Annotated in this window: 45 protein-coding genes and 1 pseudogene (1 of these 46 running past the window's edge); 17 read left to right on the top strand and 29 right to left on the bottom strand. The window is 35.1% G+C overall.

Features of this window, described 5'->3' with window-relative positions:
* Together H6F32_RS12190 and prfB are read left to right on the top strand one after the other, a co-directional pair.
* On the top strand, positions 1-1,778 hold the 3' portion of the coding sequence (locus tag H6F32_RS12190; protein WP_190369605.1) for a serine/threonine-protein kinase. 292 nt of this gene lie to the left of the window's left edge; 1,778 of the gene's 2,070 nt are visible here — the last part of the coding sequence; the start codon falls outside the window, past its left edge; its stop codon occupies positions 1,776-1,778.
* 1 nt (position 1,779) lies between these two features.
* Positions 1,780-2,902 (top strand): peptide chain release factor 2 gene (gene prfB, locus H6F32_RS12185; RefSeq protein WP_190369604.1). Its coding sequence is split into 2 segments (ribosomal slippage): positions 1,780-1,851 and positions 1,853-2,902, totalling 1,122 coding nucleotides; the frame shifts between segments, so codons are not numbered across the junction.
* A gap of 127 nt (positions 2,903-3,029) precedes the next feature.
* On the opposite strand, the gene H6F32_RS12180 is transcribed toward prfB, so the two are convergent.
* The 4 genes from H6F32_RS12180 to H6F32_RS12165 all read right to left on the bottom strand — a co-directional run bounded on the left by H6F32_RS12180 (position 3,030) and on the right by H6F32_RS12165 (position 7,653).
* Positions 3,030-3,335 carry a DUF4090 family protein gene (locus H6F32_RS12180; protein WP_190369603.1) on the bottom strand — a complete coding sequence of 102 codons (306 nt, stop codon included), beginning with the start codon at positions 3,333-3,335 and terminating at the stop codon, positions 3,030-3,032.
* A gap of 300 nt (positions 3,336-3,635) precedes the next feature.
* Positions 3,636-3,896: a hypothetical protein gene (locus tag H6F32_RS12175; protein ID WP_190369602.1), complete on the bottom strand. Its 261-nt coding sequence runs from the start codon at positions 3,894-3,896 to the stop codon at positions 3,636-3,638.
* Between the two features lie 362 nt (positions 3,897-4,258).
* Positions 4,259-7,264 carry a phosphoenolpyruvate carboxylase gene (gene ppc / locus H6F32_RS12170; protein WP_190369601.1) on the bottom strand — a complete coding sequence of 1,002 codons (3,006 nt, stop codon included), beginning with the start codon at positions 7,262-7,264 and terminating at the stop codon, positions 4,259-4,261.
* A 143-nt stretch (positions 7,265-7,407) separates the two neighbouring features.
* Positions 7,408-7,653, bottom strand: coding sequence for a hypothetical protein (locus tag H6F32_RS12165; protein ID WP_190369600.1), 246 nt, complete (start codon positions 7,651-7,653; stop codon positions 7,408-7,410).
* Positions 7,654-7,851: 198 nt separating this feature from the next.
* Here H6F32_RS12165 and H6F32_RS12160 point away from each other — a divergent pair, with 198 nt between their 5' ends.
* From H6F32_RS12160 to psbA, 6 genes are all read left to right on the top strand, one after another.
* On the top strand, positions 7,852-10,896 hold the full coding sequence (locus H6F32_RS12160) for a DUF1574 family protein (RefSeq protein ID WP_190369599.1): 3,045 nt from the start codon (positions 7,852-7,854) through the stop codon (positions 10,894-10,896).
* Positions 10,897-11,330: 434 nt separating this feature from the next.
* On the top strand, positions 11,331-12,830 hold the full coding sequence (locus H6F32_RS12155; protein ID WP_190369598.1) for an MBOAT family protein: 1,500 nt from the start codon (positions 11,331-11,333) through the stop codon (positions 12,828-12,830).
* Positions 12,831-13,623: 793 nt separating this feature from the next.
* Positions 13,624-15,972, top strand: coding sequence for a family 2 encapsulin nanocompartment cargo protein terpene cyclase (locus tag H6F32_RS12150; RefSeq protein ID WP_190369597.1), 2,349 nt, complete (start codon positions 13,624-13,626; stop codon positions 15,970-15,972).
* Between the two features lie 236 nt (positions 15,973-16,208).
* The gene (locus tag H6F32_RS12145) at positions 16,209-17,618 is read left to right on the top strand and encodes a family 2B encapsulin nanocompartment shell protein (protein ID WP_190369596.1); all 1,410 of its coding nucleotides are present in this window, start codon (positions 16,209-16,211) and stop codon (positions 17,616-17,618) included.
* A 180-nt stretch (positions 17,619-17,798) separates the two neighbouring features.
* On the top strand, positions 17,799-19,196 hold the full coding sequence (locus H6F32_RS12140; RefSeq protein WP_190369595.1) for a family 2B encapsulin nanocompartment shell protein: 1,398 nt from the start codon (positions 17,799-17,801) through the stop codon (positions 19,194-19,196).
* Between the two features lie 351 nt (positions 19,197-19,547).
* Positions 19,548-20,630: a photosystem II q(b) protein gene (psbA, locus tag H6F32_RS12135; RefSeq protein WP_190369594.1), complete on the top strand. Its 1,083-nt coding sequence runs from the start codon at positions 19,548-19,550 to the stop codon at positions 20,628-20,630.
* 205 nt (positions 20,631-20,835) lie between these two features.
* Here psbA and ftsY read toward each other — a convergent pair whose 3' ends face one another.
* From ftsY to H6F32_RS12110, 5 genes and pseudogenes are all read right to left on the bottom strand, one after another.
* Entirely contained in the window at positions 20,836-22,341 is a 1,506-nt protein-coding gene (gene ftsY / locus H6F32_RS12130; RefSeq protein ID WP_190369593.1) for a signal recognition particle-docking protein FtsY, read from the bottom strand.
* 101 nt (positions 22,342-22,442) lie between these two features.
* Complete coding sequence (gene nusB, locus H6F32_RS12125; RefSeq protein ID WP_190369592.1) at positions 22,443-23,084, bottom strand: transcription antitermination factor NusB; 642 nt, start codon at positions 23,082-23,084, stop codon at positions 22,443-22,445.
* Positions 23,085-23,150: 66 nt separating this feature from the next.
* Entirely contained in the window at positions 23,151-23,831 is a 681-nt protein-coding gene (locus H6F32_RS12120) for a DUF502 domain-containing protein (RefSeq protein ID WP_190369591.1), read from the bottom strand.
* Between the two features lie 92 nt (positions 23,832-23,923).
* A pseudogene (locus H6F32_RS12115) lies at positions 23,924-24,151 on the bottom strand (glycosyltransferase family 2 protein); the annotation flags it as partial.
* A gap of 220 nt (positions 24,152-24,371) precedes the next feature.
* The gene (locus H6F32_RS12110) at positions 24,372-25,211 is read right to left on the bottom strand and encodes an HpsJ family protein (protein WP_190369589.1); all 840 of its coding nucleotides are present in this window, start codon (positions 25,209-25,211) and stop codon (positions 24,372-24,374) included.
* 667 nt (positions 25,212-25,878) lie between these two features.
* On the opposite strand from H6F32_RS12110, the gene H6F32_RS12105 reads away from it, so the two are divergent.
* Positions 25,879-26,097, top strand: coding sequence for a DUF4327 family protein (locus H6F32_RS12105; protein ID WP_190369588.1), 219 nt, complete (start codon positions 25,879-25,881; stop codon positions 26,095-26,097).
* A 446-nt stretch (positions 26,098-26,543) separates the two neighbouring features.
* On the opposite strand, the gene H6F32_RS12100 is transcribed toward H6F32_RS12105, so the two are convergent.
* Entirely contained in the window at positions 26,544-27,731 is a 1,188-nt protein-coding gene (locus H6F32_RS12100) for a glycoside hydrolase family 10 protein (protein ID WP_190369587.1), read from the bottom strand.
* 72 nt (positions 27,732-27,803) lie between these two features.
* Complete coding sequence (locus H6F32_RS12095) at positions 27,804-28,304, bottom strand: HugZ family protein (RefSeq protein WP_190369586.1); 501 nt, start codon at positions 28,302-28,304, stop codon at positions 27,804-27,806.
* 61 nt (positions 28,305-28,365) lie between these two features.
* Here H6F32_RS12095 and H6F32_RS12090 point away from each other — a divergent pair, with 61 nt between their 5' ends.
* From H6F32_RS12090 to H6F32_RS12080, 3 genes are all read left to right on the top strand, one after another.
* Positions 28,366-29,874: a CIA30 family protein gene (locus H6F32_RS12090; RefSeq protein WP_190369585.1), complete on the top strand. Its 1,509-nt coding sequence runs from the start codon at positions 28,366-28,368 to the stop codon at positions 29,872-29,874.
* Between the two features lie 82 nt (positions 29,875-29,956).
* Positions 29,957-30,343, top strand: coding sequence for a GFA family protein (locus tag H6F32_RS12085; RefSeq protein WP_190369584.1), 387 nt, complete (start codon positions 29,957-29,959; stop codon positions 30,341-30,343).
* Positions 30,344-30,477: 134 nt separating this feature from the next.
* Positions 30,478-30,876 carry a CAAD domain-containing protein gene (locus H6F32_RS12080; protein WP_190369583.1) on the top strand — a complete coding sequence of 133 codons (399 nt, stop codon included), beginning with the start codon at positions 30,478-30,480 and terminating at the stop codon, positions 30,874-30,876.
* Positions 30,877-31,068: 192 nt separating this feature from the next.
* On the opposite strand, the gene H6F32_RS12075 is transcribed toward H6F32_RS12080, so the two are convergent.
* The 6 genes from H6F32_RS12075 to H6F32_RS12050 all read right to left on the bottom strand — a co-directional run bounded on the left by H6F32_RS12075 (position 31,069) and on the right by H6F32_RS12050 (position 36,125).
* Complete coding sequence (locus tag H6F32_RS12075) at positions 31,069-31,857, bottom strand: ABC-2 family transporter protein (protein WP_190369582.1); 789 nt, start codon at positions 31,855-31,857, stop codon at positions 31,069-31,071.
* Between the two features lie 313 nt (positions 31,858-32,170).
* Positions 32,171-33,151, bottom strand: a complete 981-nt coding sequence (locus H6F32_RS12070) for an ATP-binding cassette domain-containing protein (RefSeq protein WP_190369581.1) — start codon at positions 33,149-33,151, stop codon at positions 32,171-32,173.
* A 124-nt stretch (positions 33,152-33,275) separates the two neighbouring features.
* A complete protein-coding gene (gene cbiD / locus H6F32_RS12065) occupies positions 33,276-34,400 on the bottom strand; it encodes a cobalt-precorrin-5B (C(1))-methyltransferase CbiD (protein ID WP_190369580.1) in 1,125 nt (374 codons plus the stop codon).
* A 313-nt stretch (positions 34,401-34,713) separates the two neighbouring features.
* Complete coding sequence (locus H6F32_RS12060) at positions 34,714-35,016, bottom strand: hypothetical protein (protein ID WP_199294554.1); 303 nt, start codon at positions 35,014-35,016, stop codon at positions 34,714-34,716.
* Between the two features lie 105 nt (positions 35,017-35,121).
* On the bottom strand, positions 35,122-35,712 hold the full coding sequence (locus tag H6F32_RS12055; RefSeq protein ID WP_190369579.1) for a DUF3177 family protein: 591 nt from the start codon (positions 35,710-35,712) through the stop codon (positions 35,122-35,124).
* A gap of 161 nt (positions 35,713-35,873) precedes the next feature.
* Positions 35,874-36,125, bottom strand: a complete 252-nt coding sequence (locus tag H6F32_RS12050) for a Calvin cycle protein CP12 (protein WP_190369578.1) — start codon at positions 36,123-36,125, stop codon at positions 35,874-35,876.
* A gap of 503 nt (positions 36,126-36,628) precedes the next feature.
* On the opposite strand from H6F32_RS12050, the gene H6F32_RS12045 reads away from it, so the two are divergent.
* The gene (locus H6F32_RS12045) at positions 36,629-37,027 is read left to right on the top strand and encodes a hypothetical protein (protein ID WP_190369577.1); all 399 of its coding nucleotides are present in this window, start codon (positions 36,629-36,631) and stop codon (positions 37,025-37,027) included.
* Between the two features lie 255 nt (positions 37,028-37,282).
* On the opposite strand, the gene H6F32_RS12040 is transcribed toward H6F32_RS12045, so the two are convergent.
* Positions 37,283-38,707 carry a DNA cytosine methyltransferase gene (locus H6F32_RS12040; RefSeq protein WP_190369576.1) on the bottom strand — a complete coding sequence of 475 codons (1,425 nt, stop codon included), beginning with the start codon at positions 38,705-38,707 and terminating at the stop codon, positions 37,283-37,285.
* An 89-nt stretch (positions 38,708-38,796) separates the two neighbouring features.
* On the opposite strand from H6F32_RS12040, the gene H6F32_RS12035 reads away from it, so the two are divergent.
* The gene (locus tag H6F32_RS12035; RefSeq protein ID WP_190369575.1) at positions 38,797-39,666 is read left to right on the top strand and encodes a branched-chain amino acid ABC transporter permease; all 870 of its coding nucleotides are present in this window, start codon (positions 38,797-38,799) and stop codon (positions 39,664-39,666) included.
* 20 nt (positions 39,667-39,686) lie between these two features.
* Here the strand turns inward: H6F32_RS12035 and H6F32_RS12030 are convergent, their stop codons facing one another.
* The 4 genes from H6F32_RS12030 to H6F32_RS12015 form a co-directional block, all read right to left on the bottom strand.
* Positions 39,687-39,797: a photosystem I protein PsaX gene (locus H6F32_RS12030; RefSeq protein WP_190369574.1), complete on the bottom strand. Its 111-nt coding sequence runs from the start codon at positions 39,795-39,797 to the stop codon at positions 39,687-39,689.
* A gap of 291 nt (positions 39,798-40,088) precedes the next feature.
* Positions 40,089-40,259, bottom strand: a complete 171-nt coding sequence (psb34, locus tag H6F32_RS12025) for a photosystem II assembly protein Psb34 (RefSeq protein WP_190369573.1) — start codon at positions 40,257-40,259, stop codon at positions 40,089-40,091.
* 101 nt (positions 40,260-40,360) lie between these two features.
* The gene (thiO, locus tag H6F32_RS12020; RefSeq protein WP_190369615.1) at positions 40,361-42,316 is read right to left on the bottom strand and encodes a glycine oxidase ThiO; all 1,956 of its coding nucleotides are present in this window, start codon (positions 42,314-42,316) and stop codon (positions 40,361-40,363) included.
* Between the two features lie 98 nt (positions 42,317-42,414).
* Positions 42,415-42,945, bottom strand: coding sequence for a hypothetical protein (locus H6F32_RS12015; protein ID WP_190369572.1), 531 nt, complete (start codon positions 42,943-42,945; stop codon positions 42,415-42,417).
* A 228-nt stretch (positions 42,946-43,173) separates the two neighbouring features.
* On the opposite strand from H6F32_RS12015, the gene cimA reads away from it, so the two are divergent.
* Positions 43,174-44,796, top strand: coding sequence for a citramalate synthase (gene cimA, locus H6F32_RS12010; protein WP_190369571.1), 1,623 nt, complete (start codon positions 43,174-43,176; stop codon positions 44,794-44,796).
* Between the two features lie 595 nt (positions 44,797-45,391).
* Here cimA and H6F32_RS12005 read toward each other — a convergent pair.
* From H6F32_RS12005 to petL, 6 genes are all read right to left on the bottom strand, one after another.
* Positions 45,392-48,172, bottom strand: coding sequence for an Eco57I restriction-modification methylase domain-containing protein (locus H6F32_RS12005; RefSeq protein WP_190369570.1), 2,781 nt, complete (start codon positions 48,170-48,172; stop codon positions 45,392-45,394).
* A 56-nt stretch (positions 48,173-48,228) separates the two neighbouring features.
* Entirely contained in the window at positions 48,229-48,642 is a 414-nt protein-coding gene (locus H6F32_RS12000) for a type II toxin-antitoxin system VapC family toxin (protein WP_190369569.1), read from the bottom strand.
* The gene (locus H6F32_RS11995) at positions 48,633-48,899 is read right to left on the bottom strand and encodes a hypothetical protein (protein WP_190369568.1); all 267 of its coding nucleotides are present in this window, start codon (positions 48,897-48,899) and stop codon (positions 48,633-48,635) included. The genes H6F32_RS12000 and H6F32_RS11995 overlap by 10 nt, the downstream gene beginning before the upstream one ends.
* 43 nt (positions 48,900-48,942) lie before the next feature.
* Positions 48,943-49,176 (bottom strand): hypothetical protein, encoded by a 234-nt coding sequence (locus H6F32_RS11990; RefSeq protein WP_190369567.1) that lies wholly within the window; start codon positions 49,174-49,176, stop codon positions 48,943-48,945.
* 55 nt (positions 49,177-49,231) lie between these two features.
* Positions 49,232-52,480 carry an Eco57I restriction-modification methylase domain-containing protein gene (locus H6F32_RS11985; protein WP_190369566.1) on the bottom strand — a complete coding sequence of 1,083 codons (3,249 nt, stop codon included), beginning with the start codon at positions 52,478-52,480 and terminating at the stop codon, positions 49,232-49,234.
* A 506-nt stretch (positions 52,481-52,986) separates the two neighbouring features.
* Positions 52,987-53,082, bottom strand: coding sequence for a cytochrome b6-f complex subunit PetL (gene petL / locus H6F32_RS11980; protein ID WP_190369565.1), 96 nt, complete (start codon positions 53,080-53,082; stop codon positions 52,987-52,989).
* A 172-nt stretch (positions 53,083-53,254) separates the two neighbouring features.
* On the opposite strand from petL, the gene aroB reads away from it, so the two are divergent.
* A complete protein-coding gene (aroB, locus tag H6F32_RS11975; protein WP_190369564.1) occupies positions 53,255-54,343 on the top strand; it encodes a 3-dehydroquinate synthase in 1,089 nt (362 codons plus the stop codon).
* Positions 54,344-54,505: 162 nt separating this feature from the next.
* Here the strand turns inward: aroB and H6F32_RS11970 are convergent, their stop codons facing one another.
* A complete protein-coding gene (locus tag H6F32_RS11970; protein WP_190369563.1) occupies positions 54,506-54,871 on the bottom strand; it encodes a hypothetical protein in 366 nt (121 codons plus the stop codon).
* A 333-nt stretch (positions 54,872-55,204) separates the two neighbouring features.
* On the opposite strand from H6F32_RS11970, the gene H6F32_RS11965 reads away from it, so the two are divergent.
* The gene (locus H6F32_RS11965; protein ID WP_190369562.1) at positions 55,205-57,340 is read left to right on the top strand and encodes a bifunctional serine/threonine-protein kinase/formylglycine-generating enzyme family protein; all 2,136 of its coding nucleotides are present in this window, start codon (positions 55,205-55,207) and stop codon (positions 57,338-57,340) included.
* Positions 57,341-57,671: the final 331 nt, after the last annotated feature.

Raw genomic sequence — 57,671 nt, 5'->3', positions numbered from 1 at the left:
GTAATAACCTGAGTCAAGAATTAACCCCAGGTAAAATTTTCAGTCAAAATGAAGTTATTTCTCTCATTGAAGAAATATTAGAAATTTTGGCTTTTGTTCATGAACAAAAAGTAATTCATCGTGATGTTAACCCACGCAATATTATCAGAAGAGAAACCGATGATAAATTAATTTTAATTGATTTTGGTGCAGTTAAAGAAATTACCAGTCAATTAATAAATTCTCCAGGAATAACTAAAGCTACAATTGCTATTGGTACTCCTGGTTATATTCCCAGTGAACAAGCACAAGGTACACCAAAATATAGCAGTGATATCTACGCTTTAGGAATTATTGCTATTCAAGCATTAACTGGTCTATCTCCTCAGCAATTAGAAAAAGATGGGGATACTAATGAGATCATTTGGGAAAATTTCGCTAATGTAAGTCCAGAATTTGCTGAGTTTTTAAATAAGATGATTTGTTATGATTTTCGTCAACGTTATGCTTCTGCTAATATAGCTTTACAAGAATTAAATAAACATAAATCTCAGACAATTATTATTTCTCCCATAGCACATAAACCCGTTAATAATAGTCAGCAAAAACAACCTAAAAAAAATATATTACCTAAGTTATTTTTGGCAATGTTTTTATTATTTATTGGTAGTATTGGTGGTTTTTTTGTACTAAAATATATTAATGAACATAATGCTGTAGCTTTATATAAACAAGGTAATACACTTTTACAATTACAACGTTATGAAGAGGCTTTATCAGCTTATAAAAAAGCGGTAGAACTTAATCCTCAAGATGTTGCTAGTTTATATGGTCAAGGAAAAGTATTATTTCAATTAAAGCAATATGAAAAAGCCTTAAAAATCTATGATCAAACAATTCAAATGCAACCAGATTATTTAGATGCTTGGAAAAATCGCGGTTTTGCTTTGATTAATTTACAGCGTTATTCTGAAGCATTAGCTAGTTTTGATAAAGCCTTACAATTGCAAAATGATGATCCGGAAATTTGGCAAGGTAAAGGTGATGTATTTCAAAAATTAAATCAATATAATAATGCTGTAAAATCCTACGAAAAAGCCATAGAATTACAACCAGATAATCCAAAATTATGGTATAATCAGGGTTATTCTTATCAATTAATGAAACAATATGAGGTAGGAGTTACTGCTTATAGAAAAGCTGTAGAATTAAAACCAGATTATGATGGGGCTTGGTATAATTTAGGTAATTGTTTAGTGAATTTAAACCGTTATCAAGAAGCGGTGGAAGCCTATCAAGAAACGGTGAAATATAATCCTAAAAATCAAGCGGCCTGGTTGTCCAGAAGTAATGTATTAATGACATTAAAAAGGTATCCTGAAGCGATAGATTCTTGGAATGAAGTTATTAAATCTAACCCTAAACAATATCAAGCATTGTATAATCGAGGTTGGGCATTACATCAAGTAAAAAGATATACTGAGGCTATGGAATCTTATCGCCAAGCCCTCAATCTACAAAAAAATGATTATTTGTTATGGTATAATTTGGGAAACACACAATATCAATTACAACAATATCCACAAGCGATCGCCTCCTATGATCAAGCAGTACGTTATAAAATCAATCATTACGAAAGTTGGTATAGTAGGGGTAATGCTCTAGTACTTTTGGGGAAATATTCACAAGCGATCGCATCTTACGAAAAAGCGATAAAATATAAACCAGATTATCAAGAGGCTATCAACGCCCGTAACAAAATCCAAACTCAAAACCAAATCTTACCAAATATACAATAAAATGGAAGTCCTCGACATTAAACGCGAAATCGAATTGTTAGCTAACCGCCTGGGTAAAACTCAGGACTATCTTTGACATCCCCGCACTACAAGCTAAAATTCACGACTTAGAACAATTATCTAGTCAAACACAATTCTGGGACAATCAAAATACAGCCCAGCAAACTTTACAAGAACTTAATGATCTTAAATCCCATTTAGAACAGTATCACCAATGGCACAAATACCTAGATGATACTAAAGCCGTTGTAGAATTACTAGAACTGGAAACGGATACATCACTATTAGAAGAAGCAGAAACCACTATTAACAAATTAAATCATGAGTTAGATCAGTGGGAATTAGAACAGTTATTATCTGGTACTTATGATGCTGAGGGCGCTGTATTAACTATTAATGCTGGTGCAGGTGGTACAGATGCTCAAGATTGGGCATTTATGCTGATGCGGATGTACACCAGATGGGCAGAATTTCATGGCTATAAAGTTACATTGGCTGAAGAGTCAGAAGGTGATGAAGCAGGTATAAAATCTGCTACATTGGAAATTACAGGTAAGTATGCTTACGGGTATTTGCGTTCAGAAACAGGAACACACAGACTAGTCAGAATATCGCCATTTAACGCCAATGGTAAAAGACAAACCAGCTTTGCAGGTGTGGAAGTAATGCCGCAAATAGATAACTCAGTACAATTAGATATACCAGAAAATGACCTAGAAATTACTACATCGAGGGCGGGTGGAAAAGGAGGTCAAAATGTTAATAAAGTAGAAACCGCAGTGAGGATAGTTCACTTACCTACAGGTTTAGCAGTGAGATGCACAGAAGAGCGATCGCAACTGCAAAATAAAGAAAAGGCACTAGCAAGACTTAAAGCAAGATTACTTGTTATTGCTAAACAACAACGCGCCAAAGAAATTGCGGAAATTCGCGGCGATATGGTGGAAGCGTCTTGGGGTAATCAAATTCGTAACTATGTATTTCATCCCTATCAAATGGTTAAAGACTTACGTACAAACGTAGAAACTACAGCTATTACTGATATTATGAATGGAGAAATAGATATGTTTATTCAAGCCTATTTACGGCAAGAAAACCAAATAGTAAGCGATGGACAGGTATAAGTGCGGTAGGGGCGAACGTCCGTTCGCCCGGAGTGCAGGGATAAACTTCTGTATTCTGACTCCTGACTCATGGAATGGGTTTAGCAGTAATAAACCCTTAATGAATATATGAATATATGATTATATGTCACTTACCGCCGTAGAAAAAAGCAATTTCCTTTTCTTTCAGAGGTGCAAAACCAGCAGCTATCAGTTTTTCATCCAGTTCGACTTGGGGTATATGTTTAGCACCGATGCGAACTATACGAGAACGCATAGTATTAGATACACCACTGCGCTGTCTTCCAGCTTCTAATCCCATAACTTGATTATATAATTCTATCTTAGCAGTAGGAATGGGTGAACCGTCAAAATCTATACCTTGAGCGATCGCTTGATCCACAGCATCAGCACCAGTAGTAGTTTGATTTGTAACAGGAATTTCAGTAGTCATGATTAATTGTTGTATTTTTGACTTAGATAGGGGGTGACAAGATATTTATAATACAAGCAAAATGCTTAAAATACAAGTAAGATACTGAAAATACAGCAATTCTCATTTTAAGAATCTCATGACATAAAAACCCTTATACAACAAGCTGTTTACAATTCTTAAAAATTCTAGCGATAGCGAAGCGCTGCTGGAAGCAGTTCGCTTAAATAGCGTAAACTGGTTTGAAAATGAGAATTGAATTGCTGCTGAAAATACAAGCAAGATGCTTGTACTACTTAGAAATTAGCTCACTGCTGATAGCTACATAGGTTTTCTCACCATTAAACCACCGACAAAAGCCCCTAAAACAGTACCAGTCCAAATACCCGCTGTACTACCTTGCAAAATTGCTGCTGGTGCTATCCAAGTATGACATATTTGTGTAAACCCCCAAATTGTATTTGGGCTTTTTTGACATTTTTGGCTTGCTAATGTCACCATAACTTGTGCAGTGATCAAACCTCCAAAAAAACCCGATGATAAAGCTAAAAAAGTACACAGCAAAATAGGATTTTTCATCATTTGTTTCATATCAGGTAACAGCTTTTACAAAAAAGGTAGAAGTTGAGGGATATGTAATTGATGATCTTTGGCCTTATATTCAGTCCACAATACTCAAGAATTTTTTGGGATTAAAATACCAATTTAGCAGATCCCCAACTTGTCATATCAATTTATGATTTGTCTACAACAGGACTTACGCAACTGGTACATTGGTAGGGTGTAGTTCGACAAGCTCACCAACCACGTCAGACAGTATAAATCATGTAAATAACCAAATTGTTGATATCTGACGCACCCACTGAACAGATTTTTTAGTGTAACACTTGCGTAAGTCCTATACAAGATGAAAAAAACAAGTCGGGGATCTTCTCCTGAAAACATCAACCTGTATTTCTCATTCCCGCAGCAATACCATTAATAGTTAATAAGGCACCTCTGAGTAATTCTCCTTTACTATAACGTGAGTGAATTACACCTGTAGTGGTATTCGCATTTTTCGACTGTCTTAGTCTTTTGAGAATGGAAACTTGGATGAAACCTAAAGGTACTATTGTCCCATTTCTTAATTGTACAGAACGCTGTAAAACTGGATCTCCATCTAATAGTTTTTCATGGCCAGTAATTTGCAAAACTAAATCTCTTGTGAGATAAAATTCATTCGCTATTTGCTGAAATACCTTTTCAAATCTTTCCCTATCTTGAGGATGAGATAATTCTCGCACATAATGACGCGCCATCTCAATATCTACTTTTGCTAGAGTCATTTCTGCTTTAGAAATTACCATTTTGAAAAATGGCCATTTCAAATAAAAATAACGCAACAATTTCAAATGTTGTTCTGGTTCTTCATCCAAAAATTCCTGTAATGCAGTACCAACCCCATACCAAGAAGGTAATAAAAACCGCGTTTGTGTCCAACTAAATACCCAAGGAATTGCCCTTAAACTGCTTAAATCTCTTTTGCCAGAAGGACGACGCGCTGGACGAGAACTAATTTGTAATTGACTAATTTCTTCGATGGGTGTAACTTGATGGAAGAAATCTATAAAGTCTGGTTGTTCATAGATTAAATGACGGTAATGTTGTCGAGACTTGGCTGATAATTCTTCCATAATTTCATTCCAAGGTTCAATATCATCAAACCCTGTTCCTAATAAACTTGCTTCTATTACTGCTGTGGTAATAGTTTCTAAATGATATAAAGCTAAGTCTAATAGAGAATATTTGGAAGCTAATACCTCCCCTTGTTCAGTAATTTTAATTCGCCCACTAATGCTATGACCTGGTTGTGCTAAAATCGCTTCGTAAGCAGGTCCGCCTCCCCTACCTACTGAACCACCTCGTCCATGAAAAATTCTTAAATTTAATCCATATCCTTCAGCTATTTTCTGTAGTGATTTTTGGGCTTTATGAATTTCCCAGTTACTACTTAAAAAACCTGAATCTTTATTACTATCTGAATATCCTAGCATTACTTCTTGTAAGTTAGGTTTTAGGGTAAAATGGGATTCTGTGGACTCGTTTTGTTTGTAACCTCCTGCTAACATTGCTCTATATAAAGGTAGTTCAAATAGTTGTTTCATTACACTACGAGAACGTTGTAAGTCTTCTACTGTTTCAAATAAAGGAACTACCCTAATTGTTCCTACTGCAATGACAGGATCGAATAAACTCGCTTCTTTTGCTAGGAGTAAAACTTCTAAAACATCGCTCACTTCTCTACACATACTAATAATGTATGTTTGACAAATGTTAATGCCAAATTCTTGTTGTAGCGATCGCACAGTTCTAAAAGTTTGAATTACATCATTTGTCTTTTCAGAAAATGGTAATTCCCCAGGAATTAATGGCCTACGAGTTTGCAATTCTGATGTCAACCAAGCTACTCTTTGTTCTTCTGATAATTCATTATAGGCTTGGGGTAAAATTTGCAAATATCCAAGAATTTCATCCAACGCATCTGAATGTCTTGATGACTCTTGACGAATATCTAATTGTGTCAAGTTAAAATCAAAAATTTCTACTTGACAAATTAAATTATCCAGTTCTGAACAACTTAAACCCGTTTCCTTTAAGTTATGTTGAATTAATCGCAAGTCTCCCAAAAATTCTCCTCCTGAACGGTACATGGGAGCATCTTCATTTTGTGGTGTTTCTTGATTATATAGTGATAAGTTGCGATCGCGCGTATTTTCCAACCGTTTTAAAATATAAGATAACTTTAAACGATAGGGCTCTTGCCTATATCTTAACGCTAAAGCATCATATATCTCACTTAGTTTAGACTGTTCTAACTCTAAGGATTCTAACAAATCTGGTAATACATCACTCCATTGCATAGAAACACTTAATAATTCAATTAACTGTTTCACAGAATTAATATATCTTTCCAGTACCATTTTCCGTTGGTAACAGGCGGTTTTCCATGTTACTTCCGGTGTTACAGAAGGATTACCATCTCGATCTGAGCCTACCCAAGAACCAAAGGAGCAGAAATTTGTACTGGGCGGTTCTAACCAAGGAAAAGTTTGTTTAAGTGCATACTTGAAACTTTTATAAAGTTCCGTGATACCGTCAAATAGTACCTCTTGGAAATAGTGAAGAGCATAGTCTACTTCATCTAATACCGTAGGTTTAAACTGATGCAATTCGTCGGTACGCCACCATAAACGAATTTCTTCCAGCAACCTTTCTTTGACTTCTACTACTTCCCAGGGATAACTACCAGCGCGAGAAATGCTTTCATCCATTTTTTGTAACAAATGTACAACTTGACGCTGTTTATCCCGGATGGTATGACGGACAATTTCTGTAGGATGCGCGGTAAAAACTAAACGGATATCTAACTGAGAAATGAGACGTTGAATTTGTTGGGGAGGTACATTTAACTGAAATAATTTGGGAAATAAAGCCGCAAAAGTTCCTTTTTGTTTAACTTCCGTAGTCCATACAGGATTAATTTCTTTTGTTACGGAGACTTCTTCTTCCCTTTGGTTGTGAGTATAAATAAGACTAGGATAATTTTCCTGATCTTCCGTATGGGGATCAGAATAACGATTTACCTGTTGTTTTTGTTCATACTCCTGTTCAATAATATTAATCAGTTGGAAGTACAGAGCAAACGCACGGGCAGCACGAATAGCCTCATTAATACTCAACTGTTCAATTAACTCTACCGCAGAAGAGGCTTGATCATTAGTAGCTTGTCCCTCGGGTGAGCACATATCACGCAATTGTCGTAACAAAACTACCATGTTTTGTCCACATTCTTGACGTAGCACTGATTCCCACAATTCCTCTACTACTTGTAGACGGTGACGCAAAAACAACTCCGATGTATAGTAAACATTGGCTGTTGGTGATAAAGACTGTAGAAAGGAAGTCATATTCTCGATTTTGGTAAGTACCATAATTATTGATAAGTCTAAGTTTTTACTTTTGGGTTAGAGAAGGGAGCATAAAAAAGTTGATCACTAACTCCTAACTCATGAATAAACTGCTATGATGAGTGCAAATCTTAACTTTAACTTTATTCCTGATAGCTTCCCTCATCGTAGGCATCGCTGGGAAAATTTAAAATTGGCAGGCGATCGCCCCTGAATAATTCCTCCCCTGCTTCCCCTAACGCTGCTAAACCCTGCACTGTAGTTTTTTCAGCTATTAGCAACATCAGTAACGAAACTGTACCTATATGGAGAAGACAATTGATAGGGATATAGCAAGGAGTAAAATTTAATCCGGGTTGACTTTGAGAGTGGTTGCCTAGAGATGACATAATTTTGGTAACTAGTAAATGAGTAGAATTAGGCTAAAAAAGTGAATCTTCATTACAGAACTATCTTTGCCGATTTTACCAGGTGAAATGGTAGCAAAATTGTCAGAAAAAAACTGCAAAATGTGATAATTCTCTGGTTTGCCAACTAACACCAGCACAATCACCCAAAACCCCCTTCCTGCTAAAGTTAACTTGATAATGAAAACAGTATTACTTGATAGCGAAGCACTCCTACAAGCACTTCGCCAAAAATCGTTAGTAAAGTGGGTAAGCAAAGCAACAGGAATAAATTCTTTTGGGGTCAAAGTCCGGTTGCTGGGCAATGACCTCCATATTCTCTGCGAAGCTATAGAATGTCCCCAACGTTGGCAAACTCTATCTGAATTGCTCCAAGCACTACAGCAAACAGATGTAGATACTCTTACCAATGATGAACAACCTTCAATATATCAAGTATTGGTCTATGGTAGAAAAAAAGGCGAATATCGTCCCCAATGGTGTCATCGAGTATATTTAAACCAATTAGACCAACATTTACAACAAGTAAATCAATCATTGTTGGATCAGACGAATACACCTGTAGTCTCAGGTGGAGCCATGATTATTTCTAATGAGAGTTTAGCACGTCAAGGAGATGTGGCAGCGATCGCTCGCTATCTCAGCGAAAATCTTGGCTATTTAGGTGTGTCTGTACAAGCCGAAACTGTTTTTCATCCACCAGAGAACAAAGAAAAATCTACTTTTAAGCGTTTGTGGGTATTGTGCCAGTCTAGTTATAGTCCAGATGCTTCCTTATTAGCGGAAACAGTGGCGCAAAAACTACGCCATCTTAAACTTTCTGGTTATCACGATGCTATTATTGTATCCCAAGTTCGCGGAGAAATAGAACCAGATTGGCGGTTAAGAATAGATTTAACGCCATCGGACGTGATGCTTAAAGACTGGGCGCGATGGGGAGACGTACAGGCCATCACTCGCATCCTTTCGGAAGTTCTTCTGGAGTTGAAAATTACTGTACAAGCATCTTTAAAAGAGTCCACACTCCATCTTGTTTGTACTACTGTTTTTGACAGCTTGGAAAATGCTCCAGCACCGGCAAAAGAAACCTGCATACAAGCAATTATTCCACTTTTAGAAGCGATCGCCCCCCAAGCTATTCAAGCTACCACCATTTACGGACAAATCACCAGCAGTGAAAAACCTTCTTGGGTACATTGGTCTGCCTTACCTGCATCAAATCATCCAGATCTATCTACATCAACCTTAGATATAGCTCATGCAGGTGATATTCCAGCTATAATATTTTTATTAGAAAGATTACTTAATCCTGACTTAGAATGGCGATTAAAAACAGGAGGTATTCGTGTATTATTACAGCGCAAACAAGACCTATTACATATTATCTGCGAAGCACCCCTGTGCCCCACCCGTCATCAAGTAGCGAATAAAGTAATTCAATTTATTCGCCAATTAAAAATACCAGGAATTATAGGTATCAGAGTTTACGGTCGTCGTGCAGGAGATAAACAACCAGCATGGCATCATAGCATGGACATCCAAGAAAGACCTAGACTAGTACCAGAACCCACACCAGAATTTGCTGCTACTTCCCAATATGTAAATTCACTAGTTTATCATCAAGCTATCATTCGCCCAGAATTAACAAAAACTGAACTACAAAACATTATTAGAGAGGTAACACAAAATTGGTTGACAAATACCCACAAAAACATTCAAAAACTGCTCATAGTAACACAATTATTTAGCTACTCCCATCAAGATACAGAAGAAAATCTTGATACTCCTGGAATTTGGAGAAGTTTAACATGGGTAATATTAGGTTTATTACTTACATTTCAAGCTGATTTCATATTAGGTTATGTCACAGCAAGAACTACAGCTATTTCTCGGAAAAATCAGCAAATGAATAACCAAATAAATAACAGTATAAGTTACAATTCCCAACCAGAAATAAATAATCAATCATCATTATTAGTAACCACACAAACTAGTCAAGTCTTTGAGAAAAATCATGATGATACTCTCAGGAATACTGCCTTTAATTCCTCTGGATTTATTAATAATACCCCCTCTGATCCTCTGAAACAAAAAGCTACATCTACAGCGATTTTATTAGCTGCACGTTCAGAAATTCCCTCATTTAACGCCAGACAATTAGATGAACAATTAGCTTTATATAAAAAACGTTTAGCTACCAATAAAAAACCACCAGACTTGTTAATTATCGGTTCTTCTCGCGCATTGAGAGGAATTGATCCAGTGGCACTGGCTAATACCTTAACCACCCAAGGACATCAGAAAATAGATATATTTAACTTTGGTGTTAATGGAGCAACAGCACAAGTAGTAGACTTTATTTTGCGTTATGTAATTCAACCATCAGAACTGCCAAAAATGGTCATTTGGGCAGATGGTTCTCGTGCTTTTAATAGTGGTAGAGAAGATATAACATTTAATGCGATCGCTGCCTCACCAGGATATAAAAAATTCCTAGAAAAAGCAGCATCTAAAAAACAATTACCACCAGGAAATCAGCAAAATAATCAACAGCAAAACCCCGAAATCAATCTCACCTCATTACCATCAGCAATTAGTAACTATGAAGTAGCAAACCAATGGTTAAATGAGAAATTGTCCAGCATTTCTCAAACATACAAAAACCGTGAACAAATCAAAATTCTCTTACACAAACAACTTAAATATGTACCTTTTAACAGTCAAAATTTACAAATGAGCACCAAAAAAAGACTGATTAATAATAACAATAACTCAGACATAGATACCGCCAAGCAAGCAGTAGATTTTGATGGATTTTTACCCCTATCTATTCAATTTGATCCTAGCACGTACTATCAACAACACTCAAGAGTTACTGGTGACTATGACAACGATTATAAATCCTTTCAACTCACAGGAAAACAAGAACAAGCATTAAAATCCATTTTAGAATTTACCAAAAATAATAATATATCCCTTGTATTTGTCAATATGCCACTAACAGCAGAGTATTTAGATCCAGTGAGAAATAAATATGAGCAAGAATTTCAAACCTACCTATTAACCTTTACAAATAATACCAACTTTATATATCGTGATCTAAGTTTACTATGGCCAAAAGAAAATAAATACTTTTCCGATCCCAGTCATTTAAACCGTTTTGGTGCTTATGAAGTTTCTAAAAAATTAGCAACAGATCCCACGATTACCTGGCCAAAACCCTAAAGTCAAGAAAATCATAAACTAGTACAGCTTGGCGTAACGTCCAAAACCCTATACTTTCTTGGTTTTGAATGCATGACTTCTGCCCTGCGGTACTAAGGAATTTCCAATAGTATCAGGACTTACGCAACTGGCACATTGGCAGGGTATGGTTCGACAAGCTCACTAACCACGTCACACAGTATAAATCATGTAAATAACCAAATTGTTCATATCTGACGCACCCACTCAACAGATTTTTTAGTGTGACACTTGCGAAAGTCCTAAGTAAGCTGTTGTGCTTTTAACTTGAATAATTAATACAAGCAAGATGCTTGTGCTACTGTAACCTCAGGTTTTTTAATTATACAGTGAGTGCTGCATATTAGCTTATATATAATTTAGGATAATTACCTTAAACATCAATCACAAATAATCATAAATATCACAGATCAAAAATGAAATTTATTTCCATCTTTTATGCAATTTTCTTATTCAGTGTATTAGGACTGTACTGGACTATTTCCTTATCTTATATTAGATTAATTATCTTACTAATAGCCAGCATAGTTTTTTATGCTTCTTTAAGCCTCCAATATGTACCATTAATATTAGCTTTAACCTATATCAACTTCCGCTTAGGATTAGAAATTGGTAGCAATACATCCCCAGTAAAACACTTCCAAAATTGGAACTTATCTAACGAAGAATGGCAATTTGCCCAAGCAGATTGGAATCAAAGAAGAATTAAAGTATTATGGATAGGGATAATATTAAATCTATTGATTTTACTAGGATTTAAATATATCAATGGCATATTAAAAATAATTTTTAACATAGGTAACAACTCTCACGATACTGTAATTAAATTAATAGCACCTCTAGGAATTTCGTTCTTCATCTTTGAATGTATTGCGTATTTAATAGATGTGTATAGAGGCGCACCATCTACCACCAAATTTATTCAATTTGCCTCCTATAAATTATTTTTTGCTAAACTGATTTCTGGACCAATTACTCGCTATCATAACCTCATAGGACAATTTAATGAAATTAGTTTTCCCAGTATTGATAAAATCTCAGAAGGATTATGGTTAATAGCTACAGGTGCAGTCAAAAAAGGTATATTAGCAGATAATTTAGGTATATTTGTAGATTTATGTTTTGCTAACTTACAAAGAGCAGGTAGTATAGATATCTGGTTAGCAACTTTTGCTTATGGCTTACAATTGTATTTAGACTTTAATGGTTATGTAGACATTGCCAGAGGAACAGCATTATTATTTGGGTTAGCATTACCAGAAAACTTTGATTATCCCTATTTTACTACTAGTATTGCCGATTTTTGGCGACGTTGGCACATAACATTAGGAGACTGGTTACGCAACTATTTGTACTTTCCATTAGGAGGTTCTCGTAGTGGTTTAATGCGTACCTGTATCAACTTACTAATAGTAATGATTGTCGCAGGAATTTGGCATGGTTCATCCTGGGGTTTTATTATTTGGGGAGTATTACATGGTTTAGCTTTAGTAGTGCATCGTTTAAATTATGCTCTGTGTTCCCATTGGCAAATATTAGGCACATTATGGAAAACACCACTAGGAATAATTTTAGCTTGGTTATTAACACAATTAATGGTTTTTACCACTTGGATCTGGTTTCGTTTACCTAATTTACAAGATTCTACTTTAGCAATTCAACATCTTTGGGGATACAGTGCTGATCAACAATTTGCGGAAAAAGTTTACATTGAGGCTTTGAATATCACTCAATATCAAATTACTTGGTTGTTGATATTTTTGTCAATAATAATGTTAATATCCTATGTTTTCAAAAGAGGTTTAAAAGTTGAATTAAGTTGGCCATTAAAACTGGTATTTGTTCCCATTTGTTTATATGCAGTGTGGATACTTGCACCAGAGGGAAGTTTACCTTATATATACTTTGATTTTTGATCCAACCCCAGGGCGTTGCTGAATTGGGGTATGATATTTATTAGCTATTAGCGATCGCTAAAAACTAATACCGCTCAAAATCAAATATTATGCAATCAATGTTCTAAGCTATTGTGCTTTTAACTTGAATAATTAATACAAGCAAGATGCTTGTGCTACTGTAACTTTAGGTTTTTTTAATTATACAGTTAGTGCTGCACATTAGCTTAAGCTGTTGTGCTTTTAACTTGAATAATTAATACAAGCAAGATGCTTGTGCTACTGTAACTTTAGGTTTTTTAATTATACAGTTAGTGCTGCACATTAGCTTATCATAGTCTTTTCCCTATCATGCCTGAAATCAGCAACACCTGATTTTTGATCACTTCAAAATGTCATACGTCAATATTTCACTAAATTTAAACTTAGAAATCATAGTCCCTTAGCGATTGACATTCCGCATTCCACACTACAAGCGGAATATAGGATGGAAATCTTAAATAAATCTGTACTTCAAGTACAAGTCTATAATTTTGATTTATATTCCTGAATGTGTAATTTAAGACAGGGCTAAAAACTACCAAAAATCAAATAAAACTTGAGATAGCTATCTAAAGCACATTATTTGTCTTTTGTTTAATCTCTAGTTAGAGCATCGGTGCTTTTAGTGACCTTATCTAAATATTACACCATCCTCACAAGGATGTTACATGGACTTGCTGATAAAGGCTTATAAAACTCAGTTATAAGAATTATTAAGTAAGGTTTTTAATTGCATTATCCAGTCAACAGTCAATGTGAAATCAAAACGATAATGACTTCCAGCAAGCAACCCTTTGAGTTGCCTAGTTTTTACGTGCCTTGGTCAGCAAGGCTCAACCCCAATTTAGAAGCAGCACGGGTTCATTCTAAAGCCTGGGCTTACGAAATGGGGATATTGGGTGCGCCAAAGGACTCAGAAGATTACGGGATCTGGGACGAACGCAAGTTTGATGCCCATGATTATGCCCTACTGTGTGCATATACCCATCCTGATGCCGATGAGTCCATGCTTAACCTCATAACCGACTGGTACGTGTGGGTATTCTTCTTCGATGACCATTTTCTGGAGCTTTACAAAAGAACTCAAGACATGACGGGGGCGAAGCAGTATCTTGATGGTTTACCTGCGTTTATGCCCATCAAGCCCCAAGAAAGGACTCCACAAGCCAAAAATGCGGTTGAAAGGGGGCTAATTGACCTATGGGAGCGCACCGTACCGAATGCTTCTGAAGATTGGATCATTCGTTTTTCTGAGAGTACCATTAATCTTTTAGCCGAATCTATCTGGGAATTGGCAAATATTAGCCAACATCGCGTTGCCAACCCCATTGAATATATTGAGATGCGGCGGAAAGTCGGTGGCGCACCTTGGTCAGCTAACTTAGTAGAACACGCGGTTCGGGCAGAAATTCCCGCCCGTGTTGCCCCAACTCGACCAATGCGTGTTCTCAAAGATACATTTTCCGACGGGGTACACCTGCGTAACGATATCTTCTCCTACCAACGAGAAGTAGAAGAAGAAGGGGAAAATGCCAACTGTATCCTGGTTTTGGAGCGATTTCTCGGTGTTAGTACCCAAGAAGCAGCTAACCTGACTAATGACCTACTGACCTCGCGGGTGCAACAGTTTGAGAACACCTTTTTTACCGAACTGCCATCTTTATTTGAGGAATACGCACTAACCCCTGATGAACGGATGAAAGTCGTTCTCTATGCCAAAGGACTGCAAGACTGGCAGTCAGGAGGACATGAGTGGCACACAAGATCAAGCCGCTACATGAATAAAAAAGCGGACAAATCTGGGGCTACGGGTTGGTTATTAGCAGGTCCGACTGGACTAGGAACATCAGCTACCCATTTAAGTTCCTTGTCGGACAGTTTGGGGCTAAAACGGTTCAAAAGCTTTACTCATGTTCCCTACAAACCTGTGGGACCGGTGAAGCTGCCCGACTTTTATATGCCTTTCTCCACCAGTTTAAACCCCAATTTAGACGAGGCGCGACGGCATTCTAAAGACTGGGCGCGTCGCATGGGGATGCTGGATGTATTACCAGGGATGCCGGAGGTTTATATCTGGGATGACCATAAATTCGATGTCGCTGATGTTGCTTTATGTGGTGCGTATATTCATCCTGATGGGGCAGCATCTGAGTTGAATATAACCGCTTGCTGGCTGGTTTGGGGAACCTACGCGGACGATTATTTCCCCGCTCTCTATGGTTATAACCGTAACATAGCCGGCGCGAAACTCTTCAATGCTAGGTTATTTTCCTTTATGCCCTTAGATGGTAGTCCGCCACCAGAAGCAACCAACCCAGTAGAACGGGGGTTAGGGGATATTTGGGCGAGAACGGTACAGTCCATGACTGCTAATGCACGTCTGTTGTTTCGTCGGGCGATCGCAGACATGACCGAAAGCTGGTTATGGGAATTGGCCAACCAAACCCAAAACCGCATTCCTGACCCCATTGACTATGTAGAGATGCGCCGTAAAACCTTTGGTTCAGATTTAACCATGAGTCTTTCTAGACTGACTCAAGGGTTTGAGATTCCGCCAGAGGTCTTCCGCACGCGAACCATGCAGAATATTGATAATTCGGCTGCTGACTACGCCTGTTTAACTAACGATGTGTTTTCTTACCAGAAAGAAATCGAATTTGAAGGTGAACTCAATAACGGCGTGCTAGTCGTGCAAAATTTCCTGAGCTGCGATATTGCCCAGGCGGTGGCTATTGTTAACGACCTGATGACCTCCCGCGCCCTTCAGTTTCAACATATCGTGGCTACGGAATTATCTATACTGTGCGATGATTTCCAGCTAGATAGCAAGGCGCGTAACCAACTATACGGCTACGTCAAGAAACTAGAACAGTGGATGTGTGGTGTACTCAAGTGGCATCGGGCAGTGGATCGCTATAAGGAATTTGAACTGCGGCAAAATTCCACAGAAAAGCGGTTATTCCCAGGACTTACAGGGTTAGGAACTGCTGGACTGAAAATTAAACCCACTGTCAGACCGGAAACCCCAAAAAGTCAGGTTCAATCTAGAGGATTTGGTATCCCTACAGGTTTAGGGACTTCCGCTACCAATATCCGATCGCTCTTGGGAGAGCAAGATTAACCGAATATTAAGTCTATGTTTAAATTGTGGAACTGAACACGACCGTGATGAAAATGCTGCCAAAAATATCAATAAAGTCGGGATAGGACATTGCCACGACTCTAAACGGACGCAGAGGCAAAGTAAGACTACTTAGGTAGCATCAGTCAGTGAAGCGTCAAGAATCACCGCGCCTTTAGGTCGGTGAGTATGTCAACAATCTATCAAGAAATCTTACTAACGGAGATTAATTAATTATGACGGACTCAGCTAATACTCCCCTAGAAAACCAAATTGAACAACAGCCCATGAGTTTGGGAACTGAAGCGGCACGAAATTTGGCGACCACCACCAAAACCCAACCCCAAATGCAGGGTATTACCTCCCGGTGGCTGTTAAAATTATTGCCTTGGGTTGAAACCGTCGGGGGTACTTATCGTGTCAACCGTCGCTTAACCTATACCGTAGGGGATGGACGGGTTAGCTTTACTAACACAGGGGCGCAAATTCAAGTTATTCCCCAAGAACTCACTGAATTACCTTTGTTGCGGGGATTTGAAGATGTTGAAGTTTTAAATGCCTTAGCAAGACAATTTGTGCAGCGAGAATTTGCTGCGGGAGATGTTATCATTCAAGCGGGTCAAGAAGCATCTGAGGTGCTATTGATTGCTCATGGTAAAGTCAATAAAATTGGATCTGGTAAATATGATGATCAAGTGGTGTTAGGTGTCCTGGCAGATGGGGATCATTTTGGTGATTATGCGTTAGTTGAATCTGAGGATACTTGGAATGTCACCCTGACAGCTATTACCCGTTGTACGATTCTATCTTTGCCTCAATCGGCTTTCCAAAACTTGGTTAACCAGTCAGAAGCCTTGCAAGTTCAAGTAGACAAATTCCGCGAAAAATTGAGCCAATCTCAGAATGAATACGGGGAAGCTAGTATCAATATTTCTTCAGGACACTCCGGCGAGTCTGTATTACCTGGGACGTTTGCAGATTATGAAATGAATCCACGGGAATACGAGTTAAGCGTAGCTCAAACCGTTTTACAGGTTAATACAAGGGTAGCTGACCTTTACAACGAACCGATGAATCAAACCGAGCAACAATTACGCCTAACCATTGAAGCACTGCGGGAACGCCAAGAAAATGAAATGATCAACAACCGTGAATTTGGGTTGTTGCATAATGCAGATCTCAAACAACGTATTTTTACTCGCAGTGGTGCACCAACTCCTGATGATCTTGATGAGTTGATCTCCATTGTTTGGAAAGAACCGAGCTTTTTCTTAGCCCATCCTCGCACTATTGCTGCCTTTGGTCGGGAATGCAACCGTTTAGGACTTTATCCAACTCCCATTCCTGTGGGAAATAGTGCTATCCCTTCTTGGCGTGGTATTCCTATCTATCCTTGTAATAAAATTCCTGTGACTAAGGAGCGTACCAGTTCCATTATCTTAATGCGGGCGGGAGCAGCTAATCAAGGGGTGATCGGTCTGCATAAAACGGGTATTCCTGATGAATATCAGCCTAGTTTATCGGTGCGTTTTATGGGAATTAACGAAAAAGCCGTGATTTCTTACTTGGTTAGTGCCTACTACTCCCTCGCTGTCCTTGTTCCTGATGCCTTGGGTATTCTGGAAGATGTGGAACTTGGTCTGTAAACCTGCCCACTAGGGGTGAACCTGCGTTCAGCCCTACAACACAAATGATGGTGATGGTAGGGACAATTCATGAATTGTCCCTACAAGGGTTTGGTGGTTATGCAAATTTGGTTATGTAAATTTAATTACCACCAGATGTCTAAACAATACAAAAGGATACATTAAATAAATTTTACTTTTATGACAGATGCTTCAATTAGGGCAAGTTTAGAGGGATCTCAGTTAAGTTTAACTACCCAAGCAGCACGAAATTTAGCCACCACCACGAAAACCCCTCCCCAAATGCAGGGCATTACTCCTCGGTGGTTGTTACAAATGTTACCTTGGGTCGCTGTCACGGGAGGCAGCTATCGAGTGAACCGTCATTTAACTTACAATGTGGGAGAAGGACGGGTTAGCTTTAGCAATACAGGTACTCAAGTACAAGTCATTCCTCAATCTTTGACGGAACTTCCTTTATTGCGAGGGCTGGAGGATATTGATGTTTTAAATGCCTTAGCCAACGGTTTTGTGCAACAAGAGTTTGCCGCAGGTGATATTATTGCACAGGAAGGACAAGCAATTGACCAAGTCTTTTTGATTGCCCACGGTAAAATTAATAAACTTAAAGCTGGTAAATATGAAAGACCAGCATTACGGGATATTTTAGGCGATGGTGATTGTTTTGGCGGCGAAGCAACTGTTTCTGCACAGGCAACTTGGGAGGCAAGTTTTCAAGCAATTACTCGTTGTACGATATTGTCTTTACCTATACAGGCATTTCGGGAGTTATTAAACCAGTCTGAAGCATTACAGACTCAACTTGACCGTTTTAGGGAAATTTTAACCAAACCCCAGGATCGCTATAATCAATCGGCGATCGCTATGTCTGCCGGTCATGGTCTAGAAACGGAATTACCAAGGACGTTTGTGGATTATGATTTGAGTCCAAGGGAATATGATTTAAGTGTCGCTCAAACCATTTTACAGGTGAATACGCGGGTTTCTGACCTCTATAGTGAACCGATGAACCAGACGGAACAGCAGTTACGGTTGACTATTGAAGCATTACGGGAACGCCAAGAATACGAAATGCTGAATAACCGTGAATTTGGACTGTTACATAACGCTGACCTCGGACAGCGTGTCTATACTCGGAGTGGACCACCAACACCTGATGACCTGGATGAGTTGCTGTGTCGCCGACGGAAAACTCATTTTTTCCTGGCGCATCCGCGAGCGATCGCCGCTTTTAACCGAGAATGTAACCGTCGTGGGATCTATTCCCCTAGTCGGGAAATAAACGGCAAAATTGTTCCCGCTTGGCGCAATTATCCGATTTTTCCCTGTAATAAAATTCCTATCACCAAGGAAGGGACAACTTCTATTTTAGCGATGCGGACTGGAGTAGACAACCAAGGGGTGATCGGTCTTCATAAAACGGGTATTCCTGATGAATATGAACCCAGTTTATCAGTGCAGTTCACGGGAATTAACAACAAGGGAATTAAGTCTTATTTAGTTAGTCTTTATTACTCTGCTGTCGTTTTGATTCCTGATGCGTTGGGTATTTTGGAAGATGTGGAAATTGGGCTTTAAGGTATCTAATGGCGAACTATAAACTAACTTAAATGACCTATAGGCTGGCACCTTTTTAATAAAAATCTGCAAAACCCTGATTAAAAAGCGGCTCTTGACCAATCTCTAAGTATGTTGATTACACCTATAGATTTATTAGACTCTAGTAGAGAGGTTGTATACAATCTCTCTACATTACTTTATGTTTTATCTTACTAAGATAACCAAAACTTATATTTGATATATCAAACTATAATCAAACAAAAATTGCAATTAATGTAAGGTCATGTTAAATTGGTATGTGGGAACGAATACAAAATCGTTTCTTGGATTTGTTTAACAAATTACCGCAATTATCGCAATTATAAAATAATGACCACAACCTTACAACAGCGTCAAAACGCCAGTGTTTGGGATCGCTTTTGCGAGTGGATCACCAGCACCGACAACCGTATCTATATCGGCTGGTTCGGCGTACTAATGATCCCTACCCTATTAGCTGCTACCACCTGCTTCATCATCGCTTTCATTGCCGCTCCTCCCGTTGACATTGACGGTATCCGTGAGCCAGTTGCAGGTTCTTTAATCTACGGAAACAACATCATCTCTGGTGCAGTTGTTCCTTCCTCTAACGCTATTGGTTTACACTTCTACCCCATTTGGGAAGCTGCTTCCTTAGATGAGTGGTTGTATAACGGTGGTCCTTACCAATTAGTAATTTTCCACTTCTTGATCGGTTGCGCTTGCTACTTAGGTCGTCAGTGGGAATTATCTTACCGCTTAGGTATGCGTCCTTGGATCTGCGTAGCTTATTCTGCACCTTTAGCATCTGCTACCGCAGTATTCTTGATCTACCCTATTGGTCAAGGTTCTTTCTCCGATGGTATGCCTTTAGGTATCTCCGGTACATTCAACTTCATGATCGTGTTCCAAGCTGAACACAACATCTTGATGCACCCCTTCCATATGTTAGGTGTTGCTGGTGTATTTGGTGGTAGCTTGTTCTCTGCAATGCACGGTTCTTTGGTTACATCTTCCTTAGTTAAAGAAACAACTGAAACCGAATCTCAAAACTACGGTTACAAATTCGGTCAAGAAGAAGAAACCTACAACATCGTTGCAGCACACGGTTACTTCGGTCGTTTGATCTTCCAATACGCTTCTTTCAACAACAGCCGTTCTTTACACTTCTTCTTGGCTGCATGGCCAGTAGTTGGTATTTGGTTCACCGCTTTAGGTATCAGCACCATGGCGTTTAACCTCAACGGTTTCAACTTTAACCAGTCTATCATTGACTCTCAAGGTCGTGTTATCAACACCTGGGCTGATATCATCAACCGCGCTAACTTAGGTATGGAAGTAATGCACGAGCGTAATGCTCACAACTTCCCCTTAGACTTAGCTGCTGGTGAAGTTGCTCCTGTTGCTTTAACCGCTCCTGCTATCAATGGTTAATACCTGGTTTTAGCTTGAATTAAGCAAAGCAATAAATAAAAAATACCCTCCAGCAATGGGGGGTATTTTTGTTTGGGTAGTCATTGCAGAGTGAGAATAAAGAATAAGCTGTTGTGCCTTTAACTTGAATAATTAATACAAGCAAGATGCTTGTGCTACTGTAACATTAGCTTATAATTTTATCCGTACTCCCTATACTCCGCAATTAATCACTCAATAATGCTTCCACAAACTCATAACTAGAAAAGGGACGAAGATCCTCTATTCCTTCACCAGCACCGATAAAACGAATGGGTAAACCTAACTGTTGTACTACCGCTAAGGCTACTCCACCCTTAGCTGTACCATCTAACTTAGTTAACACCACACCACTAAGTTTAGCCGCTTGAGAAAATACTTCGGCCTGCCTGATCCCATTTTGTCCCAGCGTTGCATCAAGCACTAATAAAGATTCAATGTGAGCATTTGGGGCTTTTTTATCAATGATTTTTCTCACCTTACTAAGTTCATCCATCAGGTTTTTCTTATTTTGTAGCCTTCCTGCGGTATCAATTAACAATAGTTCGGTTTCTCTGGCTTGGGCTGCAACAATAGCATCAAAAACTACAGCAGCAGGATCAGTGTTTTTACCAGGATTAGCAATAACTTCTACTCCGCTTCTTCCTCCCCACACTTTCACTTGTTCTACGGCAGCAGCGCGGAATGTATCTGCAGCACCAATAAGACATTTATAACCTGATTTTTGGGCAAGATGGGCTATTTTACCGATGGTTGTGGTTTTACCTGCGCCGTTTACTCCTGTCATTAACCAGATGTTAAGGGTCTCTTTTTCCGGTGCAAAACTTCGTTTAGTAGCTTTTTGGATAGGTGTGTCTAGCATATCACGAAGAATGGTTTTCAGATAAGCGATCGCCTGTTCTGGAGGTGTAACTTCTTCTCGTAATTTCTTTTGAAGAGCATTAATAATATAATCGGTTGCTTCTACTCCCACATCAGCTTGCAGTAATAATGCTTCAATTTCTGTAACTGCTGCTTGGTTAAGTGGTCCTTGTCCAACTATTGCCTTGAGTTGATTTAAAACACTACGTCTAGTTTTATCTAAGCCTTGACGCAATTTTTTCAGCCAAGTAATTTCTTCTATGGAAATATCTTCCGCTTTTCTACCTTGGGCTGCTAAAACCTCTGCTGACCATACAAACCCATCATCAAATACCAATTCAGATGTATCTGTAGATATGCTAGTTGTTAATCTTTCTTGTACAACTTCTACAATAGGTTCTACAGTTTCATCTATAGCAGTCGCAATTAGTCTTTCTTGTTTAGCTTGTTGTTCTGCTGCTGCACGTTCTAAAAATGATTTTGGTGCGGATATTTCTGCTTCAACTATTTCTTGGGTTATTTCTACAACTTTCTCTACAGTTTCTCCACTAATTTCTGCAACTGTTGTTTCTATATTTTCTACTGTTGTAATTTCTTCAATAACTAAATTTTCCACATTTTCAACTGTGTCTGTGGTAGTTTCTTCTGTTTCTTTTTGTTCTTGTTTTTCTTGAATATTTTTATAAGCAGCTTTGGCAAATGCTAATAAGTCAGCAGTATCTATTGTAGTTTCTGCGGGTGCATTTTCTTCTACAATAGAATTTTCCACTTGATTTTCTTGATTTTGTTCAGGAGATTCATTATTGGGACGACGAAACCAGTTAAAAGTCATTTTCGTGTTAATATAACTAGAGAATACAATGAGACAATGGGCAGAATTTGATCATATTAATTCATGATAATTAACAATTATTAATTGTCAATTATCAATTTCTAAGCTATTTGTTTTTGTTCACTAACTCGACGGAGTACACCATTAATAAAACGATGTCCATCTTCTCCACTATACCGTTTAGATAATTCCACAGCTTCATTAATGGCGATACTATTAGGAACATTCATAAACTTCATTTCCGCCACTGCTATTTGTAAAATATCTCTATCAATTTGTGCTAGTCTGGCTACTTGCCAATCTACCAAACCATGAGCAATATATTGATCTATCATACTCCGATTTTCATTAACGGTAATGATAATCTCCTTGGCATAATTACGAACTTCCCTATCTTGGTTCGCTAACTGTATAAGCTCAGGAAAATCTACTGATGATCCTAATTGATTTATTGCTGTTTGTGTATGTGCGATCGCTTCTTTTAACATTGCTCTGGCTGTATTTAAGTCTGACGCTCTCGTTTCACTACTTAATAATTTATCATTACTTCTTTGTAGTTCACCTGCTGCATTATTTAAGGTATCCTGCACTTCCAATGTCAAGGTTCTTACCGCACCTAATACTAGTTTAGACACCAATTGCTCATCTGATAAATTTTCTAGTTTTTTCGTGCTAACTGGTAGTTGACTGAGACTTAAAAGCGCCAACTCCCTGGCTATTTGTTGAGGTTTACGTTTTTGCATAGTAAGATTTATTCTATGGTATATTGTGGTTTGCCAAGTACGGAATTTGAGTGAGGTAAAAATTCCTTATCCTGACTCCTCACTCCTGACTGCTAAAGCTCCTTCTGGTATAATTTGTGAATTGGGAGCTACAATACCGCCAGATACTACTATTTTAAAAGCATCTTCTACAGATATTGATAAATTAACTACCTCATCCACTGGTACTACTGTGTACCATCCCGTCGTTGGATTAGGTGTAGTAGGAACAAATACACTTAATACGGGAACTGACATTTGATTTTGAATTTCATTGCTTATTGATCCTGTTACAAATGCGATCGCCCATACTCCTCGACGTGGATACTCTACTAATACCACACGGTTGAATTTTCCATTAGAATCTTTTAGTAATGTTTCTAATAGTTGTTTCAGGGTTTTATACACTTGGCCAGCTAGGGGAATAGCTTGTAATAGTCTTTCTCCCACATCTAAGAGCCATCTTCCCACGATGTTTCTAGCCATTAAGCCAATCACTAAAATACTTAATAGTGGTACAGTTAATCCTACCAGAAAATTGAGCACATTCACTAAAATTGGATTTAAGCCATCAAAGGGGTTTAACTGTTTAGGTATTCTAGTTAAAAAATCAATTACCCAATCTGCTATAGTAATTGTTAACCAGATCGTAGTTGCTAAGGGAATTACCACTAATAACCCAGCTATCAAATCATTTTTTAAGTCCTGCTTTATCTTCTCAATTAGCAAATCTCATCTCCTTTTTTACATATACTTGTGATTAATTTCTCTTGTTCAAAACAACCTAAACTCTCTTTCTTAGCTAGATATATAACATTTAAGTCATATTTGGTAATAATAGATTCTAACACCCAGACGCGCTGTTTACCATGATTTTCAAAAGGATCTTCCACAACGCGAACAGGATAAGGATGAGTATTTTCTAAGGTGCGATCGCCACTATCTCCACTAGATGAGCCTACCACAATTATATCATCAGATAACATCGCTGACTCAATACAAGCCGCAATATCTATCTGTTGTGAGTAAGTATATAATATAGAAAACATTGATTTTTCTCACTGGTAATTAACTGGTAACTACTGAGTTGCTAATTTTAGTTTCCCAGGATTTTGAAAAAGTGATCTATAGGCGAATACATTTTACCTCTACGCATAAAACTTTATATACTTTATATACTTTGTATCAGTATATATTTCAATATACTATAACTGCGTATGTAGTTCTTGTCTGTGTAGACGCGATTTACAATCGCCTATTTTAGTAACTTTAATTACTACCAACTCGTAAACTTTTTAGCCCTGTCCAACCAATTAGGATATAACCAATGGACAACAATATACTGTTAATACTAATTCTTAACTCCTTGGAAGCATCCTCTTGAGTCTTGTTCAAACGTTCTTCTTTTTGTGATCTAATTTGTGTAATTCTTTGTTGTGCTAACTGTTCAGGATTGGTTTGTTGGGCAATAAAATTATCTAAGACTCTAGGATTTGTTTTATATTCCTCAAGTAACTTTCTCTGCACTTCTGGCAATTGATTATTATTCAGAGCTTGATTATACTTTTGCTCATCTTTAATCAATTCGTTTAACTGAGTAGATAACTGTTCTTTTAATTCAAGTCTCTGCTTATCTAAATTCGCTTTTATTTGTTCATTAGTTAACTGGCTTTGAATTTCCTGTAACTTTTTTTGAACTTGCGCTTCTAACTGATTACTTTCTTGAGTATAACGTTGCAATGCTTGAACCTTGACTTGATTAACATTATTTAAGTGTAAAGGAACCATCAGTAAAAACATCAAACCTAAAATACTGGATAGGATAAATACTGGTACTTTGAAATTTAACCTTTTTAAATTTAACCTTGAACTACGATTACTGTGAGTAAGACCATCAAACCAGTATGCAATCATCATTATTCCTAACCCAACTAAAGGAACAATACCACGATCTACCACATTTCTAACTAAACCAATTTGCCATAGTTTATCAGTGGGTCGAAACGGAAATAACAGAAATATAAAATCTACAAAGAATGACAACAGGCAGATAATCCCAATTAACTTTAGCCAAAGAGATATATTAGAACTAGAAACACGATTAGCCATAATTTCTCAGCGGAAGATTGATACAATAGCAAGACTTACGCAATTCCTATATTGATAGGGTGCGTCTGGCATAATCTGTTTATTTACAGAGTTTATGCCTTATAATACACATCACAACATATTTTTGCTATGACACTTACGCAAGTCCTAAATAGATTAATTATCATATTTAGAGCTATTAAAATAATGTTGTGACAACTCTAAACATCAATTTTACTGATAAAAATTCAGTAAAACTTTTAACTAATTAATATGATAATCCTTTTACTACATATAGTTAGCAGAAAACAGGGTCATAAAACTAGATATAATCTTTGCAAAAATACTTTAATACTCTTTATTATGTGTGAATAAGATACAAAATATATTGCAATATTGATAGTCTTGCTGTTGTAATTTCCTAGAAACCAGGAAAAATTTTTTCACAAAACCCTTGATTAAATCAAAAACTATGCTATAATAGTTGGCAGTAGTAAATGACTACTAAAACTAACCTTCTCAAAATCCAATTCTTAACAACTGTTTTTCCAAAGTTGTGATAAACTGAAATAGTTAAGACTAGCTTTACCAAAATAATACTGCGCCCTACGCACTGACAAAAATTGGCAAATGGAAAGCAGTTTTAATCAAGCATTTGCATAATAAAAAACACAAATACATTGCAGTTATGACTCAGAAAGTAATTCACCCTATGGTGGAATTGCAACACAAAGTGCAATCACTCGTAGAATCAAACATTATCAAGCCTACAGATAAAATCTGGAAAATTGCCTTCCTTTGTGAAGATAAGTGGCCACACTGGAAAAAAGAACTGTTAGACTTCGATTTTACTATGCAAGATACCATCGGAGATTTATTAGCGGTAGAAGCATGGGATGATGATTAATTAGAGGATGTTTGTAAAGTCTAAATTAATACTAAAATCGGCGATTAGAAATCGCGGTTTATCTTGCACACAGACAAAACCCTGGGTTTGTGTAGTAGGAATAGCGCAGCGTGGCATAAGCCTTATGATATTCGCCCAATACTTTTAAAACATCCTCTTAAAAGTTAAAAACTTGTGTAATAATTAAATCAAGTCTTTTAAACGGACAATTGAAGTAGATAAAATCTGGCGTTGCTGATAGTGTGACGTAAGTCATAGAAGTAAATTGAAACTTGTGGTAAATTGTTCTAAGTTTTGATTTTATTTAGTCAGCAACGTTAGATTTTGCCAATGATTAATTAACAAAGAAATCAGCAAGTGTGATAATTTCTAAATTAGAGTCCGATTATAGGATACGCGATCGCAAAGTTTTTTCATACAAATTTTTGTAAAGGAGTAATTTTGATTCACTTTAATATTTTCTGCCAGGTTTGTTGACGTTTTTGTGCTTTTTCTTTGCTGATATTCCAAAGAGTTTCATAGTAGAAGAAAGAAATACCCGCAAATTTTTGGTCCCGGACTTTTTCTACCTGACTTTGAATTTGTGTCATAGGTACAGAACGATTTTTTAAACCAGCTAAAATACCAATACTCACAGGAATATGTTTTTTTGCCGCTTGGACTTCTGGATATGCTAATTCACTGGTAAATACTTTTAAATCATTACGATAAACTTGTAATACTAAATCTTCTATTAATCCCATTCTTTCCCATTTTTGCCAATCTGCTAAAAAGTATTCATAAGAAAATCTTTGAGGGTTTGGTGCTACGGAAACTATACAATTTTTATTATTCTTTTTAATAGCTGCAAAAACTCGTTTCATATATTCTGTAATTTTATCTGTTCTCCATTTTACCCATTGAGGATCTTTGGAGTCTTTTGGCGGTAATTTACCATTATTTTCTAGTTTATATAAATTAGTGGTGTAGAAATCATAACCTAATTCTGAAGGTAGACCAAAATGATCATCAAATTGTATGCCATCAATATTATAATTGCTGACAATTTCTACAATTAAATCTTCAATGAATTTTTGTACCTCTGGATGAAAAGGGTTTAACCAAACTCGATCATGAATTCCTTCTTTAACTATGTTTGTACCATCACTACGACTGGTTAACCAATCAGGATGTTTTTTGGCTAATAATGAATCGGCAGGGGACATAAAACCAAATTCAAACCAGGGAATTACTGTTAATTTTTGTTTGTGTCCTTCATTAATTACCTCTTGCAACATATCACGATTTTGCAATCCTGGAGTGGGATCTAATGCTATACCAATTTCCTGATCTGCAACTTTGCTAGGATATAAAGTATAACCCCAATTCCACACAGTGGGATAAACAGTATTAAACTTAAATTTACGTAATTGTTGTAAACTATTTTTTAAGCGATCGCTATCAAATAAAACATCACTATCAATATTAGTTAACCATACTCCTCGTATTTCTGAAGAGGTAATATTTTTATTGGATAATTTAGCTTGTAATGGTGCAGAAAATGTAATTCCTATGATCATACTGAAAACTAAGATCATAGCGAAAAATCCTGTTCTCTGATATGTTCTATGCCAACTTATCAACATATTATTCATCTATTTATTACCTTAGTTACAGATCCCCGACTGCTTTAAGAAGTCGGGGATGTTGAAAGTTATACAAAAAAGTTATACAATGGACTGTTGATTAAGTTCTAAAAGTTGGTGAATGTTATCACTATTTACAGGGTAAACAGCACCAAAACCTCTTACAAACCTACCGCTATAAGGTTTAAGTTGAAAAATTCTAAAATCAGGTAAACCCCTTAAAACTTCTATGATATCTCCAAACCTAACATGAAACTGATCTACAATTTTTTGCCATGCTTCAGTTTCCTTTTCCAGTAAAATTGCTGTACAATCGAAAGTTAATCTTCTGCGAGCAAAAATTTCCTTAGTTTTACTCTCATCATCAATAAATAACACACTTAAAGATGGATTAACTTCCAGATTTTGAGTGTGAGTAGCTAAACCACTGACATAGATATAAATATTATATTTATCATCCATGACAAAAGGAGAATAACTACTATTAGGAATACCGTCCTTATTCACGGTACTAATCATTATACTCCTAAACTCCTGGGGAAACTGCTCATATTCAGCTTGAGCTTGGGCAATTTGACTCATAATCAGGTTATTATTAAATTAGGGATATTGACCATCACTTTCGGGATTATAGCAAACACTTATGCAAAATAACAACAATTCTCAATGGAATTTATGCCGATTTCTGAAAACTCTCATTTACTTTGAGGTATTTCCTCCCTTAAACTGGATAGATAATCTCATCAATGTTTTCATCAAATCTCGTCCTCAAATACATCAAAATCAAGCAAAATTACCTAAAAATATGTCTGTAATTCTTGTAGCAGGTGCAACTGGTGGAGTTGGTAAACGCGTGGTTAAGAAATTAATATCTCAAGGTTATCAAGTACGCTGTTTAGTAAGAGATATTGAAAAATCTCGTGCAGTTCTCAATGATGATGTTGATTTAGTATTAGGAGATATCACAAAACCAGAAACTTTAACAAGTTTAGTAATGCATAATATTCAAGGGGTAATTTGTTGTACTTCTGTTAAAGTTCAACCAGTGGCAGGAGATACTCCAAACCGTGATAAATATTATCAAGGTGTGAAATTTTATCAGCCAGAGATTGTAGGAGATACTCCCGAAAATGTAGAATATCAAGGTGTAAAAAATCTTGTAGAAGCAGCATCTAAATATTTAATTAAAACTAATGAAAAAACCATCTTCGATTTTACTCAATTAGATGATCAACAAAAAAGCATCTATCAAAATATTTGGGGAGCTTTAGATGATGTGGTAATGGGAGGAGTGAGTAACAGTAGCTTACAAATTACTGCTAATACTGCATTATTTACAGGTAATGTTTCCATTGCCAATTCCGGAGGTTTTGCTTCTGTCAGAACTAGGAATTTTACACCAACTCTTGATTTATCCAAATATCAAGGAATAAAATTAAAAGTTAAAGGTGATGGCCAACGTTATAAAATATTTTTACGCACAGAGTCTACTTGGGATGGTATTGGTTATGCTTTTGGGTTTAATACTGTTGCAGATACTTGGTTAGATATTTACATCCCTTTTCAAGATTTAGTCCCTGTATTTCGCGCTAAAACTGTTAAGGAATGCCCATCAATAGATACTCAAAAAATTTGCTCTTTGCAATTAATGTTAAGTAAATTTGAATATGATGGAGTGTTAAACCCACAATTTTCACCAGGAATTTTTCGCCTGGAAATAGCAACAATTACAGCATATCAAGATGACATTTTACCACAGTTTGTATTAGTTAGTTCTGCTGGTGTCACTCGTCCCGGAAAACCAGGAATTAATTTAGATGAAGAACCTCCCGCAGTGCGATTAAATGATCAGTTGGGAGGAATTTTAACTTGGAAATTACGCGGAGAAGATAGTTTAAGAAATAGCCGTATTCCCTATACTATTATTCGTCCTTGTGCTTTAACAGAAAACCCAGGAGGTAAGGAATTGATTTGTGATCAAGGTGATCATATTAAAGGTAAAATTAGCCGTGATGATGTAGCTGATCTTTGTGTTGCATCTTTACAATATCCCCAAGCTGTTAATCTCACTTTTGAAGTTAAAGAAGGTGAAAATAATGTCACTTCCAGAGATTGGCAACAGCTATTTTCTCAGTTAAAATCAGATTATTAACCGGTAGTACAGGCATCCTGCCTGTACTACTAGTTAATAATCTGTAACAATTAATCAAAATTAATCAAAAGTTATCAATATCATGCATGAATCTATAACATATTATGGTGGTTGTCATTGTGGAAAAGTCCGATTTGAAGTATTAGTTAATCATCATCAAGTACAAGACTGTAATTGTTCTATTTGTCGCAAAAAAGGATTTTTACATTTAATTGTACCACGAGAAAATTTTACCTTATTACAAGGAGAAGATGTCTTAACCAACTATCAATTTAATACCGGAATAGCACAACATAAATTTTGTAGTATTTGCGGTATTCATTCTTTCTATATTCCTAGAAGTCATCCACACTGTATTGATATCAATATCCGTTGTTTAGATGGCGATGTGATGGGTAATTTTGAGATTATTCCCTTTGATGGTGTTAATTGGGAGGACAATATTCATAGGATCAATAATCAACTATAAGAACTCCGACTTCTTCCAGAAGTTGGGATGATCAACTAAATTCCATAGAATTGCCATATAATGGCTAGATAATGTTATATTAGAGACTGGTATTAATTGTAAAAAGTAGTCGTCATTCCCAAATCATCAAAATTATGGAAACTCAACAACCAGTGGATGTTTTATCCGTCATGGATGGAAAAGATATTCTATCTTCGGTTTCATCAGCTAAAAAACCTCAAAACGAGGTTCAAAAAATTTTTGCACAGGTTGCAAAATTTTTGGATAAACTACCAGATTATTTAGGTAGTTTTTATACCCAAAATCAGCAAGGTTTGTTAACTATTGTTTTGATTTTATCAGCATTTGTCACAGTGAAAGTTATGATTGCTATGCTTAATGCTGTGAATACCATACCTTTGTTACAACCAACTTTTGAATTAATTGGTTTAGGTTATTCTTTATGGTTCGCTTTTCGTTATTTACTAAAGGCTGAAAGTCGTAAAGAACTATCTGAAAAACTCAGTGTCTTTAAGCAACAATCTTTAGGTTAACAATTAACTTTTAGTCACTGTTTACCAATTAGGGTTTAGCATTGCTAAACCCCTACATTCGTTATGTCAGTATTTTAATATGACGTAACCTACTTATTGTCATAATTACGAATTAGTTTGTCTATTACCCCTACTTTTGTTTTGCATAAGTCCTGATTTTATGACTCATATCTTAACTATTAACCATCATCTTTAAGCCCCCATCCCAGAATATTTTTTTAACCCTGCACGCCATAATAAACGATTCACTCCTAAAAATAACAGAAACCATCCTATAATTGATAAGAATCCTCGGAATAAGTCTACTGGTAATCCTACTAAAATACTCGCAGGAAAATTAATAATATAGGGAAAAGGTGTCAACATTACTATTTGTCTAATTCCTTCAGGAAATATATCTAATGGTGCTATCATTCCCGATAAAAATAAGAATAAGATCAAGAATAAATTTTCAACTGCTGAACTTTTTTCTGTCCAAAATGACAACATTGCAAAGGTATATTGAATTATAAACCGCAAAGCAAAGGCCATAATACTTACTATCATAAATACTAAAATAGTAGTAAAATTTGGCAACCAAAATGCTTGGGGATATAATACAAAAAATAAAATGATTAAGCAAATTATAAAGGGCATTCTAGCTACTCTTTCTGCAACATGATTCATAAAATAATGCCATAATGGATCTATGGGTTGTAATAATCTCGGTGAAAGTTTACCCTCTACAACTTCTTTTTCAAATTCATATATTACCCACACAAGTGTTATTTGTCTAGCCAGAAACACAGATAAAAAATAGCGTGCAAAATCTATACTTTTTAACCCAAAGTTACCTTTATCAGCAGCTTCCATCCAAATACCCATCATGATAATTGGTAAAGAACCCGATAACACCCATAATAATATTTCTGAGCGATATTCTAGCATATAAGCATAGTATACTGAAAAGAAGGCTCTGATTTTTTTAACAGTTTGTTTCATAATTTGTTTGCTAATTTGTTTGATATAGGACTCATATTTGAATTTTGAAAAAAAAAGAAAAAAAAGAAAAAAAAGAAAAAAATTAGGTATTTTAGGATGGGTCAGATACAGCAGTTTCCGTTATTATGAGGTACAGATGTTAATGATAAAACCCTTGTAACACAGGTATACTTCGACAAGCTCAGTACAAGTCTTGCTGTGTTCATAGTATACCTCTTGTAGATGGAATGTGCTGTATTATAAATCTGTTGATTGATAGAATTTATGGAGTCTGACATGGTTGGTAATTAACAAGAACAATTGCATCATATACTTACACATTTCCAGCTTGAAAAACTTTACCAATCACTTCTTCTACCGGAGGTTCTGCTACCGTTAAGTCTATCACTTCTAACTCCGATAAAATTAGTGATACAGTTTGAGTTAGTGCTTCTTGCTTGACAAGAAATCTCACTGTTCTACCATCTATTTTATTTATTTCTCCATATTTAATTAATGTTTCTTGCGGTATTATTTCAGATAATTCTACATACACTTCTCGATAGGGTGCAAAACGTTCTAAAAGCCCATTCAATCTACCATCATACATTAATAGTCCTTGATGAATTAATAAAACTCTAGAACATAAAGCTGTAATATCTGCCATGTAATGACTTGTTAATAAGATGGTGGCTTGATACAGTTTATTATACTCTTTTAAAAATTGTCTTACTCCTACTTGAGCATTAATATCTAAACCTAAAGTTGGTTCATCTAAAAATAAAACTTGGGGACGATGTAACAGCGCTGCTAATAATTCTGCTTTCATTCTTTCCCCTAATGACAATTTTCGCACTGGTTGGGTTAATTTACCTGCTAAGGATAACATTTCTGTTAATTCACCAACACGACGCTGAAATTCTCTCTCGGAAATATTATACACTGCGGCGTTAATTTTTAGGGAATCTAAGGCGGGTAAATCCCAAATTAATTGCTGTTTTTGTCCCATGACTAAGGTAATTTTTTGTAAAAATTCCTGTTGACGATTAAATGGCACAAAATCAGCTACTCTAATTCTACCATGAGAAGGATAAATTAACCCTGTGAGCATTTTTAAAGTCGTGGTTTTCCCTGCTCCATTTGGACCTAAAAAACCTACCATTTCTCCAGGTTCAATTTTAAATGAGATATCTTTAACTGCATGAATTTTTCTGTATTTTCGCTTGAAAAAATGGTTTATTGTTCCTTTTATTCCTGGTTCTTTAGTCGCTACAGGATAGGTTTTACTAATGTTTTCAGCAATAATAATGGACATAATACTATTCCTAAAAATTGATTTTGATAAAATTTGGCATCATTACATCATCATATCAAATAAGGTGCAGATCCCCTACTTCTTAAAGAAGTCGGGGATCTTTATGGGATACTTTACAAATTATCTAATCAGCATTATTGCATAGTTTAGAAAATAACTTACTACCAATTTCACTTTTAACTAGTATATTCCGATCTCTATCAAATAATACTGAACCACAAACGGTACTTTGATGGTTTTTTTCATTATGGCTTTTAATATATTCCTGACAGCGTGCATCTATGGTATTCGCGATCGCATCATAAACTAAATTAACCCAATTATGATCATCATTTTTCACCGAACGCAAATAATTCAACGCTCCCTCTGCGGTGGAACTATGAAAAACTGTTTCTATATGGGGCGATGATAATCCTACCATAGCACAATGGGACGTTAATATTTCTCGACGACCATCGGCCAGATGATGATGTGTATGGAATATCCCCCCAGCTAACTTGAGTAATTTTCCATGATACCCAAATAATAAAATTTCTGATACTCCTAAAATACTCGCACTCACTAACATCGGACCTAACCAATTCGCTGTTTTGACTAATTGCTTTTCCTTAATACCTAACTTCTTCCCTAAGTCTAAACCATTTTCTCCAATACAAAATACTAAAGTAGAAAAATTCGCTGCTTTAGTTTCTAAATCACTTTGAAAAGCTGCTAATTGTTCAGGAGTGCTTAAAGGTTGAGAAATTCCACTTGTACCTAATAATGATAAACCCTCTACTACACCAAAGGCAGAGTTGGAAGTTCTTACCGCCAGCGATCGCCCTTCTGGTAAAATAATAGTAACTTTAATCTTTTGGTGAAATTCTAGCAAAGGTTGTAAATTTTCTCTCAACAATATTTGAGCATAACTATAAATCGCTGCTTTTCCTTTTCCGGCATCTTGTATTCCTATACCTTCTCCACCTACAATAATGATATTTTCACCATCGCCTTGATACCATTCTACTATTGCCCAAATTGGAGTATTTTTAGTTAAATCTAAATTATCACCAGGATCAGAACGAGTAATAGCTAACACTTGATTTGATGATATACTCGCAACTTGTTCTATGGGAATTTCTACAATTTCTTTAGGTGTAATTAAATTTACAGAAACAGTAGATATAGCTTGAGAATTACGTAAATATCTTAAAGCAGCAACGGCAGACGCACACGCAAACACCGGTAGAGTATATCCAGATTTAGACATAAGTGATAGAGTTTAGGGTGAAAAGATCAAAATTACAATATAAGTTTAAATTATTAATCTCTTGGTTTTTGATAAGTTTTTTAAAAAAACGCGCCCTTTTTTTTGGGTTCCTGGCGGTGTGAGTTGTGGTATGATAATCATATTAAATATAATCGAACATAAGCAACAAACTTTTTTCGCAACTATTCCCATTATAAGAGTATCATTCTCAAAGATTATCACCCCTAGCAAAAAAAGTCAACTATTTTGGTCCGCAAAAAATTTTTAAATTTTTTTTAAATTTTTTTTAAATTTTAAATAAAATAGCTGATAGCTACAAACCAATATCTGAAAGCAAGAACTCCATATCTGACAAAGAGAGATTTTGTTGAATATAGCGAGGTGAGTCAGGATTATATGGACTAGCGACGCGATCAATACTGATTATTTTGAATACATCCGGTAATACTGGGATATCAGGATCAAAAGCGGTTGGGTGCATTAAAGAACTAGAAAAACCTTTAAAGATTAAAATGACATCAGACTTATTTTCTATTTCTCCACGCACAATTAAAACTTCTTGAGGTTTTTTGAGAGTATATTGTTCTAGTTTTTTACCGAGAGAATCTTTAATCATTGTTGTAGATGGGAACATCAGTAAGGTGTAGAATGAGTGTAGTGTGAAGTGCACAGGAGTCGGGAAAATTCCAAAGTTTAAATTGCGACTCCCCACTCCCAACTCCTAATGAATAGTAGAACGTCCATATTTGCCAAGTTTAAACGAAACAAAGTAAATCAAATAACAAATATAAATAGCTAAACCCATAATACCGAGAGAACCCAGAAAAGCAGGTGTACTATTTTGATGGAAATATTCCTTAAACAACAATGGTGCCTCCAACCATACAGTACAATAGGGAGTTTTTAAAGCACCTTCAGAAAAAGCACAACTTAAAAAAGGTACAAGAGCGATCGCTCCCAATGTACAATACATAGTGGTAGCCCAACGCCAACCTGTAAAAATTACTTTTAACAACCCACTAGGATAATAATCAATTTCATCATTGATATCCATCCAAAACCACAATGATGTGGGAATAAGAACCTTTCCCATTAAAGCAGATATAAAACTAACTCCAAAATTACCAATCATTAAATATATGCTAATAGCTAATAAACTAGCTACCCGAAAATAGATTACTAATAAGCGTTGCATTGCGTCAGATTTCTGCACAAAACACCAAAGGAGGAGAATAACAGGAATAATGAGAGTAAATAATAACCCTAGTCTATAGTCCATCCAGACATAAGGGCGAAACCATACTTGTGTCATAATAGAAAAACTTAATTTTTTACTTTTTTTAATTTGTGCTTTGTTATTCTACTTGAGAGTGCGTCAAATGTAGAAAATTTGTTAATTATTAGCAAACTATCTAATTTAACGCACCTGCTAATGTGCTAGATGTATAACTGATGAATTATAAAGGGAAGATATTAGTCATCATAAAGACGACATTCATCAGCTTCTGGGTTATCATCGCAATATCTCTCAAAATTGCTTTTAGGCTTTTCTTGACGTTGATGAGATGCTTCCGCTTGTAATTCCTCTACAGCATCCCAAGCTGCAGCACACTCAGGAGAATTACTACCATTGATATCACAAATAGTGCGAGCTTGTTCTACTTCCTCTTGAATTTTTTCTTCAATGTTAGTAGTTTCTTTTTCTTGTATGTTGGTGTTAGTCATGATGTTGTCTCTGTAACGGTTTTGTTTATCCTAGTATAGAAAAACCCAAAAAATGGCAGTTTTTGTTTATAGCTAACCATTTTTATAGTTCAAAACTGGAGTTTCTCAACTTTGATGGCAAGATATACAAGCATTATACATTAAGTTTTTGTACTTATAATTTCTATATTTTGCATTATTTAGGGTATTTTCATATTATTCTCGTATTTTTTGACTATTTTTGACAATTCTTGATTATTTGTAATTTAACGTTGAATAACACATAAGTTTTTTAACTATCTCTGAATAACGCTGCAAAATAGCTAATTGTGATTAGATGAGAATATGTTATAAATATTCTCATTGATTAATTATTTATGTGTCTAATATATCAATTCTCTAACTGTTGACAGTTGATATTTAAACATACATGATTATATATTATAGTAAATTTGGGCATTTTTTTTGATATTCAATAATTTGATATTTGATAAAATGTTGCCATCATCAGGAATTTAACATAAATGAGTAACCAAAGTAACACTAAACAAAAACCAGAAATTACAAGAATTTATCTTTCTCATTTTTTACATCAGTTAAGTAATGATTACGATAAAACTAAGGAAAAATTAGAGCATTTGGTTAATATTGGTAAAGATGATTTTATAAAAGCAGGAATTTTAGAAGAGTTGGAAAAATTAACTGTAACTATTGAAATGTATGCCATAAGAATATATAAGAGTTATCAGGTTGAAGATAAGAAATTGGCAATTATAACTTTAGAAAATATGCAAGTTTTTAATATTCCTGTAATTGCAGAATTTTTCTTTTTTACTGATGCCAAATATCAAGACATTAAAGATTATATCAAAATGTTGGATTATTTGCGATTATTGATCTTAGAATATTTACATTCTGATTAGTTTAATCAAATAAATACCCAACTTTGCTTAGAAATTGGGTATCTTATGATTAAGATATATTCCTACCTACATCCTATAATTTTGCAAATCAGATTCATAAATTTGATCTGTTGGAACAAATTTAACACCTAATTCATTAGGTAAGCTGTTGTGCCTTTAACTTGAATAATTAATACAAGCAAGATGCTTGTGCTACTGTAACTTCAGGTTTTTTAATTATACAGTGACTGCTGCACATTAGCTTATTTGTGGAAGTTAATCACGGTTAAAATAGAAACTATTTAATCCTGCTTGATAATAATGGTTAAAAATTCCAGTAATATTGAGTTGTATATTCCTTCTTTGCTCATCAATATTTTCCCTGTGTGAATTTTTTTTCTGTTTAACACTTGACTTTCTAGTTCTGGGTTCAATAACATGAGGACTAACGCCAAAATGTTTAGCACCTTCAGACATATCAAGTGTTAATAATAACTCATCTCCTAAATCCTGTACTATCTGAGGTTTCACAGGTTGAATATCCAAAACCTTGATAATTTCCGTGGCCACTGCTTGCGCTAAAAGCGGAGGTACAGAATTTCCAATTTGTCGAAAACCATGCCATTTGGTAGGATGAAATCTAAACCAGTCTGGATAAGAATGTAACCTTGCTGCTTCTCTAACTGTAATACATCTAGGAATAAAGGGATGTATTGGCCGAGGGGATGTAAATGCACCTTTATTACTCGCTGTACCCGCCCTTAATGTGTTACATAACCCATCAGGATGCAGTTTAAAAAAGCGACTGATGGGTTCAGTTTTTCCCTGGGGAGTATCTGCAAATCTAGCCATTGACTCTTGACTATGATTTGTTCTTAAGCTAGATGTTAAAATGTGAGGATCATAGTTTCTTTGGTAGGAATAATCATTTTCTAAAAGCGATGAATTTCTCAAATTCATGCTATAATTACTAGGTTTACCAAATTCTGCAAATATCCAATCTTGTTGATATAACTCAGGATATTGTTCAATTTCTGGTAAGTCTTGTAATGCTTCCCATACTGTGGGTACTGGGGGTAGATGTTCATAAAATTTGCGATAAAATTTGCGATTTTTTGATGTGGGTATTTTTGTGGTAGGTTGGGGATATTTGGGAAGTGGTAATTCTTGACGACAACCTAATAAAAATAATCTTTCTCTGTTTTGGGGTACTCCATAATTTGCGGCGTTTAAAACTTGATAGTTATTTTCGACTTGATAACCATTTTCTTGAAATTGATTGATGATTTCTGTGAGAAAATATTTATGATCACCTAATGTCATTCCTTTGACATTTTCTAACACAAAATATTTCGGTTGTAGTTCTAATACTAACCTAATAAAGTGAAAAACTAGAGAATTTCTAGGATCATCAAAACAGCGTTTTCCAATTAATGAAAAACCTTGACATGGTGGACCACCAAATACTATATCTATTTCTTGATCACCAATTTCTGATTTATTTCTAATTTCTGATCCTGTGGTTTCTGCAATGTTTTGACATAAAATTGTCCACCAGGGAAAATTGAATTTGTGAATTGCACAATGTACAGGATCTATTTCCACAGATACTAATACATCAAAACTAGCTTTTTCAAAACCAAGGGTCATCCCTCCCGAACCTGCGAATAAGTCCACTGCTATGGGTCTTTTTGCCGTCATTTACTGTATAATCAAAAGTTTGTCAATGGTCAAAATTTATTATATGGTGTCTGAGATATAGTAATTCTCTGTTCCTTGTTCCCTATTATATGGATATACAACAATTTACACAGTTAATCATTAATGGTATTGCGGTAGGTAGTATTATCGCCTTAGCAGCAGTGGGTTTAACTCTGACTTATGGAATTTTAAGACTGTCTAATTTTGCCCATGGTGATTTTTTAACTTTAGGTGCTTATTTAACTTTCTTTTTAAATAGCTTGGGCGTAAATATTTGGTTGTCAATGGTGTTATCTGCTGTAGGAACTGTGGGAGTGATGCTATTGACGGAAAAGTTATTATGGTCAAGAATGAGGGCTATCCGTGCTAGTTCTACCACATTGATTATTATTTCTATTGGGTTAGCGTTATTTTTGCGAAATGGGATTATTTTTACTTGGGGAGGACAAAACAAGAATTATAATCTTCCTATTACTCCAGCTTTAGAACTTGGAGGGTTGCGAGTACCACAAAATCAGTTATTGGTGTTAGTATTAGCTATCCTAGCGATCGCTTTTCTCCATTATCTCTTACAACATACTAAAATCGGTAAAGCTATGCGTGCTGTGGCTGATGATTTAGATTTGGCTAGGGTTTCTGGGATTAATGTAGATCAGGTGATATTATGGACTTGGATCATTGCAGGTACTTTTACTGCTTTAGGTGGAAGTATGTATGGTTTAATTACCGCAGTTAGACCAAATATGGGCTGGTTTTTGATTTTACCTTTATTTGCGTCGGTAATTTTGGGTGGTATTGGTAATCCCTATGGAGCGATCCTTGGAGCGTTTATTATTGGTATAGTCCAGGAAACTAGTACCCCTTGGTTGGGTTCTCAATATAAGCAAGGTATAGCTTTATTAATTATGATATTGGTGTTGTTTATCCGCCCCAAAGGTTTATTTAAGGGAACAACATAAACAACACCTTACTACTTCAACTATTCAATGATGTGGAAGTAGTAAGCTGCTACTAAAAAGTTCACAGCTAATAATAATAAAGCCCAAGTAGTACGAAAAACATAAGTGGGTTTAGCTTCTTTGGTAGCCATAAGCGGTTCTCCAGATTTAATTACTTCTTTAAGAAATACCAAACAGAGGACACATTTCCAACTATTTTTAATGAAAATACAGAAAAGTCTGGAGTATGAAGTGGATAGTGGGAAGAAAAGTACAACCCACACGACTGGAAATAAATTTCTCAAGATGACTAAAAAAACCAGAATATATTTTCAGTTATTTCAGTTTACTTTAGTAAACTTTTGCTATTAGTTATGAAATTTATTTCATGGTGGGTTGGTCAGATAAACAAATAAGCCCTCTGTAGCTAACTCTGTACTCTTCTAAGATACAGAAAACGCTACAAAAATTACACCGCCAATTAAGGCCACCGCAGCAACACCTAGAATAATATAATTACGCTTTTGGTTACCTGTGGGGGGTTCTGCTTGATAAACCTTGGGCTCTTTAGCAAAGTTGTTTAACAATCCGCCTTCTTCAGTAGTATATGGCATGATATAATTCCTTAATTTTTTTCAATCTTACATAACTTAATGTTTCATAATTCTATATTAAGTTAATAAAAATTTACAATCAATTTGAAAATCAATCAAAGTTATTTTCCGATAGTTCCAGTTAAGGGCGAACTAGCACTGGCATAATCTTTCATAGGCATTCTACCAGCAAGATAGGCTAAACGACCAGCAATAGTAGCCATATTCATAGCATAGGCCATGGCGGGAGCGTTTTCTGCTAGAGCGATCGCACTATTAATTAATAACGCATCTGCTCCCATCTCCATTGCTTGTGCTGCTTCCGAGGGCGCACCAATACCTGCATCTACCACAACTGGAATCTTCGCGTTTTCAATGATAATCTGGATATTTGCAGTGTTTTTTAATCCTTGTCCTGAACCTATGGGCGCAGCTAAAGGCATTACTGTGGCACATCCCACTTCTTCTAATACCTTGGCTAACATTGGATCTGCATTAATATAAGGTAACACAGCAAATCCTTCTTTTACTAATTGTTCTGCTGCTTGTAAAGTTCCAATGGGATCTGGTAATAAATATTTAAGATCGGGGATAACTTCTAACTTGATAAAATTATTGTCTTCCTGGCCTAATAACTTGGCCATTTCTCGGCCTAACCTAGCTACTCTAATAGCTTCTTCTGCTGTTTGACAACCTGCGGTATTAGGTAACATCCAAATTTTACCCCAGTCTAAAGCCTCTGCTAAACCTTCATGGCCAGGAGCGTTAGTTTGTACTCGACGTACTGCTACTGTTACTATTTCACAACCACTAGCTAAAACACTTTGCTGCATTTCACTAATGTTACGATATTTGCCCGTACCTGTCATTAAGCGAGATGTAAAGGTTTTACCTGCTATGACTAAATTACTATCTTGTAAAATACTTTGATTAGGTTTAGGTACGTTCTCAGAAATGCTAGGAAAATAAGTCAACATGGGTTTAGTAGTAGATGAAGAACTTTGAAATCGAGAATAATGAAATTTGTCTAATAGGGAATCTGCTTTCTGTTCACAAATTAAGTCTGCTATTAATTTAGCTGTTATAGGTGCTAGTAAAATACCATTGCGATAATGTCCCGTTGCAAAGGTTAAGTTTTCACAGTGACTATTCCCTAAAATGGGTAATTCATCAGGAGTTGCAGGACGAAAACCCCACCAAAACTGTTCTATGGGATAATTTGCTATGTTGGGATAAAGCTCTATGGCTGATGTTACTAAAGTTTCTATACCCTTAGGAGTGTTATCTGGTGTAAAACCTACGTTTTCACTAGTTGCACCAATAATAATACTACCATTGCGTCGCGGCACAATATAAGTATTTTCTCCATATAATACTCTCTTTAAAGGTAGTTGAGATGACGTTTCTGGTATGCGGACACTCAACATTTGTCCTTTACGCGGAGTCACTGGTAAAGGTAATAATTCCTGACTCCATGCACCTGTGGCTAATATATAATGATCAGCACTAATTAAACCTTGATTCGTTTGTAATGCTATAACTTGGTTATTCTGTTGACATATTGCTTCTACTTCTACACCTTGCTGTATTTTGATACCTAAACAATGCACCGCTGAATGTAAAACTTTCATTAAAGCAATATTATCCACTTGTCCATCTTCAGGATACCACCAGCCACCAATCACATCCGCACCTAATCCAGTTTGGTATTGATTAATGGTATCCTGATCTAACCATTGCCCTAAAGCATGGCGATTTTTTACTCCTGGTTTACTGTAAACTGGTGCAAGAATACCACAAGGCCAATATCCACTATTTAAACCTGTGAGTTGTTCTAACTTTTGTGTCCAGTTTAAATATATATCACGCGATCGCCTACATAAAGACAACATTGCCTCATCTGCAATATTTTCTGCTTCTGGTGCTAACATTCCCGCAGCAGCATAACTAGCCGTATTTTGAAAAGTACGGCTCACATCACGACAAACTACAGTTACATTATTACCACGTAACTTCATTTCTATAGCGCAAGCTAAACCAATTACGCCACCACCAATAACTAGAATATCACTCATTATTTAGGGAACACAGAACAGGTAAAAGTTTATTGTAGAGTGTCCGAGTAAGGAGATCAAGGATTCATATACCAATTACCAATTACGAATCACCAATTACCTTACCACAAAGCGCGAATAGGAGATTTATTTTGATCTACATTCTCTGAATTAGAACTAGAAGAGGTAGTGCTAGAACCATTATTTTCTGTATTATTGTCTGTATTAGCATTTTCATTACTAGTATTAGAACCACTAGAATTAGATCTATTTCGATTAGAAGTATTAAACTGAGCTACAGCAGTGCTACCATTACTATTTCTCCTAGAATTACCTCCAGAATTGCTATTTCTGCTAGAATTGCTACTGCTAGTATTTTCTTGCTCATTACCATTAGTAGAATTATTAGCAGAATTATCAGAATTATCAGAATTATCAGAATTAGCAGAATTAGCAGAATTACCGTTTTCTCCATCATTTCTATTGGCGGTACTATTCACATTAATATTAGCTGGTAGTACACTAGACGCTCTTCGTCCAGATGGAACATTAGCACTTTGTTGTCCACCCATAGGAACATTAATTCCCAATAGTGTACCTAATAAAATTGATACACCACCAGCCATTAAAATTAAAGGTGTCCATTTACCCATTTTCTTGTTCTCCTTTGTTAACGTTAAGCTACTATCTTAGAAAAATTTATCAGTTATCCTTTATTAGCTGGTAATTTGTGATTATCTTACCATTACCTTGCTGTGAAAATCTGTTCATCTGCTTATTAGCTGTCACCCTGAAACAGCGAGAATTAACTGGTTAACTGTTTCGTTAATTATTTCTAGCTTCCTGCTACATATTGGCACATTCCTACAGAAATGTCAGTTATGACCACAACTTCCACGCATCAGATTTGGATGTATGATACAACCCTACGAGATGGTACTCAACGTGAAGGGTTATCACTATCTATAGAAGATAAATTACGCATCGCATACAAATTAGATCAACTTGGCATTCCCTTTATAGAGGGTGGTTGGCCAGGTGCAAATCCTAAGGATGTGCAATTTTTCGCTCATTTACAACAATATCCACTTCAACAAGCTGAAATAGTTCCCTTTTGTTCTACCCGTCGTCCCCACAGTCAAGCATCTCAGGAAACCATGCTACAAGCGATTTTAACGGCTGGTACTCGCTGGGTGACAATTTTCGGGAAATCTTGGGATTTGCACGTTATAGAGTCTCTCAAGACCAGTTTAGATGAAAATTTGGCTATGATATCTGACACTATTGAGTATTTACGTTCTCAAGGTAGAAGAGTGATTTATGATGCTGAACACTGGTTTGATGGATATAAGCAAAATCCCAGCTATGCTTTACAAACATTAAATACAGCAGTGATAGCAGGGGCAGAATGGATAGTTTTATGTGATACTAATGGAGGTACTTTACCTCATGAAGTGTCGCAAATTGTTAAAGATGTGATTTCTTACATAGCAGTTATTAGTAATATACCAGGAAAAAAATTGCCACAAGTTGGTATCCATACTCATAATGATGCAGAAATGGCCGTAGCTAATGCTATTACTGGAGTAATATCTGGTGCAAATATGGTACAGGGAACTATCAACGGTTATGGAGAACGCTGTGGTAATGCTAATTTGTGTTCTGTCATTCCTAATTTACAACTAAAACTGGGTTACAATTGTATTGGTGAACACCAGCTACATCAAATTACAGAAACTAGTCGTTTTGTCAGTGAAGTAGTGAATCTTGCCCATGATGAACACGCACCTTTTGTCGGCATTTCTGCATTTGCACATAAAGGAGGTATTCATGTTTCTGCTGTAGAACGTAATCCTTTAACCTATGAACATATTAAACCAGAACAAGTGGGAAATCATCGGCGTATAGTCATCTCCGAACAGTCTGGACTTAGTAATGTTTTAGCAAAAGCCAAATCTTTAGGTATTGAATTAGATAAAGAACATCCCCAAGCTAGGGAAATATTACAACGTATTAAGGCTTTAGAAAGTGAAGGTTATCAGTTTGAAGCAGCAGAAGCTAGTTTTGCTTTGTTGGTATATGATGCTTTAGGATGTCGTGAAAAATTCTTTGAAGTTAAAGGTTTTCAGGTACATTGTGATTTAGTTGAGGGTAAGGAATATACTAATTCATTGGCTACTATTAAAATAGCTGTAAATAGTGAGAATATCCTAGAAGCAGCAGAAGGTAATGGTCCTGTTTCTGCTTTAGATAATGCTTTGCGGAAAGCGTTAATTAATTTCTATCCGCAAATAGCTGATTTTGAGTTGACAGATTACAAGGTGAGGATTTTAAATGGATATACTGGGACAGCCGCAAAAACCCGCGCTTTGGTAGAGTCTGGCACTGGCCAACAACGTTGGACTACAATAGGAGTATCTACAAATATTCTGGAAGCCTCTTACCAAGCTGTGGTTCAGGGTTTAGAATATGGTTTGTTGTTATTTTCTAAGATCGCGCATTAATGCAATTAATCAAATTAAGACAGAATTTTTAGATTGTAAATCTACCATATATAATACAGCACATTCCATCTACAGGAGGTACACTATGAACACAGCAAGATGACTGTGTTACAAGGGTTTTATCATTAACATCTGTACCTCATAATAACGGAAACTGCTGTATCTAAATTTGCAATTAAGCTAATGTGCAGCACTCACTGTATAATTAAAAAACCTGAAGTTACGGTAGCACAAGCATCTTGCTTGTATTAATTATTCAAGTTAAAGGCACAGAAACTGCTGTATCTAAATTTGCAATTAAGCTAATGTGCAGCACTTACTGTATAAATAAAAAACCTGAAGTTACAGTAGCACAAGCATCTTGCTTGTATTAATTATTCAAGTTAAAGGCACAGAAACTGCTGTATCTAAATTTGCAATTAAGCTAATGTGCAGCACTCACTGCATAATTAAAAAACCTGAAGTTACAGTAGCACAAGCATCTTGCTTGTATTAATTATTCAAGTTAAAGAACAGCTTATTTCAAATTATTTCAACTGCTTTATTTTGAACGTTAAAAAGTTCTACATTTATTCTAACTAGAAGTTCAGGATCTTTAAATATTGTCATTTTCTGCTAATTCTTTACCCATGCGATATTTTATATCATAGTTGATGATAAAGTCTAATTCCTCTTGTGTAAATTTATAATGTTCTGCTAATATTTTATCTATTTGATCTATGATAGGTTTGGATAATTTGGGATAATACTCATCATAAATTACCTTACCAGTGGTTTTGTATGATGCTTCTTTGCGAAATGAATTTTTCTGAAAATCTTTCATTAATTTATCTGTTAATGTTATCAGTTGGTTTTTCATATCTGTGGACATTTTCTCTAAACTCATAGGGAAATTATGAATTTCTCTTGTAGTTAAATCTCGACAATTAGAACATATAATAAACCAGTAATAAAATAAAGAACTATTCAAAATAGCAACCATAGTTAAACTATCTAATTCTGTTTTTAAATAAATGGGTTTAAGATGTGATGATATTTTATTTCCTTCCTTTTCATTCCAAAAATAGGGGATAAAATTTATAGTTCTTATCCAATATTGAGGAGCATTATGATAATATATTATATGATGAGAATATTTCACAAAATTTAAACTTATCTTTTGATAATTACTAATTTTAGTAAAAATAGATAAACCTAAATTATTATTAATTTTAGGAATAGAACCTTTTAGGAAATAATTAGTAATATTTTGATAGCTTATATTTTCAAATAAAGTATTTCTAGTTTCTGAATACCAACGAATGTAATTAGTTGAATATACTTTTTTATCTTGACGATTAATATTTTGTTGACAAATTACAATTGTAGCTCTAATATGTTCTAAACCATCAAACAGTTTACCAGGACGATCATCAAAATTAGCAAAATATAAATAATCGGCATATTGTCTTAAATAATCTTGTAAAGATATCATTCTATCAGTACAAACAATGGGTAATTGTACAATCATTCCCAGATAACTTTTATTAATGGCAATATTACCACTTCTTTCAATAGTGAAACCATACAAATTACCACATTTTTCTGTTTGATAACCCTTAATTTCATAATCTTTTTTAACCTTACTATATTCCACATAAGGAGGATTACCAATAATCACATCAAAACCACCATGATTGATAATATCATAAAACTCCACAAACCAATGAAAAGGACGATGGGATAACTTCCACTTTTCCAACTCCTGCTTATTCTTAACATCTATCCCATATTCCCGCGCTAAATACTCATTCAACTCCTCATTTAAAATATTTAAAGTTTCTTGTATCATTTGTTTATTTTTATAAGTTTTATTAAAGGTTTGTATTCTTTTAAAAGTTTCATAAACTTCTATAAATTGTTGAGAAACTTCCACCGCCTTTTTTACCTCATCATAACTAGCAAAACCTACCAAACTATTACCCGCACGAATATTAAAATCAATATCTGGTAAAGGTTCAATTCCATAATTAGGTAAACTATGATTTGGAGTTACTTGTGCTGCTAATTTGAGAAATAAACGTAACTTACAAATTTCCGTCGCTTCCTCCATAATATCTACCCCATAGAGATTATTTAACATAATCTTCTTGAGAATAAAATAACGTCGGTTATGATGAACTTTCACATCATTTAAAATTTGTTGAAACTGTTTTATAGTCTTATCTTTATCATTATCTTCTATAAAACTTGTCATTTTTTCCAAACAAGCATCATAAAGAGGTTCAAGAACATTCACAGCAGCAAATAAAAAAGCACCGCTACCGCAAGTAGGATCGAGAATAGACATCTTACCTAATTGCTGATAGATATTATATAAAAATTGCGGTTTTTGACAATTATTAATGACATCTTCTGCAAATTGACGAATATTCAAATTATAAGTAATTAAATCATTAATACTCTTAACTTCTCCATTAACCAATTTCTCTCTAATTTCTACATAACGGTTTTTTCTGGTAATATATTCTCTCCAAATTTCCGTAGGTAAACCATAATTTTCATCTGCTGGTAAATTCCAACTTTGTCTTTTGGCAATATCATTTAAACCAATAGCAATATCATCAGGTAATGGTAAATTTACCCCTTTTTTCACTGCTTCATAAATATAACGTTCTGGGTTATCTTTTAATAAGTTCCAAATGTCATAATTTTCAATATTTTCACTTTTGACAGCATCGAATAAATAGGGAATAATGCAATTTTTACTAATATATTCTGTAATATCTTCTTTAGTATAATATGCTCCCATTTGCTTTTGGTTAATGTACTTTTCAAAGATATAACCTAAAACATCAGGGTTAATTTCATGATCATTTTTTAATGGACGTTCATCCAAATACCAGTTATACTGATCAAAGAAGTTGAATATTTGGGTAAAAGCAGTATCTTGAATAGTAATTTCTGGATAGGTTTGTTCTAAATAATGTACAGTGAATAAACCACCATTCAAATAGGGAATTTTCCCTAATAATATTTCTAATTCAGGAGTTCTATTTTGACTTCCTAAACCATTATGAAATAGTCTTAATAGAAAATAACGATAAAATGAGTAGAACTGATTATTTTGTTCATTATTTTGTTGACATTGATTTAATTTAGTTCTTAAATAATCTAAGTCGTTGTTTAAAAAACCTTTACGTTGAATAAAGTAAATGAACATTAAACGGTTTAGCATTAAGGAAGCATACCATTCATGATCAAATTTTACGGGAATACCTTTAATAAATCTTAAAAATGTATTATATTCTTTTTTGAAGTTTTCATAAAATTTCTTGGTAATTTTATCTATTGATATCTTATTATTTTTTGTGTTAATTATCTTTTTAATTGTCATCACTTTTAATTATGCTGAGATGTTTTTAATTAAAAACTTTATTCGCTATTATAGTCCTAAATAAAATCTGCTAAACAATTACCTAATTTTAAATTTTCTATATGTTGAAAATCACTATCATAAGTAAATAAGATTAAATCATGTTGAATTGCTGTAGCTGCAATCCAAATATCATTAGTAGGTATAGGTTTACCTTTTTTTCTTAATTGATGGTAAATTATAGCATAATATTTTGATGTTTTTTCATCTATAGGAAATATTTTTATTCTACTAGATTCTAAAAATTTTTCTAATTCATAACAGTTAGTTTCTTGTTTATTTCCTAAAGCAAAACCTCCTAATAATTCTCCTATAATGATTGTATTTATGGCAATAATATCTACATTTTCAATTATTTCAACTGCTTCATTTTGATGACGTTTAAAAGCAGTATAAGCATTTGTATCTATTAAAATTGATTTTATTGCCATAATTTTTGATCTATTTCATTAAATTGTTTAGTATTAAGTAAAAATTCAATTTCATCTTCTTCACTCCATGTTCCTGCAAGATAATCTAAATCATGATAAGGGTAAGAATTAGAGAGATGTTTTTCTTGGGATGATATAATTCCATTTTTTACATGATTTATTTTATCTGTAAATTCTTTTATCCACTGATAAAGGTTATTCAGTTCTTCTTCTGGTATTTTGTCAATTTCTGCTTGAATAAGTTCTTTTACAGTCATATAATTTTACTCCTGTTATTAATTTACCATAGTAGCTACATTTTTAACTAAATAAAGTTAATAATTCTCGATTTTCTGTGGGTAACTCCAGTACAATAAAATAGGAATTTGCATAAAGATAGTCTTCCCCTGATTCATCTATTATACGCATCATTTGATGTTGATTAGCTTTTTCATCGGGTATAATTTCATAGATTTTTCTAGTTTCTAATGATGCTGGGTAATTATCATTTTTTACACAGATAGCAAATTGTTTTAATGTGCTTTTAATAGGCATAATTTTACTCGTCTAAAAGGTACTTAATTCTTTGTTCATTGTCAATTATCAATTGTCAATTATCCTCTTCTGCTAATTCTTTACCCATGCGATATTTTATATCATAGTTGATGATAAAGTCTAGTTCTTCTTCTGTAAGTCCATAATGTTCTGCTAATATTTTATCTATTTCATCTATTATAGGTTTGGATTTACTGATTTTAAAAGATAAGCATTCTACAGTTTTTTTCCCTTTATAAACTCTCGTTGTGTTTTCTGCATTCAATTTTAAGTCATTTACATATTTTCGTCCCAAAATAACCAGCTTTTTATACAATTTATCTGGTAATGTTTTTATATCAAGCGGGAAAGTATTAATGTCTCTATTTCCTAAATGACGACAATCAGAAGTTATAGTAAAATACCAAAACCAAATATTGCTACTTAATACAGCAATTATCAAATATTTATCTACATTTTCTAAAAGATAAATAATTTTTTCTTCACTTGATTCTGTTGTAAAATCTACAAAAACCTTCCAATATAATCCACCACGTCTATAAAATACAATATTATTGGATTTTTTCGTAAAGTAATGCCCTATTTCACTTCTTTCCTTTCTTAATTTATCTAATATTAATACTGATTTCTCATATCCTAATTTTAGGATAGATCCTAATAATCTATTATCATTAGTTAGAATAAACTCAATTTTGGAAAATAGTTCATTACGAGTTTCGGATTCCCATAAAATATATTTAGTTGTATAAATGTTGTTATTTATGTTGCTTGTATATCCTATTTTTTGGATCATAATAGTTAATTGTAGATTAACTCCATCAAAAAGTTTTCCTGGCCGCCAACTAAAATTAGCTAAGTATAAATCTAAGGACGTTCTTTTAATATAATTAATTAGAGGTTGCATTCTATCAGTGCTAAACGCACTTAAAGGGATAATCATTCCAATATAAGATTTTATATGACTGATAAATGTACATTTTTCTAAAATATATGCAAAAAGATTACTACAATTCTTTGTGATGTTATCAAGAATTTGATAATTGTCCTTTATATCTTTATATTCCAAATAAGGAGGATTACCAATAATCACATCAAAACCACCACGATTGATAATACCATAAAACTCCACAAACCAATGAAAAGGACGATGAGATAACTTCCACTTTTCCAACTCCTGCTTATTCTTAACATCTATCCCATATTCCCGCGCTAAATACTCATTCAACTCCTCATTTAAACTATCCAAAGACTCTTGTAAAACTTGCTTAGTACCAGTAAAATCACTACTATAAACCGTAGCAGATTGAATATCTCTAAAAGTTTGGTAAACCTCACTAACTCGCTTTGCTTTCTCATCAATTCTTGTCATATCACTAAACAAGTCTAACTTCAATTGTTGAGAACCTTCCACCGCCTTTTTTACCTCATCATAACTAGCAAAACCTACCAAACTATTACCCGCACGAATATTAAAATCAATATCTGGTAAAGGTTCAATTCCATAATTAGGTAAACTATGATTTGGAGTTACTTGTGCTGCTAATTTGAGAAATAAACGTAACTTACAAATTTCCGTCGCTTCCTCCATAATATCTACCCCATAGAGATTATTTAACATAATCTTCTTGAGAATAAAATAACGTCGGTTATGATGAACTTTCACATCATTTAAAATTTGTTGAAACTGTTTTATAGTCTTATCTTTATCATTATCTTCTATAAAACTTGTCATTTTTTCCAAACAAGCATCATAAAGAGGTTCAAGAACATTCACAGCAGCAAATAAAAAAGCACCGCTACCGCAAGTAGGATCGAGAATAGACATCTTACCTAATTGCTGATAGATATTATATAAAAATTGCGGTTTTTGACAATTATTAATGACATCTTCTGCAAATTGACGAATATTCAAATTATAAGTAATTAAATCATTAATACTCTTAACTTCTCCATTAACCAATTTCTCTCTAATTTCTACATAACGGTTTTTTCTGGTAATATATTCTCTCCAAATTTCCGTAGGTAAACCATAATTTTCATCTGCTGGTAAATTCCAACTTTGTCTTTTGGCAATATCATTTAAACCAATAGCAATATCATCAGGTAATGGTAAATTTACCCCTTTTTTCACTGCTTCATAAATATAACGTTCTGGGTTATCTTTTAATAAGTTCCAAATGTCATAATTTTCAATATTTTCACTTTTGACAGCATCGAATAAATAGGGAATAATGCAATTTTTACTAATATATTCTGTAATATCTTCTTTAGTATAATATGCTCCCATTTGTTTTTGGTTAATGTACTTTTCAAAGATATAACCTAAAACATCAGGGTTAATTTCATGATCATTTTTTAATGGACGTTCATCCAAATACCAGTTATACTGATCAAAGAAGTTGAATATTTGGGTAAAAGCAGTATCTTGAATAGTAATTTCTGGATAGGTTTGTTCTAAATAATGTACAGTGAATAAACCACCATTGAGATAGGGAATTTTCCCTAATAATGTTTCTAATTCAGGAGTTCTATTTTGACTTCCTAAACCATTATGAAATAGTCTTAATAGAAAATAACGATAAAATGAGTAGAACTGATTATTTTGTTCATTATTTTGTTGACATTGATTTAATTTAGTTCTTAAATAATCTAAGTCGTTGTTTAAAAAACCTTTGCGTTGAATAAAGTAAATGAACATTAAACGGTTTAGCATTAAGGAAGCATACCATTCTTGATCAAATTTTACGGGAATACCGTTAATAAACCCTAAAAATGTACTATATTCTTTTTTGAAGTTTTCATAAAATTTCTTGGTAACTTTATCAACATCAAAGGCTTTTTTTGTCTTTTTAGTAACTTCTGATAGGGTTAAATTTTCTTCTTCTGCTAAACTAATATAAATAGCTTCTAATTTTTGAATTAAACTTTCACCAGACTGATGAATATGATAGTTATTTTCTCGACTAGCTACAGGTTTTCCTGGTTCACGTCTTACCCATTGCCAAATTTGTTGTTTTTGGGCTTCATCTGTATAAATAATTAAATGTTCATGACTATAATTAGTCATTTCTTCATCTATTTTTCTTCTAGTTTTATTAATTGGTAATTTACCATTTTCACCAAAACAATGATAAACCATTAAACCACGTTTTTGGGCAATACCTGTTAACTTATAATTCTCCATATCTACTGTTAAATAAATAGGAGAAATATCAGTATAATCCCAACCTAATTCTTCAATAAATAGTGTGGTGAAATTAAATGATTGGAGATGCTTCTTAACTTGAATGCGATTGAATTTCATAAGATTAGATTTATTTAACTACTTAATTATTACGCTAATAAACATCCTGTGATAATTAAATGTGTATAAACTCTAAACCCTTGTAAGGACAATTCGTGAATTGTTCCTAAGCTGTTGTGCCTTTAACTTGAATAATTAATACAAGCAAGATGCTTGTGCTACTGTAACTTCAGGTTTTTTAATTATACAGTGAGTGCTGCACATTAGCTTAATTGCAAATTTAGATACAGCAGTTTCTGTGCCTTTAACTTGAATAATTAATACAAGCAAGATGCTTGTGCTACTGTAACTTCAGGTTTTTTAATTATACAGTGAGTGCTGCACATTAGCTTACCATGATTTTCACAAGATTTCTAATATCCTCATAATAACGGAAACTGCTGTACAATATCTTTCTATTTACCTTGATCTGCATCTATTTAGTGAATCTTACTCACACAAGTTCTATATATGGGAAAATATCAAACCCACAGGAATGTGGGTTTTATTAGTGTAGAATTGTAGGATTAGAGAATTTTAGCAGCTCGTAGACCAAATAATAGACCTACAGCAATAGTCAAAAACGCACCTAAAAATACCACATATTCAATAGCAGCAGTCATGGATCATTCTCCTAATTACTTGATTAATTGACTAAATATATTCAAGCATAAAAACTAGATGATAGATGATTAGGTGACAGGTGACAGTAAAACCATGAAAATTCTTGCTCTTCACTCCTGAATATTCTCATCATCATGTACAATAAACTGGGCGCTTCTCAAGGCTTGATCCATGACTGTGATAAAAGTAGATATACCAGAAAAATCCTATAATATAGCGATCGCACCAGGTAGTTTAGAGCAACTTGGCGCACAAATGCAACATCTAAAACTAGGTAAAAAAGTCCTCCTAGTTTCCAACCCCATGATATTCAAACATTATGGACTAAGAGCGATCGCTTCTCTAGAAAACGCCGGTTTTCAAGTCATTCACTACAACCTCCCTCCAGGAGAACGTTACAAAACCCTTAACTCCATCCAAAAACTTTATGACATCGCTTTAGAAAACCGCTTAGAACGCTCATCCACCATGGTAGCATTAGGAGGAGGTGTGATTGGTGATATGACAGGTTTTGCAGCCGCTACATGGCTGAGGGGGATCAACGTTGTGCAAATTCCCACCAGTCTCCTGGCTATGGTAGACTCTGCCATAGGCGGTAAAACCGGTGTCAACCATCCCCAAGGTAAAAACCTCATCGGTGCATTTCACCAACCTAGTTTAGTATTAATTGATCCTCAAGTCTTAAAAACCCTACCCACAGCCGAATTTCGCGCAGGAATGGCAGAGGTGATCAAATATGGTGTAATTTGGGATACTGAACTATTCACTCAGTTAGAAGCCAGTAAACACCTTGACCAACTCCGCTACATCAAGTCCGACCTGATAGATACCATATTAACCCATTCCTGTCAAGCAAAAGCAGATGTTGTCAGCCAAGATGAAAAAGAATCAGGATTAAGGGCAATTTTGAATTATGGTCATACTATTGGCCATGCTGTGGAAAGTTTAACCAACTATCGAATGTTCAAACATGGAGAAGCTGTAGGAATTGGCATGGTTGCGGCCGGACAAATCGCCGTAGAATTAGGAATGTGGACAAATACAGATACAAAACGCCAAAATACCTTAATTAAAAAAGCCAACTTACCAACTCAAGTACCAGACACGGTAGATATTGAACAACTTATTAACGCCCTACAACTTGATAAAAAAGTCAAATCTGGAAAAGTCCGCTTTGTCTTACCCACAGCTATTGGTAAAGTTACTGTAACTGACGAAGTACCCACAGACGTGATTAAAAAAGTAATTCGTAATTCGTAAAGTTCTCAAACACGAAAAAAAGGGGGTCCAAAAAAGATTTACCCCTTGACAAACACCAAAAAACTTGTTATAATAAACTTGATGAGGAAGAACTATCTTGTCCGCTTAATCAAGTAAGTTAGGTTTAAAAACCCAACTCATAGCTATTTACACAGGTAGAGGTTACACAGGTAGAGGAGGTAAACCATTTAACTGACGTACAGCATTAATACAAACTGGACAGTCACAACCAAATAACTTAATAGCTTGATCACTTTCCGCATCAGAGAAATTTAACTCATCCGCATCATTGCCAGTTGCTTGTGCTACTTGAGTAGAAGATATAGTAACATTGGCAGGAGTATTGCTTACCTGAATACATACCTTTTGAGGTGTTGCAGTATGAGGAGACATCACACAAGAGAGATGAGTACCAGCAGAAGTATTAGCAGGACTAGCATGAACTGGTCTAGTCAGCATCACTGTAGATATTATAGATGTAAATAAAACCGGACTAGAAAGCAAAGTTAATAGAAATTTTTTGTTCATTGAGTTTTCCAACCTTATCTTATAGGAAAAACATTTTTAAGTAGTTAGCAGTCAGCCAAAGAACTTAGGATTTAAGCGATCGCTCAAAACCTAACCCATTGATTAATCTTATAATCTTATCTACAAAAATCCACATTGTCCAAATTACCAACTTAACCATTAACTAACCTTACTTCCTGTTGCCTGTTCCAAATATAATCGCAAATAGTTAATGCTAAGTATTAACAGGGTATTAATAAAAATTCATCATTGAGATGTTACACATATCACCCCTCTATCCTGTATACTACTAGTCATATATTTTTAAACATTTTAAAAACTAATAGCCCTATTGTGACTTTACTAGCAGAACGTTACGAAATTATCCGCGAATTAGGTAAAGGTAGTTTTGCTGTTACTTACCTTGCAAAAGATCATCAACTACCTAGTCATCCCTTGTGTGTGGTTAAACAACTCCATACTATTCATAAAAACGATCAGCGTGTTCTCAAACTCTTTGAAAAAGAAGCCATAGTATTGGAAAAACTGGGTAAACATCCCCAAATTCCCACATTACTGGCATATTTTGGCCAAGATGATAACTATTATATTAGTCAAGAATACATTCTTGGAAATGACCTGAGTACAGAAATTGCTCACGGTAAGCGATGGAGTGAAGATAATGTGATTCAATTATTAAAAGAAGTCTTAGAAATTCTGGTTTTTGTTCACACTCATGATGAAGGAGTAATTCACCGCGATATTAAGCCGAAAAACTTAATGCGTCGTCAACCAGATGGTAAAATCTTTTTGATTGATTTTGGCTCAGTCAAAGAACTCGGTTCAATTATCCTTAACCCCCAAGGTGGAAGTACGGTAGCTGGTTCTCCTGGATATATGCCTCATGAGCAGTTTTTGGGTAAACCCTGTTATGCTAGTGATATTTACGCTGTGGGCATGACTGCTATTTATGCTTTAACTGGTATTGATCCGCAAAAATTAGAAGAAGATGATTATGCTGAAAAAATTTGGCGTTATTCTCATTTACAGGTGAGTGATTATCTGGCAGAATTTTTAACTACCATGATCCGGCGTAAAGCTGATAAACGCTACCCCTCCGCAAAAGAAGCATTAGCAGCATTACAACCATTATTAGAACCATCTACGGGAACAATAGTTTTTACTCCTGCTAAAAATGTGTATTGTAATGAAGTTATTAAAAGATTAAAGGAAGGAAACGGAAAATTATCCGTAGTAGCAGAACAACTTTTAAAACAGGAAAGACAAAGATTAGCTTTATCAGAAGCAGATGCTAAGGAAGTATATCAATATGCTATTGCACAAGTGCGAGACTATGAAACCCGACTTCAGGAATATGAAGATTTATTAATTAAAGTGGTACAAGAACAATTTCCCTTTAGTCAACAAACAGAAGCAGAATTAGCACAATTCCGTGAATCTTTGGGTTTAAAGTCAGAAGATGTGCTTAAAATTGAAGAACGAGTTAAATATGAATATCGTCCCCAAAAACTACCCACACCTCCACCCCAACCAGAAAAGTTTTTAGGTATTTCTGTTACCAGCTTTGAATTTGAAACCGCTAAGTTAATTCAAAAACCGGGTATTTTCGGTTTTGGGAAAAGTTGGGAAATTCAACGCAGTCGCAAAAAAGCGAGATTATTTATTGAAGACTTGGGAAATGGTGTAACTTTAGAAATGGTGGCTATTCCTGGAGGTACTTTTATCATGGGTTCTCCAGATGATGAGGAAGAAAGATATAATTCTGAAAGTCCACAACATCAAGTTAATGTTCCTCCGTTTTTCATGGGTAAATATCCCATTACTCAAAAACAATGGCAAGCTGTAGCTGCACTAGAAAAGGTTAACATTGATTTAAACTCTGATCCATCTTATTTTAAAGGTGATCATCTACCTGTTGAGTGTGTATCGTGGTATGATGCTCAAGAATTTTGTGCTAGACTTTCCCAAAAGGCGCAAAAAACCTATCGTTTACCTAGTGAAGCTGAATGGGAGTATGCTTGTCGTGGTGGAACTACTACCCCCTTTTATTTTGGGGAAACTATTTCTACTGATTTAGCAAATTATCGAGGAACTGACTGGAAATATCAAGGTGAGGTTTATCCTGGTAATTATGGACAGGGACAAAAAGGAGAGTTTCGAGAAAAAACCACAGAAGTAGGAATTTTTCCGGCTAACCCTTGCGGTTTATATGATATGTGTGGTAATGTATGGGAATGGTGCGAAGATGAGTGGCACGAAAATTATATAGATGCGCCTACAGATGGCAGTGCTTGGACAAGCCTAAGAGGTGGGGAAAATGGATACGTTGTACTGCGTGGTGGTTCTTGGATCAACAATCCTTACATCTGCCGTTCTGCGTCTCGCAACCTTAATGCTTGGGCGGAGCGCGACCTCCTCAGCTACGATATCGGTTTTCGTGTTGTGTGTGGGGTGGGGAGGACTTTGTAGCCCTTTATACTCTTGCCCTTTTGACCTTTGGGTTTTTTTACCCTTTTGTCGCCTCTGGCGACTCGATTTTTTTGGCATTTTTTTAGGGTACTGGGTTAATATTTAATTTTGTTATTTTTGGGTATAGGATGAGAAGGTATTTAAACTATACATGGAATTGTGGATTTTGTCAAGTTGTCAGAATCAGGATATCCAGGATTTAAGGATGTACAGGATTTGATTGTTGATGATAGACTGGTAAGTTAGTGTTTGTGTGCGATCGCTAAACTTTGATTTTGTCACAAATCACGATGTACAGGATTTGATTGTTGATGATAGACTGGTAAGTTAG

It is taken from the genome of Anabaena sp. FACHB-1237 (assembly GCF_014696225.1).
Lineage (GTDB): Bacteria > Cyanobacteriota > Cyanobacteriia > Cyanobacteriales > Nostocaceae > FACHB-1237.
Note: the sequence above shows the minus strand (reverse complement) of the source record. Positions and strands in the feature narration are given on the sequence as shown.

What these genes read in the sequence shown, in the direction of transcription:
- H6F32_RS12180 (WP_190369603.1), bottom strand. Translation starts at nt 3,335, where the DNA reads ATGACTACTGAAATTCCTGTTACAAATCAAACTACTACTGGTGCTGAT.
- H6F32_RS12175 (WP_190369602.1), bottom strand. Translation starts at nt 3,896, where the DNA reads ATGATGAAAAATCCTATTTTGCTGTGTACTTTTTTAGCTTTATCATCG.
- ppc (WP_190369601.1), bottom strand. Translation starts at nt 7,264, where the DNA reads ATGACTTCCTTTCTACAGTCTTTATCACCAACAGCCAATGTTTACTAT.
- H6F32_RS12165 (WP_190369600.1), bottom strand. Translation starts at nt 7,653, where the DNA reads ATGTCATCTCTAGGCAACCACTCTCAAAGTCAACCCGGATTAAATTTT.
- H6F32_RS12160 (WP_190369599.1), top strand. Translation starts at nt 7,852, where the DNA reads ATGAAAACAGTATTACTTGATAGCGAAGCACTCCTACAAGCACTTCGC.
- H6F32_RS12155 (WP_190369598.1), top strand. Translation starts at nt 11,331, where the DNA reads ATGAAATTTATTTCCATCTTTTATGCAATTTTCTTATTCAGTGTATTA.
- H6F32_RS12150 (WP_190369597.1), top strand. Translation starts at nt 13,624, where the DNA reads ATGACTTCCAGCAAGCAACCCTTTGAGTTGCCTAGTTTTTACGTGCCT.
- H6F32_RS12145 (WP_190369596.1), top strand. Translation starts at nt 16,209, where the DNA reads ATGACGGACTCAGCTAATACTCCCCTAGAAAACCAAATTGAACAACAG.
- H6F32_RS12140 (WP_190369595.1), top strand. Translation starts at nt 17,799, where the DNA reads ATGACAGATGCTTCAATTAGGGCAAGTTTAGAGGGATCTCAGTTAAGT.
- psbA (WP_190369594.1), top strand. Translation starts at nt 19,548, where the DNA reads ATGACCACAACCTTACAACAGCGTCAAAACGCCAGTGTTTGGGATCGC.
- ftsY (WP_190369593.1), bottom strand. Translation starts at nt 22,341, where the DNA reads ATGACTTTTAACTGGTTTCGTCGTCCCAATAATGAATCTCCTGAACAA.
- nusB (WP_190369592.1), bottom strand. Translation starts at nt 23,084, where the DNA reads ATGCAAAAACGTAAACCTCAACAAATAGCCAGGGAGTTGGCGCTTTTA.
- H6F32_RS12110 (WP_190369589.1), bottom strand. Translation starts at nt 25,211, where the DNA reads ATGGCTAATCGTGTTTCTAGTTCTAATATATCTCTTTGGCTAAAGTTA.
- H6F32_RS12105 (WP_190369588.1), top strand. Translation starts at nt 25,879, where the DNA reads ATGACTCAGAAAGTAATTCACCCTATGGTGGAATTGCAACACAAAGTG.
- H6F32_RS12100 (WP_190369587.1), bottom strand. Translation starts at nt 27,731, where the DNA reads ATGAATAATATGTTGATAAGTTGGCATAGAACATATCAGAGAACAGGA.
- H6F32_RS12095 (WP_190369586.1), bottom strand. Translation starts at nt 28,304, where the DNA reads ATGAGTCAAATTGCCCAAGCTCAAGCTGAATATGAGCAGTTTCCCCAG.
- H6F32_RS12090 (WP_190369585.1), top strand. Translation starts at nt 28,366, where the DNA reads ATGCAAAATAACAACAATTCTCAATGGAATTTATGCCGATTTCTGAAA.
- H6F32_RS12085 (WP_190369584.1), top strand. Translation starts at nt 29,957, where the DNA reads ATGCATGAATCTATAACATATTATGGTGGTTGTCATTGTGGAAAAGTC.
- H6F32_RS12080 (WP_190369583.1), top strand. Translation starts at nt 30,478, where the DNA reads ATGGAAACTCAACAACCAGTGGATGTTTTATCCGTCATGGATGGAAAA.
- H6F32_RS12075 (WP_190369582.1), bottom strand. Translation starts at nt 31,857, where the DNA reads ATGAAACAAACTGTTAAAAAAATCAGAGCCTTCTTTTCAGTATACTAT.
- H6F32_RS12070 (WP_190369581.1), bottom strand. Translation starts at nt 33,151, where the DNA reads ATGTCCATTATTATTGCTGAAAACATTAGTAAAACCTATCCTGTAGCG.
- cbiD (WP_190369580.1), bottom strand. Translation starts at nt 34,400, where the DNA reads ATGTCTAAATCTGGATATACTCTACCGGTGTTTGCGTGTGCGTCTGCC.
- H6F32_RS12060 (WP_199294554.1), bottom strand. Translation starts at nt 35,016, where the DNA reads ATGATTAAAGATTCTCTCGGTAAAAAACTAGAACAATATACTCTCAAA.
- H6F32_RS12055 (WP_190369579.1), bottom strand. Translation starts at nt 35,712, where the DNA reads ATGACACAAGTATGGTTTCGCCCTTATGTCTGGATGGACTATAGACTA.
- H6F32_RS12050 (WP_190369578.1), bottom strand. Translation starts at nt 36,125, where the DNA reads ATGACTAACACCAACATACAAGAAAAAGAAACTACTAACATTGAAGAA.
- H6F32_RS12045 (WP_190369577.1), top strand. Translation starts at nt 36,629, where the DNA reads ATGAGTAACCAAAGTAACACTAAACAAAAACCAGAAATTACAAGAATT.
- H6F32_RS12040 (WP_190369576.1), bottom strand. Translation starts at nt 38,707, where the DNA reads ATGACGGCAAAAAGACCCATAGCAGTGGACTTATTCGCAGGTTCGGGA.
- H6F32_RS12035 (WP_190369575.1), top strand. Translation starts at nt 38,797, where the DNA reads ATGGATATACAACAATTTACACAGTTAATCATTAATGGTATTGCGGTA.
- H6F32_RS12030 (WP_190369574.1), bottom strand. Translation starts at nt 39,797, where the DNA reads ATGGCTACCAAAGAAGCTAAACCCACTTATGTTTTTCGTACTACTTGG.
- psb34 (WP_190369573.1), bottom strand. Translation starts at nt 40,259, where the DNA reads ATGCCATATACTACTGAAGAAGGCGGATTGTTAAACAACTTTGCTAAA.
- H6F32_RS12015 (WP_190369572.1), bottom strand. Translation starts at nt 42,945, where the DNA reads ATGGGTAAATGGACACCTTTAATTTTAATGGCTGGTGGTGTATCAATT.
- cimA (WP_190369571.1), top strand. Translation starts at nt 43,174, where the DNA reads ATGACCACAACTTCCACGCATCAGATTTGGATGTATGATACAACCCTA.
- H6F32_RS12005 (WP_190369570.1), bottom strand. Translation starts at nt 48,172, where the DNA reads ATGACAATTAAAAAGATAATTAACACAAAAAATAATAAGATATCAATA.
- H6F32_RS12000 (WP_190369569.1), bottom strand. Translation starts at nt 48,642, where the DNA reads ATGGCAATAAAATCAATTTTAATAGATACAAATGCTTATACTGCTTTT.
- H6F32_RS11995 (WP_190369568.1), bottom strand. Translation starts at nt 48,899, where the DNA reads ATGACTGTAAAAGAACTTATTCAAGCAGAAATTGACAAAATACCAGAA.
- H6F32_RS11990 (WP_190369567.1), bottom strand. Translation starts at nt 49,176, where the DNA reads ATGCCTATTAAAAGCACATTAAAACAATTTGCTATCTGTGTAAAAAAT.
- H6F32_RS11985 (WP_190369566.1), bottom strand. Translation starts at nt 52,480, where the DNA reads ATGAAATTCAATCGCATTCAAGTTAAGAAGCATCTCCAATCATTTAAT.
- petL (WP_190369565.1), bottom strand. Translation starts at nt 53,082, where the DNA reads ATGACTGCTGCTATTGAATATGTGGTATTTTTAGGTGCGTTTTTGACT.
- aroB (WP_190369564.1), top strand. Translation starts at nt 53,255, where the DNA reads ATGACTGTGATAAAAGTAGATATACCAGAAAAATCCTATAATATAGCG.
- H6F32_RS11970 (WP_190369563.1), bottom strand. Translation starts at nt 54,871, where the DNA reads ATGAACAAAAAATTTCTATTAACTTTGCTTTCTAGTCCGGTTTTATTT.